Origin of the sequence: Citrobacter telavivensis, assembly GCA_009363175.1 — a bacterium.
In the GTDB taxonomy this organism is placed as follows: Bacteria; Pseudomonadota; Gammaproteobacteria; order Enterobacterales; family Enterobacteriaceae; genus Citrobacter_A; species Citrobacter_A telavivensis.
The window spans coordinates 3,738,623-3,795,965 of sequence record CP045205.1; the positions used below are offsets into that span (position 1 = coordinate 3,738,623).

Here is a 57,343-nt window from a genome sequence, read left to right on the forward strand (position 1 = left end):
GTCGAACAACTGGGGTACACCAAAGGAATCGATCTACTGGCTTACTGGATGCAGCGGACAGATTTATTCTTCTCGCCATCGCTGGTCCGACTGATGGATCAGGTGCGTGAAAAGGTGACCATCCGCAGCATTAATCGCAAGCAATTCAGTGAAGAGATGCAGATTCTGCGGGAAATTTTTAACTCAGGATGGCAGCACAACTGGGGATTTGTCCCCTTCACAGAACACGAATTCGCCGCCATGGGCGAGCAGCTCAAGTTCCTTGTACCGGACGATATGATTCACATCGCTGAGATAGATTCTATCCCCTGTGCCTTTATCGTTGGCCTGCCAAATATTAATGAGGCTATCGCCGATCTCAATGGTCGGCTGTTGCCGTTCGGCTGGGCCAAACTGCTCTGGCGGTTGAAAGTGAGCGGTGTCCGTACCGCGCGGGTGCCTCTGATGGGTGTACGCCAGGAGTATCAGTTCAGTCGTATTGGCCCGGTCATAGCTCTGCTGTTAATTGAGGCATTACGTGAACCGTTTGCCAGACACCATATCGACGCAGTAGAGATGTCCTGGATTCTGGAATCTAATAGCGGAATGCGCACGATCCTGGAACGCATCGGCGGGGTTGCCTATAAGCGCTATCGCCTGTACGAAAAACAGCTCTGAGCGCAGCCGGGAGGAGAAGGCGTGAAGATTGGGTGAGCCTCCTCCTCTACGCTTCCGGCTGTGGATTGTCGTCGGTACTGAGGTAAACAATAGCGCTTTCCCGCCTAAAACAGGATTCTGAACCATTCCCCCTTCTTTTCTGCTGGCCTCCAGCGCTGCGAAATTGCGACTGATGTCGCAAAAATATCACCCTGAAAATTCTGTCCATATAGCCGGGATTCTTGCCTATCACACATTTTCTGCCCCCTCCCTAAAGTAAGTCTTAGCCCATAACGTATGTTTTTTCAGCTAACAGGAGTCGCAGTAAATGATCGATTTTAATGACCCACGCCAGGTTGCCAAGGCTATTCAATTCACGAACGTCAATCCTGATTTAACCCGGGAAAGTCTGATCCAGCACCTGAATATCTGCATGGAATATCAGTTTGATGCCGCAATGATTGCCCCCTGCTGGGTCTCCCTTGCTAAAGAAGTACTGAAAGGTACAGGGGTTCGTGTCGCCACAACCGTGAACTTTCCGCAGGCTAACGACACGACAGCCATGAAAGTGGCCGTCGTACGAGAATTGGCAAAAGAAGGTGCCGATGAGTTTGATTTCCCACCAAATCCAGGTTTTCTGCTGGGGGGCGAGGATGAACTGTATTTCCGGGAACTGAAGGAAGTCACCCATGTTGCGCATGACCTGGGAATGAAAGTCAAAGCCATGCTGGAATTTGGTTTCATCACCGAGGAGGCGATGAAAATCAAAGCCACCCGTTATGCCTATGAAGCCGGTATTGACTGGGTGAAACAGTCAAGCGGCTGGGGCAAAGGCGGTTGTGCCGCGACGGTAGAAGATGTGCAACTTCTCAAAGCTCATATCCAGGCACCTTGTCGGGTCAAAGTCTCCGGTAAAGTGAATACGATTGAGAAAATGAAAGAGATGTTCGTAGCAGGTGCTGAATTAGTCGGGACCAGCTCCGGTCCTGAACTGGTCAAAGGACTGGTAGGCGACATTAACGCTTATTAACCGAAAAGTGCCGCTGGTAGCAGCGGCACGACGCCCTGCACAATTTAAGGAGTATGTGATGAGTGTATTTATTCTCGGTAGTTACGCAAAGGCGCTGGTCATGACCGCTGAACGTATCCCGCTCGCCGGGGAAACGCTGATCGGACATAACTTTCGCCAGACATGGGGAGGAAAAGGTTCCGATATGGCGGTTCAGGCTGCACGCTTAGGGGCCGATGTCGCCTATAGCGGCGTGGTGGGAAATGACACCTTCGGTAATGAGTTCATCGAACTGATGCAGGAGGAAGGCATCAATATTGATGCGTTGACCCTGACCACCGAGCTGCCCACGGGCGCTGGCCTGATCATTAAGGACAAAGAAGGACGCAATGTCATTGTCGTGGATATGGGCGCCAACAAGCTCTTTACCCCTGCCCTTGTCGATAACGCGCTGCTGCAACTTAAAAATAGCCACGTGGTGTTAACCCAGTTAGAAATTCCTCTCGAAACAGCCCTCTACGGTTTGAGAAAGGCCAAAGCGCTGGGTAAGACAACCCTTCTCAACCCGGCACCTGCCCGAGATCTTCGTGGACTCGATCTGAGCGCGGTTGACTTCCTGACGCCTAATGAAACGGAGGCCCGTGTCGCGCTGGGGCTGGCTCCGGACGATCCGCTCAGTAACCGCGAGGTCGCCGACAGGCTACTGGAAACGGGATGCCGCTATGTTGTGATGACGCTGGGTGAAGCGGGTGCAGCCGTTTTCACCTCTGACACCGCGCTGGAAATACCACCTTGTCTGGTTGAGGTCGTCGATAGTAATGGTGCAGGTGACAGTTTTAACGCTGCCCTCGCTGTCGCGCTTGACGAAGGTAAACCCGTCAACGAAGCGGTTCTGTTCGCCAACGCCACAGCGGCACTCTGCTGCTCTGACTGGGAAACTGTTCCCTCTTATAAATATCGCAGCGATGTCGATACCTGGATGCAATTCAACCTGAGCCGAAGGAATTCCTGACATGAGACCCGACAGAATTTTACACCCCGAGCTTGCCGCAGCCTTAGCCTCCTTAGGCCACACCGATATCGTTCTGGTCACCGATGCGGGGTTCCCGATTCCTGCGCACGCGAACCGGATCGACCTGGGTTTCTGGCCTGGTCAGATTGACGTCCGGGAGATCCTGCGCGTGCTACGTAAGGAACTCTTTGTTGAAGAGGTACATTTTGCCAGCGAAGTCCGCGACTGCCACCCGCAGTTGTACCGCGATGTGCAAACGATCTACACCGGTTCTGGCGCGGCGTTTTTCGCTGCGAGCCATGAAACGCTGTGCCACGACATTGCCCATCAGGCGAAGCTAATCATTCGCTCCGGTTCGTTCGAGCCCTGGGCCAACTTCGCCCTTGTCGCCAGCACCGATCCGTTTGCCTGGTTCACTGATGCGTCTGGCGTACAGCCGCTCCCCGCCTATGTTGCGCGACGCCAGCGTATTGTCGACAACATCGTACCGGAACTTAACTGACAGGACATGATGATGAAAGCAGCGGTAATCAGTCAGGCACAGCCGGGCAAAGTGGAGTTTCGCCATCAGACCGTTCGGGCGTTAGCCTCCGGCGAAGCGCTGGTCAACGTTGAATGTTGCGGTGTCTGCCACACCGATTTACATGTTGTGCAGGGTGACTTTGGCCCAGTACCGGGGCGTATCCCCGGACACGAAGGCATCGGGATTGTCAGCGCGATTGCCGACGACGTGACCAGCCTGAAAGTGGGCGATCGCGTCAGCATTGCCTGGTTTTACGAGGGTTGTGGCGTATGCGAATACTGTGTCAGCGGGCGGGAGACCTTCTGTCGCAACGTAAAAAATGCCGGTTACAGCGTTGATGGCGCGATGGCCGAGCAATGCATCGTCAAAGCGGACTACGCGGTGAAAGTCCCGGAAGGTCTTGATCCTCTGGTCGCCAGCAGCATTACCTGTGCGGGTGTAACAACCTACAAAGCTGCGCAGGTTTCGGGAGTCCGTCCGGGGCAATGGCTGGCAATCTGGGGCGCGGGCGGTTTAGGCAATATGGCTATCCAGTTTGCCCGCAATGTGTTCAATGCCCGCGTGATCGCCATTGACATTCAGGATGACAAACTGGCGCTGGCCAGAGAAAGCGGCGCAGAAATCACCCTTAACCCCGGTAAAGAGGATGTTCCCGCACGTATTCATGAACTGACGGGCGGTGGTGCGCATTCGGCGATTGTGGTGGCGGTGGCGCGCTCGGCCTTTAATCAGGCAGTTAACAGCGTCAGAGCTGGCGGCAAAGTAGTTTGCGTGGCGGTTCCTGCCGGCGAGCTTTCGCTGAATATCGTCAAGACGGTTCTTGATGGCATCCAGATTGTCGGCAGCCTGGTGGGAACCCGTCAGGATCTGGCGGAAGCCTTCCTGCATGCGCTTGCCGGGCGCGTTCACCCCATCGTACAGCCCCGAAAACTGGAGGAGCTCAATGCCATTTTCAAGGAGATGGACGACGGCACAATCCAGGGAAGAATGGTGATTGATTTACGTACCGTGCAGCGCACAGAGGAGTGAGACGATGAAAATTACAGGCTGGCGTACGCTAACGACCTGGCATCACTGGGAGAGACCGATTGGTGATGTCAACGGCACCATTGAGTCCGGAGTGACCGAAGTGCCCATCCTGATGCTGGAAACAGACGAAGGGGTAACCGGCATCGGTCTGGGCGGACATGCCGACATCGAACGAGTCTTTCCGGCTATTGAAGGTGAAGATCCCCGTGCGGTAACGGCACTTTACGATCGCATGCTGGCCTGGGTTTTCAAAAGTGGTCACGCCGGTAGCACCTTTGGCACCATTGGCGTTGTCGACATGGCCTTATGGGATCTGAAAGCAAAGTGCGCGGGAGAACCGCTCTGGCGGCAGCTTGGCGCAAGACGTGGATTCGTTCCCGGCTATGCGTCCGGACTGGATTACCCACTTTCGCTGGATGCGCTGATTGCACTGCATCAACGTTTTGCCGATCGGGGATTCAGCGCGTTCAAACTCAAAGGTGGGCTGGACGTTGAGCAGGACCGGGAGCGCTTTGCGGCGGTCAGAGAGGTTTATCTGCGCAACACCCCTTCGCCGGTCATGATGCTGGATGTCAATGAATCAATGAACAGCAAACAGGCCGTCCGCTACATCAACCGTTTGCAGGAAACGTTGGATCTGAGCTGGATTGAGGAGCCTGTCCGTCGCTGGGATGCCGCCGGTCACGCCGCAATTCGCCAGCAGGTCACCTGCGCGGTGGCGACAGGAGAAAACCTGACAGGCATAGAACAGTACCTGCCGTTGCTGAAAGAACAGGCGGTCGATGTGCTACAGGCGGGGATGTGCTGGGGGATCACCCATTTTCTGCGCGTGGCGAATCTGGCACAGGCGTTTAACCTGCCGGTCAGCCCCGTCGGCTACAACGCTAACCCCGTCGCCCATGCCGCTGCCGCCGTCGCCAATCATCTGAGTTGTGAGGTGCAGGATCTGAATTTTCCGCTGGGTCTACAGGTAGATCAACGCATAGAAAATGGCGGCATCCTGCTGGGTGATGAGCCCGGACTCGGTATTTCCATTGATGAAACGGCAATTCAGTCACAACACGATAAGGGAAGCTGGACGATTGCCCAGGGCCCCCATGTCAGACCGGAACGAGCCGGGCTAAGGCTGACGCTCCAGTCACCACAACGCGAACAATAATGAAGGACTCAAAAATGAAAACCGTACCTCTGGGCCATACCGGCATTCAGGTGCCCGTTCTCGCGATGGGAGCGGCATCGCTGGGCAGCATCTATCACCCGGTGTCCCAACTGCAAGCCAATGAAACGGTCGCCACCGCGCTGAGTCATGGCGTGAACTACTTTGATGTTGCCCCTTATTACGGGCTCACGAAAGCCGAAACCGCATTAGGCGCCGCGCTCAAGGGCGTTCGTCGTGAAAGTTACACCCTCGCCACCAAGGTGGGCCGTTACGGTGACAGCCTTTGGGATTTCTCACGCGATGCCACCTTACGCAGCGTGGAAGAAAGTCTCTCCCGTCTGGGTTGTGATTACATTGATGTCATTCAGTGTCACGACATTGAATACGGCGATATGACGCAGTTGCTGGATGAGGCGCTGCCAACGCTTCGTGAACTCCGGGACAGTGGCGTGGTTCGCCACATTGGCATCACCGGATACGATCTGCCGCTACTCGAACGCGTCGCCTGCGAGCAGAAAGTCGATACCGTCATGGCCTATTGCACATGGACTTTACAGGACCGACGCCTGGGTGCTGTTGCGCAGCGGTTGAACGAAGCAGGGATTGGTGTCCTCAATGCGTCTCCTCTCTCAATGGGGCTGCTGACCCGTTCAGGTGCGCCGGACTGGCATCCGGCCCACGACGATGTCCAACGCGTCTGCCGCAGCGTGTCTGAACTGTGCGATAGCTACGGCGTCAACATTGCGCAGATTGCCCTCCAGTTTGCCCTGACGACCGCCGCGGAGCACGGTATTGCCTCCACCGTCATTGGGACAGCCAGCGCCGAAAATATGCTCGATAACGTCCGCTGGTCTGAGCAACCGCTCGATCCTGAACTGCTGGACAACATTAACGCGCTGATGGCACCGGTACTCAATATCGGCTGGGATGTGTTGCCAGGTAACGGAGGGAAAGCGCAGAAATGAGAACGCTCGACAGTCATCTTCATCTCTGGGATCCGTGCTTGTTGCGCTATGACTGGCTTGGCGATCTGCCGACGTTAAACCGGGCTTTTTTGCCGCAGGAACTTGCCCGGCATGCCGGGGCCCCGGACGCGGCGATTGTGGTTCAGGCCGACTGCGCCGCCGAGCACGCCATCAAGGAAGTGAACTGGCTGAATCAACTGGCTGATGACAGTCCGATCGCCGTGGCAGGTATTGTCGCCTGGGCTCCTCTGGAGTGTGGCAGCGCCGTCATTCCTTATCTGCGCCAGTTACGACAGCTTCCGCGCGTGGTGGGCATCCGACGTTCCCTACAGAACGAAGCGCTGGAACGGTTCTACAGCGCAGACTATCGCGCCGGTTTACTGGCGGCGGTAGAAGAAGGCTTTGTCATTGATATGTGCGTCAGAGCGGCGCAACTCCCGGCCCTGTTCGATCTGATGACATGGCTCTATGACCGGGTGCCGGAGGCTCGCGTGGTTCTCGACCATATGGGCAAACCGGCCATCACTCGCAATGAATGGCAGGAATGGGCGGAAGGGATTAAGGCGCTGGCAGCCTTCCCCAACCTCGCCTGCAAGCTGTCTGGACTACCGACGGAGGCCAACTGGGAAAACTGGCAACCCGAACAACTGAAGCCCTGGATACAACAGGCTATCACCACATTTGGCGCGCAGCGCTGTTTATTTGGCGGTGACTGGCCGGTTGTTGAACTGGCCGGAGGCTACACCCGCTGGAGGAATTGCGTAACTGAAGCCATTACGTCTCTGTCGCCGGAGGAAATAAACGCAATAATGGCGGATAACGCCAGGGATATCTATCTGAGAAAAGCCAAAAAAGGTTAATAACGTCGTATCTACACTGATGTCGTTTATTTCATTTTACCCTACTGAATAAAATTTGAGGAAATAAGCATGTCTGATAATACCAACACATTGCCATCCGGGAAGGTTGCCGACAAGCATCAAACCGATTCTCCGGAAAGCAATATCATGGTCACCGGGAAAAAGAAAAATATATTACTGGCCTCCCTGTTCGCCAATTTCTTTGTTCTGCTGGCCTTATATTGTGGCGTCATTTCCGTTCTGTTACCGAACCATGTCGCGCAAATCGATCCGGCCAATAAGGCTAACAACCTTGCCATCGTGATGACCACGGCGCTGTTGTTTACTATTTTTGCGCAACCTATTGCCGGGGCATTATCCGACCGATGCCGTTCAACATGGGGGCGTCGCTCTCCTTTCATTGTCGGTGGCGCGTTAATCGGTGGGCTGGCGATCTTCGGCATCTCGATGATGACAACCATCGCCGGTATTGCGGTTTTCTGGCTGATGGCCGCCGTCTCGCTGAACTGTATGAACGGGCCACTCGCGACCGTCGTGGCAGACCGATTCTTACCTGAAAACAGAGGGATAGCCTCAGGTTTCGTTGGCGCGGGTTCGACAGCGGGCGGAACCGTAGGCATCATCCTGGCCGGGTATCTGGCGTGGAATCTGCAGTTAGGCTATCTGGTATTTGCCCTGGCTATCGCAGCCTGCTGTGTTGCGTTTGTGCTGATTAACCGTGAACCTTCAACGCGAAATATGCCGGTTGAACCTTTCAAATGGGGAACGTTTTTCAAAAACTTCTGGGTCAGTCCACGCCAGTATCCCGATTTCGGTTGGGCATTCTTTGGTCGCTTTGCCATGTACCTGGGCTACCAGGGCGTGGTGACCTATCAACTGTATATCCTTCAGGATTTCATTGGGTTAAGTGTTGAAGAGTCCAACTACGCCATCGGCACAATTTCGGTCATCACGCTGTCCACCCTGCTCTTTTCCGGTCTGGTATCCGGCATCATCTCCGATAAGCTGCAGCGGCGTAAAATTTTCGTCTTTCTCTCCAGCATTCTGATGGCGGCGGGCCTCTGTATTCCTCTGGTCATGCCAACCCTGACCGGTATGTATATTTATGCCGCGATTATGGGACTGGGATACGGAGCCTATACCTCCATTGATATGGCGTTGATGACTCAGGTATTACCTAGCGGCGGTAAACAAGCGGGTAAAGATATGGGGATCCTGACTATTGCGACAGTATTACCGCAGTCATTTAGTCCCATATTATCGGCCTGGCTGCTCGCGACATTTAATAATGATTATTCATCATTATTTATTGCCGCCATTATTTTTGTCTTTGCTTCATCATTCTTTGTATTACCGATTAAATCAGTTAAATAAAAAATAACAGTTTGCAGGCGAGACCACACTCGGCAACGGGTGGGTAGGCCCTCGCCTGTCCGCAACAAGAGAGACGCTATAATGACACAACGCATGATATTAAATGAAACCGCCTGGTTTGGGCGAGGTTGCCGCGGCCAGTTAATTAATGAACTCATCCGACGGGGTTTTACCAGAGCACTCATCGTCACCGACAGCGGCCTGGTCAAATGCGGTATTGTCGGGAAAATTACCACTCTACTTGATGAGGCGGGTTTTGCCTGGACATTATTCGACCGCGTCGTACCGAATCCCGGTATTACCGTGGTGCAGGAAGGCGTGAAAACATTTCGCGCCAGCGGCGCTGATGTCCTTATCGCGGTCGGTGGCGGATCGCCTCAGGATACCTGTAAGGCTATTGGGATCATCATTAATAATCCTGAGTTTGCAGATGTTCGCAGCCTGGAAGGGTTCGCTGAAACGACCCGTCCCTGCGTGCCAATTATTGCCCTTCCTACCACGGCAGGGACCGCAGCAGAAGTCACCATTAACTATGTGATTACCGACGAAGCGCATCAGCGGAAGTTTGTCTGTATCGATCCACATGACATTCCTCAGGTCGCGCTTGTGGATGCGGATCTCATGGATGCGATGCCAGATTCGCTAAAAGCCGCCACCGGCATTGATGCCCTTACCCATGCCATCGAAGGTTATATTACGCGCGGCGCCTGGGAATTACCGGACGCGCTCCATCTTAAAGCCATTGAAATGATCGCCAAATCGCTGCGCCGCGCGGTGGCTGGCGATGCTGAAGCGATGGAAAAAATGGCGCTTGCGCAGTACATCGCCGGGATGGGGTTTTCCAATGTGGGTCTCGGCCTCGTCCATGGCATGGCTCATCCGCTGGGCGCGTTTTACAACACCCCGCACGGTGTCGCTAATGCCATCCTGTTACCTCAGGTAATGGCATGGAATGCGCCCTGCACCGGAGAAAAATACCGCAACATCGCCCTGGCAATGGCTATTCCCGACGCCGCCACGCTGCCGCTGGCAGAAATCCGACAGGCTGCTGTCGATGCGGTCTATCAGCTCAATCACGATGTCGGGATCCCCACATCACTGCGTGAGATTGGCATGAATCAGGACGACATTCCGCAACTGGCACTGGCCGCCTTTAACGATGTCTGTACCGGCGGAAACCCACGCCCGGCCACGGTGGATGACATCGCTGCACTCTATCAGCAGGCTTTCAACGGAGTGAACAGACAATGACACAGCAGATGACCCAACCGCTGTTCAGCGGGGTGATCCCTCCGGTTCCGACACTCTTCACCGCAGAGGGTGAATTCAACGAAACGGCGCAGGCTATCCTTATTGAGCACCTGATCAATTCCCCCGTGGACGGGCTCTTTTTCCTGGGTAGTGCCGGAGAGTTTGCCCATATGTCCCGCGAGATGCGCCTGGATGTCGCCGCATTTTGCACGCGCCTGGTTGCAGGTCGAAAACCCGTGCTGATTGGCATTGCCAGTTGCGGCACACAGGAGACCATTGAAGCCGGTCTTCATGCGCAACGCTTCGGCGCGGATGGCGTGGTCGTCGTGAACCCCTGGTACAACCCGCTCAGTGAAAGTAACCTGCTTCAACACTTTAAAAGGGTGGCGGAGGCGCTGTCGATTCCGGTAATCCTGTATAATTTCCCCGCGCTGACCGGGCAATCCATACCGGTACAGATTATCAAAACCCTTGCCATCGACTGCCCGAACATTGTGGGGTTGAAAGATACGGTCGATACACTTTCCCATATCAGGGAAACGCTGCACGCGGTAAAACCCGTGCGCCCCGATTTTGCTGTCTTTGCCGGTTACGATGAGTACCTTCTTGGCACATTAATTCTGGGAGGAGATGGCTGTATTCCCGCCAGCGCCAATTTTGCACCACAACTCACCTGTGGGATCCGCGATGCCTGGCATAAGCAGGATTATTCCCGAGCCGTAGAACTGCAACAGTCGCTGTCCTGGATCCCTCCTCTCTACGGGTTGGATCTGCCGTTTTATAATGCGGTGAAATATGCATTACAGCTAACTGGCCTGGATATTTCTGTCCATTCATTGCCACCTGCGTCGCCACTGACCGCAGAAATGAAAACAGAAATTGAAAACATCCTTCAACGCGCGGGTGTGATTAATAAGGAGGGTAATTAACATGAACAATATTCGTCGATTTGGTTGCGTGGTGAAAGTCCGGCCAGAAAAACTGGCGTATTATAAGGAACTTCATGCGAATCCCTGGCCTGAAGTCAATGCCATGATAAAAGAATGTAATCTGCGCAACTTTTCCATTTATTACAAAAATGGTCTGCTGTTTAGTTATCTGGAATATACCGGTGATGATTATGAAGCCGACCAGCAGAAAATGGCCGCGCACCTGAAAACACAGGAGTGGTGGCAGGAAACGTCGCCCTGCCAGATGCCGCTTGAAGGAGAACCTGAAGGCACGCTATGGGTAGAAATGGAAGAAATATACCACCTCGATTAATACAAAAATAATAATATTAATTCTCTGCGCTTTTTTGAAAGCGCAGAACCCCTGTATTTTAATAATGATAGAAACATCCGAGAATAATATGAAAATCACCTCTATGACATGTATCGGCCTCGGCTTAGTGAATCTTTTTGCCATCCCTTATGCATCTTCTTCGCAAAATTTAAATATTGAAGAACGGTTGTCGCAACTGGAATTACGTCTGCAAAAAGCAGAAAGCAGGGCCGCGCTGGCCGAAAAACAAAATGCCCAACTGGTCAGTCAATTAAAACAGACAGAACAAGAATCACAGCAGGCGAAAAAATCGGTGGAAAGCCTGGAAGCCCGCACCCAGCGAATTGAAAAAATAACGCCCGATGAAGATGACTATTTTGAGCTGCACGGTTATGCGCGTTCCGGCATGATGACCAACCATAATGCCCGCCACACCCAGGGGGGGCCATTTATGACCCCGGCAGGACAAACTGGCGGGGCAATTGGCCGTCTGGGTAATGAACCAGATACGTATGTTGAAGTGTATCTGGAGAAGAAAAAACGACTGGAAAACGGCGCCACGACCCGATTTATGACGATGATTGCCGATCAGCAGAAAAGCTATAACGACTGGACGGCGGATTCCAGCACGCTGAACGTCAGCCAGGCCTTTGCTGAAATCGCGTCGCTTCCGAGTTTTACTGGTCCCTTCAAGGATACGACGCTATGGGCCGGTAAGCGTGTGGATCGTGACAACTTCGAAATTCCCTGGCTGGACTCTAAATTCGTCGCGCTCAACGGCACCGGGGGCGGTATCTATGACATCCGCTGGACCGATAACATTCGCAGTAACTTCTCCTTCATTGGCCGTAGTTTTGGCGATGTGGACGTCGTCAACAATGACGTCCAAAACTATGTCCTGACAGCCAACAACTATTTTGGCCCGGTGCAATTATTCATCAGCGGGATGCAGGCAAAGGACAATGAAGAGCGTGAAACCTTAAGCGGATATAAAGTCTTCAACGCGGCAAACAAAGGTTATACCGCACTGTTAGGGTATCAGGGCGACAGCTTTTATGGCCTGACAAAAGGTGAAACGCGTAGCGTACTCTCCTGGGGACAAGGTCTTGGCGCGGAAGTGAAGAATATAGGCACCGACCCGGCGTTACTGTCCGATGCGAAAACGTTACGTTTAGCCAGTTACGGCATCGTCAATCTTTCGCCAGGCTGGGATTTTGCCCCTTCACTGCTTGCTCAGCAGAGTGCCGATCGTTACGTGAAAGGCGATGATTATCGCTGGGTCACCCTGAACGGACGACTGATGCAGAACATTACGCAAAACTTCGCGTTAGGTTATGAGGCGACCTGGCAATATATGGATCTCGATCCTAATGGCTATCAGCAATATCAGAAGGTGAAGGGGAATTTTTACAAACTGACCTTTGCACCAACGTTCCGACCTGACGATATTTCGCCCTTCTTTACCCGCCCTGAATTACGCGTTTTTGCCACGTGGATGAACTGGGATAACGATCTGGATAAATACAGCCCTAATGACACCTTTGGTCAGAAAGGTTTCACCTCGGGTGGCGAGTGGACATTCGGCGTTCAGATGGAAACCTTCTTCTGATCGCGGGCGAACGGTTTTATCACGGTAAAACCGTTCGCTTTCCTGATAAGGACTGAACGCCACTTACAGTGGTTTTTCCCGTCGCCGGAATTCACTTGGCGAAACGCCGACCGCCCGATGGAACTCGCGGGAAAAATGCAGTTGATCGTGATACCCCACCTGGCTGGCGATGCTGCCTATGGTGGCATCCGTTTCAACTAACAGGCGACGCGCCTGAGACAAGCGGTAGTTTTTCAACCAACGCAGTGGACTTTGATTAAACGTCTCCTGAAAGAGTCGAAAAAGCTGTGATTTACTCACCTGGCAATAGAGCATAAATTTGTCAATATCCCATTCATCGTTATAGTGACTGTGAATTTGATAAATCAGCCGACCTAATCCGCGATGGGTGATCACCGGTGAACTTTCATTTTCATGACTGCGACTTTCAAGAAGCGTATAAATTAATTTCGAACACAACAGGTCGCAATGGGCATCCGCAACCAGAGTATGGCTTTTCATCAAACTAAATAGTTGATGGTAAATGTCGGTTATTTCAGCCGGTGATTCAAACTCAAACACCGGTTGATGAAGAACATTCAGAAAATTCATAATATTGTCCATCTTAGAACCGTCAATTCTTAACCACAATATTTCCCAGGGATCGGCGCTGTCCGGAAAGTGTTCATGCGGAAACCTGACTGGAAGCCAGACCAGACTTCCTTCTTTCACTTCGTATTTTTTATTCTCCAGACAAATAACGCCCTTCCCCTTGAGACAGAAAATAAGTTCATGCCCCACGACAGACTGGCGTTGGATATGGAAATTCGCCCCTGTCAATATATGACCGGCGCGCAATACCCGATAATTGACCAGCGTAGAAAAATCTTCTGATTCCCGATACCAGTTTTCAATGACCTGCGTTCGCTGCGGCAGTGAACTCATATGCCATACTCCGAAAGAATGGATACATTTTAGATTAATTAATCCATCATGGGATGACAAGCGGAAATCATGACAGGAGTTGATTTAATTCTTTGACTCAGTTCACAAGATTAAGTAACGATAATATTATATCGTCAACCCGGAACTTTCCCCCTTAAAAAGGGGACATGACATGCCAACAATCCGCCATCGTAAAAAGCAGAGCGGATAAAATCATTAATTTGGCTTAGGTAGCATTTATATTCACCATCTTTTTGTAAATAACTTCACAAGCTAAATTAACAAAGAGAACATTATTCTACTATCGCACGCATACTCTGCCACGCTTTTATCGTCTTCTTTTCGATTAAGAACGGTTTCTGACAAACACCTGCGTATAAGGACGAATCTGCCCTGCTATCCGCTGTTCATTATGATGGTGTACATACGTTCATCTCCTGGTATTTCCTTCTGTCATTCGAATCGCTCTAACTAACATCATTAACGTCCCCACGTATCCTTGAAGGAGTCATTCTCCTTGGTCATGGGCAACCCCTTGAACAGAGGGTCGATACGCTGGCGGTGGCGATTAACACATCATAGGGTTTATATCCGACAGGAAGGCAGCCAAAACTGTATACAGAATGGGTGAAAGCCATTGTGGCTCACAAGATGAATTTATTCTCAGCTATCGGCAAGGCCGCACTTTACGGCTGAAATGACATTACCCGCGAAAAGGGAATCCGTAAGGATTCCCTTTCCTGTGACTTCTCGGTTTACGCGATGATCGCATTCATTTCAGAGTCTGCTCGTCTTCAGCAGCAGAAAAGACAATATTCAGACCACGAGGTCGAAATATTGTTGAATGAATCAACATATATTTGTACCAGCGTAAAAATAGCCGCCGATCGTTGACCCCAATACGTTCAAGAATACTGTACAATCTTGAATATATTGACTTTTGACTCAACCCCAGATATTGCGACGCGTCAGCATACGTTTCCAGACAAACAATCGCATTGAGCGTGTGTTTGTCTGCCCGGTTCATCTTTGTCATAAACTGACAAAACTCACACTTCTGTTCGTCACTGTTATCCTGTGCATCTCTAAGTTTTTCAATGATCCGCTGGATAGAATCACAATAATTGATATGCTGTTTCAGGTATAAATTATCTTGCTTTTCGGAAATACTCACTACTGTATATTCAGAAAGCAATGCACAACAGCATCGTGTTTGTACCCACATAGCAGGAAGAAAGCAGAATGGTTTCCTGTCTGACGGTCTCGCTGCCCTATTCTTTAATTCACTCAGCGCAAGAGCGATAAGTGGAGAAAGTTTATCATCAACAACCACGTTATCCCTCCTTGTACCGCTGTTTGCAAATATACACTTATCTTAAATAAAACTGCCAAAAGATATAACTGTTCAATCTAATACATCATGATAGGAAACAGCTATCACCATTTCTTTTTTTATCGCAAGATCAGATCATATCATTAACAACCTTGAAGGATTAAGCTTTATTATCAATGGTTTACATTTTAATAAAAATACACGCAGAGCAACAAAAATCAAACAAAACACAACAATAAATTCATATCCAGGGCATGCAACACCATCAATTAAATAGGATTATTTATCCTATAATCAGAAAAACAAAAAAATTACATCGCCATTCTTAGGTGTCATAGAAAAATACAAATTAGGATTGTTCTTAGATCGGAGAATAATCTCTAAATAAGAAGAAAGAATAAATGGGATGCATTAACTCAACGTCGTTTTATTTAATGGTAAATTTGAACAGAACGCCTTTTCATTTTTATAAAGCCACTATCACTTCGTCAAAAGCAATAGTTCTCATCTGGGGTAAATAACGGCATAGCCGAAAGGCTATGCCGTATCACTCACATCATCGCGCCATTAACGCAAATACGCCCCAACCGAAGTATTCCCGGGCGTACGTGACATGGCGTTTGGGCGCTATCGTCAACTCCGTACGAACCTCGTCGGCAAAATCATCCTCAGAGTTAGCCTCTAACCAACGACGCATTGTCAGCCATTTCGCCGCTTCGTACCGATCCCAGCCCTCCTGGTCTGCCAGTACCATTTCCACCACGTCATAGCCGAGTTCGTCGAAAGAGCCGACGAGCGCAGGAAGGGTGAGAAAATCAGTCCTGGACGAGACGCCACAAGCCTGGGCAATCTCTTCCGTCGCGGGAACCTGACGCCAGTATGGTTCACCGATCAGTATCATTCCGCCAGGCTTGAGGCTTTTTGCCAGCAGTTCGATACACCCGGCGACGCCACCGGCTATCCAGGTCGCGCCAACACAGGCCGCCACGTCGCATTTTTCGTCCGTGACGTAACCCGCCGCGTCGTTATGAATAAAATGGACGCGTTCGCTGACGCCGAGCTCTTCAGCACGCTGTTTTGCCTGCGCGGTGAAGAGCGGACTCATGTCGATACCGGTACCGTTAATACCGAGATCGCGCGCCCAGGTACAAAGCATCTCACCTGAGCCACTGCCGAGATCGAGAATACGCGCCCCCGACTTCATGCGTAACACGCGGCCCAGTGTGGCGTACTTTTCCGGCGTGAACGGGTTATGAATACGGTGTTCACTTTCGCTAGTCGTAAAAATACGTGGGATATCCATTAATTAATTCCTTTCATTGGGTTACGAATGACAGAGCGTTCAATCAGGTCATTATTCATGCCAGTGCTCCGGTTGCATTAAGGCCTGCGCACACTGAATTTGGCCAGTACGAGCATGTGGCTGAGCAGAGAGGGATTGCAGCATCCAGCAGGCCTTGTGCTCTTCCGGGATGGGATAAGGCGCAGGATAGCCGTTGTCTCCTGCGCAAGGTTTGAATCCATGTCGCGGATAGTACGTGGCATGACCGAGAACAAATACGCGCTGACACCCCATCAACCGTAAGTGTTCTAAACCGGTACGTATTAATAATCCGCCCACTCCTCTCCCCTGGTATTCCGGTATGACCGCCAGAGGCGCGAGGATATGCATCAGGGGAGATTCCATTTCCCCTTTGAATGTCGCCCGGGTGAACAAGATATGCCCGACGGCTTTACCTTCATGTCTGGCCAGCAACGATAACGTCGGACGTGCACTTTCGTCTTGCAGCAAAGCAGCCACCAGATCGGCCTCTTTACTGTAGCCAAATGCACGGGTTTCGACTTCCCGGATGTTACTTACATCACTCTCATCGGTGATATGAAAGGTGAAGTTGCGTGTTGTCATAGAACTCTCCTTAGCGGTTATCTGGCTGGGCGCGAACGTTGTTCAGCCCGGTGGTATTAATGCGGTAGGGTTGACCATTGACGGATTTGATCAGCTTTTTGGTTTTGAGTTTTTTGAAGACGGCGAGCGTACAGTCGGCGAGCAGCAGCCCTTCGCGGCTGTAACATTCAACGGCGGTGACGCGGCCTGACGTATCGCGAACGTGCGCAATACGTCCACCTTTGGCGAGAACGTGTAAGGTACGTTGTTCCTGACGGGATAAATTCATACTGGAAAACCTGTTTAATCATCATGTGCAAAACGTGCAAACACACAGCGGTGTCCGCATTCGATTTCAGCGCATTGATAATCAGTCCGGCCTGGAAAGGTCGGGGAAACTGATTATCAGATGATTACATTCTCCAGCATCAAAGCCTCGGGTTGAGTTGAAAGGTATTTACGGCATGAATGGTAACACGTAATTTCAGCAGGGATATGTGCAGGTCGGGGAAATGTGATCGATGTCGAAAACGCGAGCCCGCCCACGGTCATGGCTTCATCTTCTGTCCATCCACGGTCTCGCTGGCAGGCAGAAAGATAACCCATTGTTCTGTAACGATAACTTTCAATTTTCTTGATTTTAATTAAAGTAAAACGATAAAAAATTATTGTTTTACTTTAATTTTGTGTATTGTTTGCACTATCACGCTAAGCTGACACACCGAGGTTCTATGTCCACTGATGCACTGGCACAACTCAGCCAAAGAATGGTCACTTTCACCATGATGCTGTTGATTACCATCGTTTTGTTAAATTCGATCGTTCTGTTTTTTCCCATATTGTCATTTTCGAATGAGTTCTACGGGATAACGCTGTCTCTCACTGACCAGCGACTCTCTGCTCTCAATGTCAGCCTGCAGACGTTGCCATGGTGGCAGGCAGCGGGGGCCGGAGTCATCAACCTGTTGGTCATGGCGCCACTTTGTTACTGCCTGTATCAACTACGATCGCTATTTCAGGCCTATGCCCGGCGAAACTATTTTTCCGCCCGTTCGGCACAACATATGAGCAGAGTCGGCGCTTCTCTGGGGGTCTGGACTGTAATGACCCTGCTTGCGGATCCTGCGACCAGTTACTGGTTGACGATGCTTAACCCCGCAGGAGAGCGTGAAATACTCATCGGGTTTGAGCTCCATCATGTCGTCTGGTTTTTTATTGCGCTGTGTGTGATAGCAGTGGCTAAAATACTGGAAAAGGCGAGTGCTCTGTACGAAGAAAATAAACTTTTCCTCTGAGGCGGTAACTGCTATGGCAATCATTGTTAAACTGGATGTGTTACTGGCCGCAAGAAAAGTCAAATCAAAGGAGCTTGCGGATGCGATTGGAATTACGGAGCAGAATCTTTCGCTAATAAAACAAGGGAAAATTAAAGGCTTTCGATTTTCAACCCTTGATGCATTATGTAAATATCTTGATTGTCAGCCCGGCGATCTGTTCAGTTATATCCCCGTTAAGGAGGGTAACGACGATTAATCACCCGATTCAATCCTGATATTATATTTCTTCCAGCCTGAATAAACACCGCTGCTTGCGGCGGCGTTTATTATTGGACAAGCCCCCTGTAGCCCTACCCCGATTTTGGTTTCTGATGACAACACTGGTTTACGACCTGCGCGAGTACATGATTAATTCTATCTGAAAGGAGCATCAATTATGTTTATACGGATAATAGCCACTTCCCTTGCCCTCTGTTCTGTTTCTTTCATCCCCTTTGCTATGGGGGAAAGCGATAATATGTCTCAGGCCACGAGTACGCCGGGGAATATTGCTGAAGAGCGACTGAATCGCGGGGATTATCGGGATCTTATCGTTTACAGGACCGGTCGTCTTGCCGAGCAACCCGCGAACAATGCCTTGCGCTGGGATATTGCGCAGGATGAATTGATAACAGGAAACCTCGATAAAGCAGAAGAATATCTGAAACCTTTATTCGATGATCCACTATACATGGATGAGGCGACCTATACGCAGGGGCTGATTCGTTATTTGCAGGGTGATTATGTACAAGCGGAAACACTTTTGCGGAAAGTATCCAGGGATCTGAGAAGTCAAATTCGACTGCTTTACGTTTATTATCAGACGGGCCAATATACGAAAGCGAAAACATTGTTCGACAATGCGCAACTGAATTCCCTCAGTCAGCATGACAGCGCCCTTCTGAGTTTAATGAACGCATTTGGCACAGACCAACCCTACAAACCCGAGTGGAAAGCTGACCAGGCCCTGTTGCCGTTTATCTCCATGAATCATCTACCGGTGGTCTCCGTCAGGGTGAACGGAGAACCGGTTAATGTTTTTATCGATACCGGCGCTGATTTATTTGTGCTTAATACGGCAATGGCGAAGAAACTGAATCTCAAATCGCAGGGCAGTTTCACAGGGACCTATGCCGGAGGAAAGACCGCGGAAACCCATTATTCCCGGCTGCAAACATTGGGTCTGGGAGAGGTGACATTGCATGACGTCCCTGTTGATGTTGCAGAGTTTCCGGACTCATGGGTTTTTACGGATGAGACCACGGGTGAAAAAATTGATGTCGACGGTATTTTATCCACCGGCGTGTTTCACCAGTTCCTCACCACGCTGGACTATCCGCAGCGACGACTGGTGCTGATGCCCAGAAATAAAGAGAGTCAACGCAAAGTCGCCGAAGGCGGTGGCACAAACATTCCCTTTATCCTCGAGGGGACGCATTTCATGATAGTCAAAGGCGCGGTGAACGGTAAGGAGGACATGACCTTTTTCCTCGATTCAGGTCTTGACGATCCAGAGGCCGCAATTTTGTTGCAGAAAGAAGCACTAAATTACATCGGGATGAAATTGCAGGACGGGGAGCACATGATGCCGGATGGCGGCAAAGGAGGACTTGGCGGTGGCGGTTTTGCAATAACCCGCCTGCCCGTCGACAGTATCTCGATCGGCAGGTTAAATCAGAACAATTCGACAGGGCTTTACGGTGTGTTACCGGCAGAACTCTATTTCACTGAATCCGGCATGATTCTGGACGGCTTTATCAGTCATCAGTTTTTAAAACACTATAAATGGACCATCGATTTTGACTCAATGGTGATGACATTCCAGTAACGAAATAGCGTTAAAGCCTGTGATATCACGGCAAGGGGAATCGGTCTGGAAGTATCACTATCACCCTATAGTCAATATCGTCGCTCGCATAACACGCGGCCTACCGATACAGGCAGGCCGCGTAAACGGTCTTACCGCTGACGCGTTGCCGCTTTCATGCTCATCACAAATGCCCCCAGCTCAGCCAGCATCGCCCCCTCGTTATCGACATACTTCTCGATGATTTTGACGATGGCAGAGCCTGAAATGGCCCCGGTCGCACCGGCTTTAATCGCGTCCGTCACCTGATCGGGCGTGGAAATGCCAAACCCCAGGAGGGTTGGCGGGGCCTGATACTTATCCAGCGTTGCAACCAGATGTTGCAGCGGCTTTGCCGCCTGCCGTTCGGTACCCGTAACCCCTGCCCGGGAAAGCAGGTAGGTATAGCCCCTTCCATGGAGGGCAATCTCCTGGAGAAGTTTATCGTCGGCGTTCGGGGGACAGATAAAAATGGGTGCCACGTTATGACGCATCGCGGCCTGACGGAACGGCTCTGATTCTTCGAACGGCACATCCGCCACCAGCACCGAATCAACCCCAATACGTGCACATTCAGCATAAAACGTGTCGATACCCCGGTTGAAGACCAGATTGGCATACACCAACAGCCCCATCGGAATGGTCGGGTGCCGCTGGCGAACAGTGGCCAACATCTCAAAACACAGGGTCGGTGTGACGTCTGCTGCAAAGGCCCGCAACGCGGCATTCTGAATCGTCGGACCATCGGCCAACGGATCCGAAAATGGGATCCCCAACTCCAGCGCGTCTGCCCCTGCCGCAATCAGGGCATCGATAATTCGTAGCGACTGCTTCGGGCCCGGATCGCCGATCATCACGAAGGGAACAAAAGCACCTTCTCCACGGGCGTTTAGCTCAGTAAAAAGCGTGTTATAGCGTTCCATCAAATTTCTCCTCGTGCGTGCAGAATATCGTGTACGGTAAAAATATCCTTGTCTCCCCGACCTGAGAGGTTAACCACCAGCAGTTGCTCTTTGTCAGGATTTTCGCGCATCATTCTCAGGGCGTGAGCCAGCGCGTGAGAGGATTCAAGGGCCGGAATAATGCCCTCTTCCCGACTCAGGATCTTAAAGGCCTCCAGCGCTTCATCATCGGTAACGGAGACATAGTCCGCACGCCCAATGCTGTTCAGGTACGCATGTTGTGGTCCGACGGAGGGGAAATCCAGCCCCGCAGAAATGGAACAGGACTCAATGATTTGCCCCTCATCGGTCTGCATCATTGGCGATTTCATGCCGAAATAGATGCCCACGCGACCGTGCTTTAACGGTGCCCCATGCTCACCCGTTTCAATGCCATGACCAGCCGGTTCCACACCGACCAGTCCGACGCGAGCTTCATCAATAAAGTCAGCAAACATACCGATTGCATTCGAACCGCCACCCACACAAGCGATCACCGCATCCGGCAGACGACCTTCTTTTTCCAGAATCTGTACCCGGGTTTCTTCCCCTATCATGCGCTGGAACTCACGAACGATGGTTGGGAATGGGTGGGGCCCCGCCGCTGTGCCCAACATGAAATGCGCTGTTTCATAGCTACCGGACCAGTCGCGGAGCGCCTCGTTAGATGCATCTTTCAGGGTTGCAGAACCGCTGTGCACGGGGATCACCTCCGCCCCCATCAGGCGCATACGAAAGACGTTCGGCGACTGGCGCGCTATATCCTTCGCCCCCATATAAATGCGACATTTCAGGCCTAGCAGCGCGCTGGCGAGGGCGGACGCTACGCCGTGCTGCCCGGCCCCGGTTTCAGCAATGATCTCGGTTTTCCCCATGCGCTTTGCCAACAACGCCTGCCCCAACACCTGGTTGGTTTTGTGCGCCCCGCCGTGGAGCAGATCTTCCCGTTTGAGATACAACGTCGTGCGGGTTCCTCTGGTGAGATTGCGGCACCGGGTCAGCGCGGTGGGACGTCCTGCATAGTTTTTCAACAGATCGGTAAACTCGGCCTGAAAGGCCGGATCGTTCTGCGCGTTAACAAAGGCTTCTTCAAGCTGAAGCAGGGCGGGCATGAGGATTTGTGGGACATACATACCGCCGAATTCGCCGAAGCGGGGGTTGAGTATTGTGCTCATTATGGCTCCTTAATGTCTGCGCATTGCCTGAAAAACCGGGCCTTTTCCCTGGTCTGGACTCTGCACGTAAAGTGAATTCAGTAACTGCGCAGCATCTGCTGGCTTCGTTCATGCGGCGAGACTTTCCGCGTGTGACAAAATTTGGGCAAAAAAAAGCCCGCTCATGGCGGGCCGGGTATCGGTGTGCAGACTGCAGACGTGACGATACTGCCCGTTAACGGGAAGTGCGCCACCAGTTGTGCTGAGTCATCATTGAGAATGCCATTACCTGATACCTGTATAATTATTCATTTTGTACTAGTTAACTAGTTCAAGAGTGTAAAGTCAACACTTCCCGTGAATAAAATGTGTTCACCCCGGAATCGCCCCCGCTGTCGTTCAAAACGCGTTAGCGTAATAGACAAACGCCAGCTTATTGCCGTCAGGGTCTCTGACATAGGCGCTATGAAAACCTTGTCCATAATGCGGTCTGTGGCCCGGCGCGCCTTCATCCGTTCCCCCCAGGCTGAGAGCAAGCGCGTGAAGCTGCTGAATATGTTCAAACGAGCGGGCATTCAGCGCGACCATCGTACCATTACCGACGCTGGCAACGTGACCATCAAAGGGTTTACCTACGCACAGTCCGGTGGTGCAGTTTTCACTGAACGTTCCCCATGATGCGCCCTCTTCACCCCGACCTGCCTTCGGGTGTCCAAGCAATTCCATTAATGGATCATAGAAAGCGATCGCGCGTGGCAGATCGTTAGTGCCCAGCATGACGTATGAAAACATACTCCCTCCTCATTGTGATGCCACGGGGATTATCCGTTTTATGTCCCCAGGCAAGTATCGCCGTCAGGTAGCAGCAGTCTACTTAACATACAGAACGATGGCGCAGCGTTAAGCGTGTCAGATCAATAGAACAGGTCAATACCACTGTGAAGATTGATTGAACTCATATACCCGACGATCGCCGTTTTGCTAGTCTCAGCGTATCTCTTTGCGAGTCAACAGGATGATGACACAGGAATTTTCTTCCATTACTGCGCATCCATACGCCATGTAGTACGGCGCTGACTTTGGTTGGATTAAATAAGATGGATGAAAATGCGGTTCTGACATTGCTCAACGAGCTGGGTATACCTTATCAGTATGTCTCACACCCGGAGGTGAAAACGGTTGCCGATCACAGGCGTTTCACAGCGACGTTTCCGGCCCAGTTGCTCAAAAACCTGTTACTGAAAAATAGCTCGGGTAAGCATTTCTACCTGTACATTCTTGATGGTAATCACAAGGCAGATCTTCGCGGATTAGCGTTGCAGCTTGAAGAATCTCGTCTGTCTTTCGCGTCGCCAGCCGAGTTGATGGAAACGTTAGGCGTTGAACCTGGCTGCGTGACGCCTTTTGCTGTCGCGCATAGCGGCAAAAGAGATATTCAAATAATCATCGACTCATCCGTCTCTGCCAGGCAGTCACTGGGATTTCATCCTCTGGTCAACACCGCGTCAGTCTGTATTTCCCGGTCGGATTTACTACGGCTGCTGGCATCTTACGGTTATTTTCCGGCAGAAATTCAATCTGATAGCCTACTCCGGTTACTGGCTCACCCGCTTTAGCTCCGGCATCGTTTGGTTTATGAATTTCATTCATAGCCGCTATTTGTTGAGCGTAATTATCTTTCATCCTGACTTCGTTAGTCTTGAGTTTCGATGTAAATAAACGCGGATGACAGTATGAACCGACCAGCCTGCCAGGCCGATCGGAGAGGCCATGAGGTACGAATTAAATCGTCTTATCGAAGAAGACGTCTAACTTTTGCATCGCCTGGTCAACGTATTTAGGCACCCAATACGTCTCAATGTGGGTAGCACCATCGATCAGGAAGAGTTCTTTGTCCTTCGTACCGGTCGCTTTCGCGAACGCATCTTCCGTCATATAGCGCGTATCCGCTTTTGTACCGGCAATCATCAGCAGTGGTTTATTGATGAGATTGATATGGTCCGTTACGTCAAAGCTCATCAAATCCAGAAGACTGCTGGTGGTGTATTTAAACGTGGAGTTCGGGTGGGCGTGGGTTTTCCAGTAGTACTCGTAGCCCTGGCGATACAAGGCAAAAGGTAACTTAGCAATCTGTTCATCCGTCAGGTTGGCATCGCCGGAGTAAAGCACTTCGCCTCCGGCGGCTTCCTGAGCACGAGCGTCAGAAGCCTGCTGAAGACGCTGCTGGATACTATCCAGTTGTGAATTCTGAAAACCGTTACGGCGCACAAGACCTGAATTAAACATGCTGATGGTGGCAATCGATTTGAACCGTTTGTCCGTTTCGGCCGCAACGAGTGAATACCCGCCACCGCCGCAAATACCCAGCAGACCGAGGCGGGCGGTATCGACACCAGGATACTGGCTGATGTAGTCAGCCATGCCGTGGATATCTTCGATGCGATTAGCGGGTTTATCCACGCTGCGTGGCATTCCGCCGCTGGCACCCTGATAAGCCGCATCGGCGGTGATAGTGATGTAGCCCTGTTCGGCGAGACGCTGGGCATACAACCCGGCGACCTGTTCTTTTACACCGCCATTAGGATGCGCAACCACCACCGCAGGGTATTTTTTGGCGGGATCGTAGTCGGCTGGCGTATAGACATTCGCAGCAATCTGGATGCCATGCAGAGAGTACTTCACCGGATGAATATTGACCTTACCTTTGACGTTCTCAGTGATGGCACCGTCATAGGCCAGTGTGAAAGGGTTTTGTTTGTAATCAGCCGCATTAACTGAGGTCACCCCGGCCATTGCCGTGAGTAGCATTGCACTAATAAGCGTGAATTTCATGGTCTCTCCCGATGAGTGTCGGCCTGATTATTCAGGCTCGCGGAATCAAATTTGCAGGCTCAGATTAGGCGGAGAGGGCTGTCAGCATCGTGACAGGAAAATAACATTTTTGTCAGGAAACAGACTGGGATGGGAAAGCATTTCTGACAACGCTGTCAGGTAACCGTCAGCTTTATGTTGGCAATCAGGAGGCAGAATGGTCTCGCTTAAATGCGATTCATGTTCAATTTTCGGAGAAAAGGAGCGATCAATGAAAAGCCAGAATGACCCAACAATGCCAGCGCGACGCAAGCTATTAGTCGCCGGGGCGAGTATTGCCGCCGCCTCGCTGATTTCCCACGTATCGGCAGCGAGCCAATCCTCTCAGGTCGGTTCATCCAGACAAACCAGCCACCGCCCTGCTGCTCCGGGCAAACGTCAACTCGGAACGCTGGAAGTCTCAGCCATCGGTCTGGGCGTGCAGAACATGAGTCGAAAATGCGATACGTCCGTTCCCTGGCGTCCCGAGATGATGAATGTTATCCGCCGGGCATTTGATGAAGGGGTGACATTTTTCGACGCGGCTGAAGCCTACGGCCCCTTTGAAGTCGAAAAAATTCTCGGCGAAGGCGTCGCCCCGTTCAGGGACAAAATCGTTATCGCCACCAAATTTGGCTGGAACATTGACCAACAGACGGGTAAGCGCCTGCCGGGCCTTAACAGCAGACCGGAGCACATCAGGCAGGTCGTCGAAAACATGCTTAAACGCCTGCGTACCGATCGTATCGACTTACTGTATCAGCACCGGGTTGATCCGCAGATCCCGATCGAAGATGTCGCCGGTGTGGTGAAAGATTTAATGGATCAAGGGAAAGTTCTGCACTGGGGTCTGTCTGAAATGGGCATCAACACGTTGAAGCGCGCCCACGCGGCATTACCCGTTACCGCCGTACAAAGTGAATACTCCATGCTCTGGCGCGGCCCTGAAAAGCAGGTACTCCCGGTGTGTGAAGCGCTGGGTATTGGGTTCGTGCCATGGAGTCCACTCGGCGTGCAGTTTTTAACGGGCTGGATTGATGAGAATACCCGGTTCGCTGCCGGTGATTTCCGCGCGACAGAAACGCGCTTCTCGCCTGACAATCTGCCACACAACTTACAGCTGGTTGAACTACTGAAATCCTGGGCAATACGAAAAAATGCCGCACCGGGACAGATTGCGCTGGCATGGCTGCTGGCGCGTAAACCCTGGATTGTTCCCATCCCCGGCACCACCAATAAAGACCATATGCTGCAAAACACAGCGGCTACCGGCGTGTTGCTGACTCTCGCCGAGATGACCGAGCTCACCCGCTCACTGGACGCCATCACTATCCAGGGGCAACGTCTGCCGGATGCCGTGCAGGTTTATTCCGATGTTGAAGCACCGATGAAAAGTTAAGAGGAAATCCCGTTATGCGCCTGTTGTTAGTCGAAGATGAAGAAAAAACGTCAACCTACCTCAACCGTGCGTTGAGCGAGTCCGGATTTACGGTAGATGTCTCTGCAGACGGCGCTGAAGGTCTTCATTACGCGCTGGAGTTCGACTACGACGCGATAATACTGGATGTGATGTTGCCGGGGATGGATGGCTACCGGGTACTTGAGGGTGTGCGAGCAGCCAAACAGACGCCGGTACTGATGCTTTCAGCACGGGGATCGGTCGACGAGCGCGTCAAAGGGCTGCGCCTTGGCGCGGATGATTATCTCCCCAAGCCCTTCTCGCTGATTGAGCTGGTGGCGCGTATTCAGGCACTGGTACGTCGCCGCGCTACGGATGGCGCAGACATCACCCAACTGCAAATTCACGATCTGCATCTCGACCTGCTGGCTCGCCGCGTATTTCGTGGTGGAACACGGCTGGAACTGACCGCGAAAGAGTTTTCCCTGCTGAGCCTTTTGGCCCGGCATCAGGGGGAGATTCTGTCAAAGATGATGATAGCTGAGCAGATATGGGACATGAACTTTGATAGCGATGCCAACGTGGTTGAAGTGGCCATTAAACGACTTCGGGCCAAAGTGGATGCGCCGTTCGACGTCAAACTGCTGCATACCGTTCGTGGCATGGGGTATGTCCTCGAAGTTCGGTCCGAATAAATGAAGGGGATAAGCATGCCAAAGCGTTCCATCTCCGTTCACCTGGCGCTGATGTTCGCCTTATCCGCGCTGCTGATTGTGTCCGTTATCGGCATCCTGCTCAGAAGCTCCTTGCATGACTCTTTGCAAAAGCAGATGCACAACGAGCTGTTATTTCGGGAATCATTAATGAGTCCATGGATCACCGCACGAACCTCGGCTGACGACTGGTCGACGCTGGCCAATAAATTCACCGTGTTAACCAATTCTGAAGGTGAGCGCGTTCGCTACTGGATAGTGAGCGATAACCCACGCTTTAGCATGGGGGGAACGCCGCCGGTGGGTGTTCAGTGGTCTTCTTTACAGGAAGGCTTTAATAAAGTGCCCGGCGCATCGGACGGCGCATGCTCACTGTTTCTGTTAGTGAAAACTATCCCTGCCAACGGTGAAAGGCCCGAGCTGCGCTATATTGTTGCCATCGACTCCACGCCGTACATGGGCACACTGAATGCCTTTACCCGGACGCTACTAGTCATAGCCGCACTGGGCGTCGTGATTGTCGCTTTGCTGGGATATATCGTATCAAGGATCGGTCTTCGTCCCGTTGGAGCACTCAGTAAAGAGGCCCAGCATCTCGCACCAGGAGACCATGGACAGCGTCTGAATACCCGCGCGTTGCCCGAAGAACTACAGCAGCTAGCCTCATCTTTCAACGGTGTGTTAGCGCGTCAGGAAATCGCCTGGCGACAGCTCGAAAGCTTTAACGCCGATGTTGCGCATGAGCTTCGTACACCGCTGACCAACCTGATAGGCCAGACGCAACTGGGCCTCTCGCGCCGACGCTCGCAGGATGAACTGGAAGAGCTACTGGGTTCTAATCTGGAAGAGCTTGAACGCATGACGTCGATCGTTAACGACATGCTGTTTTTGTCCCATGCCCACGCGGGCGAACATGCGTCCCAGTTGACAAAGGTATCCCTGCGGGAAGAAACCCTGAAAACGGCGGAGTATGTTGAACCTTCTTTTGCTGAAAAACAGCTCTCTCTGGATGTGGAGGGCGACGTCATCGCGCGCATCGACCGACGACTGTTCCACCGCTCACTGGCTAATTTACTGGAAAACAGCGCAAGACATTCGCCGTCTAATAGCACGGTTACGGTGCGCTTAAGCGAAAAAGGTCATCAGGCCTGTGTTGAAGTTTCAAACCCGGGCAATCCAATAGCACCAGAGCACCTACACCGGCTTTTCGAGCGGTTCTATCGCGTTGATACCTCCCGGGCCAGGAGTGATACCCATCATGGGCTGGGCCTGTCGATCGTACGCGCCGTCGCCATTATGCACCGGGGAGATGTCTTTGCCCGTAGCGAGAACGGTATCAATACCTTTGGACTGACGTTTGCTAAGCAACCTGATGCTATCCGTCCAGAAAGCCTAATTTCAGAGACAAAATCGGGACGCCAACGCGCTAAGCCTGCTGACAAAATTGTCAGGGAGCCGTCAGTCTGATGTCAGGCTACCTGCGCCAAAATCATTGTTAAGACTCACCACGGCTGATTGAAGGAAGGAAACAGTGAGAATAAAAAAGGTGTTTAGCGGGTTTCTGGCGATGATGGTCATGGGGCTTCTGGGACAGCCCGCGTTTGCCGCAGAGAATTCATCCACACCGTCCCGCACGCTGATTATCTGGTTTTCCCAGCCCGAGGAAATGAAGCCCGATGCCGTGGACGGTTTTTCCGGGGCCAGCGTATTACAAAAAAATACGCCGGAGACCGGCAGTACGCAGTTTGTTGCACAGCTGATTCAGAAGCAGACCCACGGCGACCTGTTTCGCATTGAAACCGCCACCCCCTACCCTCGCCAGCATGATGCACTGTTACGCGTTGCCGAAAAGGAGCAGCAAACTAACGCCAGGCCATCACTCAAAACGCCGTTGCCCGATCTTAGCGATTACGACACCATTTACGTTGGCTATCCCATCTGGTGGTATACCATGCCAATGGTGATATATAGCCTCTTTGAGCAAAATGACTTTGGCGGTAAAACGGTCATTCCCTTCACCACCCATGGCGGCAGCCGGTTAGCCGATTCCCTGCGACAAATAGCCCGCATACAGCCGCAGGCCAGATTAATCACTCGTGCGCTCTCGATCTCGCGCAACGATATTTCAGGTCCGGACGTACCCGCGCAGGTTGAGCAATGGGTAAAACAAGTCCAGCCACCGCGTTAACCCATCGACATGAAGAATATTTATATTTTCCAGGTCATGCAGGATGCGCTGATGACGTTACTTCTGCTGGTACTGATGGGGTTTCACCTTTACGGTGAAATCGTGCATGAATGGGCGGGTATTATTTTTACGCTGCTCATCATGTTGCATTTATACCTTAACCGGCATCGACTATGGTCGCTGTCGCCGAATATTCCGTCAGCGATGCAGGTAGTTAACAGGGTCATTAATGCAGTGACGTTCGTTGTCATCCTGACCGCTATTGTCTCTGGCATGATGCTGTCCCGACATATTTTTCTGGACCTGCCGCTCCACAACCCGGCGAACGGGGTCAGAAAAGTACACATGACGTCGGTCCACTGGGGAATGCTCATTCTGGCGCTGCATATCGGGTTGCACTGGAAAATGCTGGCAACGTTTTTCTGCCGAGTCCTGAACATCTCCGGCAACTCACACGTTGCAAATGTCATTATGCCGGGCGTTTTTTCGCTCATCGCATTGCTGGGATTGTACTGTTTACTGAACCAGGACTATCTCGATTATTTGCTGATGAAGGTCGATTTCTCCTTTTTCGATTACGATGAATCTGCCCTTCTTTTTTATCTCCGCTACCTGACCATTATTGTTTTATTTGCATTAATGACACGCTTTTCGCTTTGGTATCTTATTTTTAGAAAATGCAAAGCGGTGTCTTCACAGTAGGGTTACCTGACAGAATTGTCAGGATGGCGTCAGCCTTATGACATGTCACCCTGATTAGAATCATTGCAGACCCTCACCATCATCGTAGATAAGGACTTTGCATGATCAGACAGTTACGTTACCTCGGGCTGTTACTGCCACTCTTCACATTTTCATCCGGGGCTGCGGAGCAAAATCCCGCTGTCCATATCGCCCCCGCCGGAAGTCAGGACGCGGTGTACGGGCCCGCCGAGAACTTTACCGGCCGCGTCCGGGTTGATCCTCTCTTCAAACCGGATAACGACATCCCTGTTTCCGGGGCTTATGTCACCTTTGAACCTGGTGCCCGTTCCGCCTGGCATACGCATCCGGCAGGCCAGAGGCTGATTGTGACCTCGGGTGTTGGACTCACTCAGCAGGAAGGCCAGCCGGTGCAGGTCATCCGCGCGGGCGACGTTGTCTCTTGTCCGGCGGGCGTCAAACACTGGCACGGCGCGGCCCCTGGCAGCGCGATGACGCACCTGGCGATAACCGGGATTGTGGATGGTAAAAGCGTTAACTGGATGGAGAAAGTGACAGATGAACAATACCACGCCCATTAAGGCATTAACGGCAGCGGTACTGCTGACCTTTGGTTTTGGTCTGGCGGCACATGCTGCGCCCGTCAATAAAGGATCCTCAGAAATGAACCACGAACAAACGATTTCAGATATGCTGTCAGCCCGCCAACAGGCCATCCCGTTGATTGCCGCATCGATGGCCAGCAGCCAGATGGATAAGCTGAATGCGGCTCTTAATCAGGGGCTTGATGCCGGGCTCACGATAAACGAAACCAAAGAGATTCTCGTCCAGCTTTATGCCTACACGGGCTTCCCCCGTAGTCTGAATGCACTTAGCGAACTGATGAAGGTCGTCGAAGCACGTAAACAACGTGGCATTGAAGATATCGAAGGTAAAGAACCGGTTGCCACTATTCCTGTCGGGGATGAGCTTCGCCGTGTCGGTACCGCAAACCAGACGAGAATCTCAGGCGCTCCCGTCCAGGGCCCGCTGTTTGATTTTACCCCGGTCATTAACCAGTTCCTGCAAACGCATCTGTTCGGCGATATTTTCGCCCGCGATAATCTCGACTGGCAAAGCCGCGAGCTGGCAACGGTTGGCGCATTAGCCGCCACGCCGGGCGTTGAATCTCAACTGCTATCGCATACCCGCGCCAGCATGTGGGTCGGTCTGACGGCAGCGCAACTGCGCCAGTTGGCACAGGTTCTGCGTGAACATGGCGAAAACGATGCGGCTACGCGAGCTGAAAAGGCGCTGCAACAGGTGCTGGCGAGCCAGTAGCGGTCAGGATGAGCCCGCCCACAGATAGTGATGACCGCGTTTGCCGGGCTCACGTTGGCAAACCTCTCCCTGCCATCTGCGGTGACCGAAACCGCAGTTGGCAGGCAACCGCCGCATCCTGGATGAGCTTAGCGTAGCAGCACTTTACCCAGCAGATACGTTGTTGCCTGTCCGCCGATATAAACACGCTCTCCCACGCTCTGGCAGAGTAAATCCCCGCCGCGTTCAGCGCCCTGATGCGCCAGCATCTCTGCTTTATTTAGTCTTTCGGCCCAGTAAGGAATGAGCATACTGTGTGCTGAACCAGTGACGGGGTCTTCCGCTACGGCTTCTCCTGGGCAGAAGAAACGGCTGACAAAATCGTATTTCCCTTCCCCTGGCGCGGTGACGCAAACCATTTTTCCCAGGGGAAGCATGGCATTGATGTCCGGACGTAGCGCATTGATCTGCTGTGGAGTATCCAGGACAACCATGTAGTCGCGCGCCACGCGCACTTCTTTATATTCCGTGATACCCAACGCATCCAGCAGTAAGGACGGCGGCGTGACGGGCTGGGTTTCCCAGGCAGGGAAATCCAGCGTCAACCATTCACCGCTGCGCTCAACGGTTAACGGCCCCACAAACCGGGTATCAAAATGGAGAATCTCACCCGGATAATCCAGATGTTCAAAGATGACGTGAGCTGCCGCAAGTGTGGCATGTCCACACAGATTTATTTCTCCCTGAGTGGTAAACCAGCGCAGCATAAAGCCGTTTTCATTGGGGACAAAATAAGCCGTCTCTGACTGGTTATGCTGTTTAGCCATTTTCAATAATGTTTCATCAGGCAACCATTCGGCTAGCGGACATACTGCTGCGGCATTGCCCCCAAAAGTCTCCGTACTAAAGGCATCAATCATGTAAAAATCAATTTGTTGCATCGTGCGAACCTCGAATCGTTCTTTGAGCACCTCACACTCTACCATACCACGACGGTATGGCGTCTTATCATTTCCAATGCATTCACATTTGACCGAATGTCAGCACGAGAATTCTGCTATTCAAACTGAGTACAAGATCACATTTAATCACCCCATTACGGTTCAGCATGTTGAACAAGGTATATTTTCATTTCAGCAATGCCGATACTATTTATTCTACCAGCAAGAGGGTTCCATGATGGTTCGCAAAGGGTGTAATTCATTAGTTCGTGCCGAAAAAATATTAACCCACATCGCATGGGTAGGCGTGGCGAGTTATATGGAATTATTAAAAGAATTTCAGTATCCCAAAAGCAGCCTGCTTAATTTATTGAATGTGATGGTGGAGTGCGGCTTCTTAATTAAAAACAAAAATGGCCATTATTCGCTGGGAATAAAAAACTACGAACTGGGTTGCCAGGCGCTGCACCGCCAAAATATCTTTGAGGTGACAAAGCGGCCAATGCAGGAGCTGTCGCTGAAAAGCGGCCTGGTCTGCCATCTGGGGGCAATGGAGAGCTATTCAGCTCTCTATCTCGACAAGGTTGAGAGCCCGAACTCGGTGCCAACAAGCAAAAGCTGGATTGGTAAAAAACTTGAATTGCATATCACTGCGCTGGGTAAGGCGTTATTAGCCTGGAAAACGCGGGAAGAGCTGGATTATTTTTTAGATGCGCTCACGTTGACGCCACACACGCGCAATACGTTTACCGATAAAAAGTTATTTCTGGAAGAGTTGCAAAAAACGCGGCTTCGGGGATGGGCCATAGACAATGAAGAATCAACCTATGGTGCGGTATGTTTAAGTATGCCGGTATTCAATATGTATAACCGGGTTAACTATGCGATCTCGCTTTCGGGCGATCCGGTGGTTTATTCAGGAAATAAGATCGACGGTTATCTGGAGCTGCTGCGCAAATGCGCCGGGCAAATATCATATGGGCTGGGATACAGAAACGAAAATGAATATTTACGAAAAGGAAACTGAGGTAATGACAAAATTCAGCGGTATTATTCCACCGGTATCCAGCACGTTTCATCGTGACGGAACCATTGATAAAACGGCAATGCGTCAGGTTGCTGACTTCCTGATTAATAAGGGTGTCGACGGGCTGTTTTACCTTGGTACGGGTGGGGAATTTAGCCAGATGAATACCGCCCAGCGAATGGCGTTCACCGAAGAAGCCGTCGCCGTTGTCGGCGGACGGGTCCCGGTATTGATTGGCGTCGGTTCGCCTTCCACTGACGAAGCGGTCAAACTGGCGCGACATGCACAAGCCTGCGGCGCTGACGGCGTCGTCGCTATCAACCCCTACTACTGGAAAGTTGCGGCACGGAATCTTGACGACTACTACCAGCAGATCGCCCGCAGCGTCACACTGCCGGTGATCCTGTACAACTTTCCGGATCTAACCGGTCAGGACTTAACCCCGGAGACCGTGAAACGTCTGGCACTGCAAAATGAGAATATCGTCGGCATCAAAGACACCATCGACAGCGTCGGCCATCTGCGCACGATGATCAACACCGTTAAGTCTGTACGTCCGTCATTTTCGGTATTCTGCGGCTTCGACGACCATTTACTGAATACCCTGCTGCTGGGCGGCGATGGCGCGATATCCGCCAGCGCTAATTTTGCTCCGGAACTCTCTGTCGGTATCTATCGCGCCTGGCGCGAGGGCGATCTGGCAACTGCCGCCACCCTGAATAAAAAGCTCCTGCAACTGCCCGCGATTTACGGCCTTGAAACGCCGTTTGTCTCACTGATCAAATACAGCATGCAGTGCGTGGGGTTGCCGGTGGAGACATATTGCCTGCCGCCGATCCTTGACGTCTCAGAAGAAGCCAAAGAAAAAGTCCACGCACTGCTGGCCGCGCAGGGCATTTTATCGGACTGAGGAGAAGATCATGTCTGTTCGCCATATTTTTGCTGACGAAAGTCGCGATATCTACACCGTCAGAACCCACGCCGATGGCCCTGACGGAGAACTGCCGCTTACGGCGGAAATGCTCATCAACCGCCCGAGCGGGGATCTGTTCGGGATGACCATGAATGCCGGAATGGGCTGGTCCCCAGACGAACTGGATCGGGACGGCATTCTACTGCTCAGCACGCTGGGAGGGTTACGCGGGGCAGACGGTAAGCCCATCGCGCTGGCGCTGCACCAGGGTCACTACGAGCTGGATATCCAGATGAAAGCGGCCGCGGAGGTCATCAAAGCGAACCGTGCCCTGCCCTATGCCGTGTATGTTTCCGATCCGTGCGACGGACGTACTCAGGGTACGACGGGTATGTTTGACTCGCTACCGTACCGTAATGACGCCGCCATGGTGATGCGTCGTCTTATCCGCTCTCTGCCCGATGCAAAAGCCGTCATTGGCGTGGCGAGCTGCGACAAGGGACTTCCGGCCACCATGATGGCGCTTGCCGCGCAGCATGACAAAGCGACGGTGCTGGTGCCCGGTGGCGCAACGCTACCCGCAAGGGATGGGGAGGATAACGGCAAGGTGCAGACCATCGGCGCCCGCTTCGCCAATGGCGAGTTATCGCTACAGGATGCCCGCCGTGCGGGTTGTAAAGCCTGCGCCTCCTCCGGCGGCGGCTGTCAATTTCTGGGCACCGCCGGGACATCGCAGGTCGTAGCCGAAGGATTAGGACTGGCCATCCCTCACTCAGCACTGGCCCCTTCCGGCGAACCGGTGTGGCAGGAGATAGCCAGAGCCTCCGCGAAGGCGGCGTTGAACTTATGTAAACAAGGCATCACCACCCGGGAAATACTCACCGATAAAGCGATTGAGAATGCGATGACGGTCCATGCGGCGTTCGGTGGTTCAACAAACCTGTTGCTGCATATTCCGGCGATTGCCCATCAGGCCGGCTGCCATATTCCAACCGTTGACGACTGGATCCGCATCAACAAGCGGGTGCCCCGACTGGTGAGCGTACTCCCCAATGGTCCGGTTTATCACCCGACGGTGAATGCCTTCATGGCGGGAGGTGTGCCGGAAGTGATGCTGCATCTTCGCAGTCTGGGATTGCTGCATGAAGACGTGATGACCGTCACCGGCAGCACGCTGAAAGAGAACCTGGACTGGTGGGAACACTCCGAACGGCGGCAACGGTTCAAACAGCTTCTGCGCGAACAGGAGCAGATCGACGCCGACGAGGTGATCATGTCGCCACAGCGGGCACGGGAGCGCGGCCTGACCTCAACGATCACTTTCCCGGTGGGCAATATTGCCCCGGAAGGGTCGGTTATCAAATCCACCGCCATCGACCCCTCGGTGATTGACGATCGGGGCATCTATTACCATAAAGGCGTGGCGAAGGTTTATCTGTCCGAGAAAAGCGCGATTTACGATATCAAGCACGACAAGATTAAAGCGGGCGATATTCTGGTCATCATCGGCGTTGGCCCTTCCGGCACCGGGATGGAGGAAACCTACCAGGTCACCAGCGCCCTGAAACATCTGTCCTACGGCAAGCATGTTTCACTGATCACCGATGCGCGTTTCTCGGGCGTTTCCACGGGGGCGTGCATCGGCCACGCAGGGCCAGAAGCACTGGCCGGGGGGCCAATCGGTAAATTACGCACCGGGGATATTATTGAAATTAAAATTGATTGTCGCGAGCTTCAGGGCGAAGTCAATTTCCTCGGAACCCGTAACGATGAAACATTACCCTCACGGGAGGAGGCCACCGCAATATTAAACGCCCGACCCAGTCATCAGGATTTACTTCCTGATCCTGAACTGCCCGATGACACCCGACTCTGGGCGATGCTCCAGGCGGTAAGCGGCGGGACATGGACGGGTTGTATTTATGATGTAAATAAAATCGGCGCGGCCTTGCGCGATTATATGAATAAGAACTGAAAGCAAAAATAAAAACATCCAGACACCTGAATTATCCGGTTACGCATTATTCATCCTGTGCGCAGCCGGATAATGACGGGTCGTTACCCTATGATGAGAGGACGTTATGCCACTAATTATCGTTGTGGCAGGGATTGCTTTACTCCTGCTTTTAACCATAAAAATTAAGCTCAATACGTTTGTTTCACTAATTATTGTCTCGATTGCTGTCGCCATCGCCAGTGGTATGGATTTGAATAAAGTTGTCACCTCGGTCGAATCCGGACTTGGCGGCACGCTGGGCCATATCGGTTTAATATTTGGCTTCGGCGTCATGCTGGGTCGTTTGCTGGCCGACGCGGGGGGGGCGCAGCGAATAGCGCTGACCATGCTGAATTATTTCGGCAAAAATAAACTTGACTGGGCGGTAGTTTGCTCAGCCTTTATTGTCGGCATTGCACTTTTTTTCGAAGTCGGCTTAATTCTTCTGGTCCCTATTTTATTCGCTATTGCCCGTGAAGCGAAAATATCGCCGATGTTTATGTGCGTGCCCATGCTTTCCGGTTTACTGGTTGCACACGGTTTTTTACCGCCGCACCCCGGCCCGACCGTTATCGCCCGTGAATATGGCGCCGATGTAGGGCTGGTTCTGATATACGGTATCATTGTCGGCATCCCGACCTTTATTCTTTGCGGTCCGGTATTGAATAAATTCTGTCAGCGCATTATTCCGGACGCATTTAAAAAAGAGGGCAATATTGCCTCCCTTGGCGCGACCCGTCGGTTCAGCGAAAGCGAAATGCCTGGCTTTGGGATCAGTTTTCTCACCGCGATGCTGCCGGTTATCCTGATGGCGGTCGTCACCATCATCCAGATGACCCATGCCAAAAGCGCCGCGGATTCAGGCTTGTTCTACAACATACTGCTGTTCCTGGGTAACTCGACGATTGCGATGCTGATTTCACTGCTGTTCGCGATTTATACCATGGGTCTGGGCCGCGGAAAGACGATCCCTGAACTGATGGATTCCTGCGGGAAAGCCATTGCGGGTATTGCCGGACTGCTGCTGATTATCGGCGGTGGCGGCGCATTCAAGCAGGTGCTCATCGATTCTGGCGTGGGTCAGTACATTTCCACCCTGGTCTCAGGCATGGATATTAATCCCATCCTGATGGCCTGGGGCGTTGCCGCGTTCCTGCGTATTTGTCTGGGTTCCGCCACCGTGGCGGCGATCTCTACCGCCGGTCTGGTCATCCCACTGCTGGCAGTACATCCTAATACTAACCTGGCATTGATTACGCTGGCGACCGGGGCAGGATCCTGTATCTGCTCCCACGTTAACGACGCCAGTTTCTGGATGATTAAAGACTTCTTCGGCCTGACCACCAAAGAGACACTGTTGTCCTGGACGCTGATGTCGACGCTGTTATCCATCTGTGGGCTGATATTTATTCTGCTCGCCAGCATGATTATATAATTGTGCCTTCGCCAGTGGATCGCGTTGTCGGTTCACTGGCTCCTCTTTTTCACTCATTTTACGGGGATGAGAAAAACACCATTCCTTCATAAGGATGTTGCATACACGCGTTAAGGCGGCTGGTTAAATCGCCGTCATGGATTTCCAGCTTGTGCCCATCGGGATCCAAAAAGTAGAAAGACCGCCCTTCACTCTTATTGATTTTCCATTCGGTGACGCCCAACGCTCTGAGATTATCCACAAACACATCGAAATCGTCGTCTTGAATACTGAATGCGTAGTGGGTGTAATCATCCTTACTGGCAACGGTATCCGCCGAAAGACACAGCCACAAATTGCCCAGACTCAGGTAAGCGCCGTGGGCCCATTTGGCCTTAGGCGTAAACCCAAGTGTGTTGACATAAAAAGCAAAACTTCTTGAAACATCACTGACGGCGAGGGTGATGTGGTTCAGCCCATTCAGCATGCTTGAGTCTCTTCAACAGGATGCAGGATTATCAAAACTACCATAGGCGTACCGAATCGCGCAGCGTGAGTGACCTGAAAGCATGAAAAATCATTGGGATATATCTGCACCAGAATCCGTCTGGTTTGAAGGGCGAAATGAGGGGCCGTGTTAAATGCGCGTTTTCCTCCTCCCTCGAAAGGGGGGAGGAAATAACGTCACAGAAACCGTTAAAATTGCCAGGAAAGGTTGGCATTAACGCGGTGATCCTGATGATTATCAGAAAGCAGACCACCATAACTCAACGCCAGCGTTGCCTGTTTGCCAAGACTGACCTCTGCACCGGCTTTTACAATCGCGCCGTCGCGCGATACCGGAACACTGTTAACCACAAATGCGGCATTATGGTCACTAAACATCAGTCCGGCATCGCGATTACGTTCGCCATACTGATGCTGCCAGCCCAGTTCTCCCTGTAACTTAACTGCGTCAATTTGTACATCTGTACGCAACCCTAACGTTGAAATGGTGGCATTCGTGCTTTGTTTTTCACCCTGAAGCGCGGCTGCGCCCCCTTTCTCACGAAGGCTGTCGCGCTGAAAATGGGTATACGCCAGATTCGCAAAGGGCTCGAGGTTCACGACTTCCGTCCTGATACGGTATCCCGTCTCGGCAAACAGCTGTGCGGTACGGGCATGATACCCGGCACGCAGGTAATCCGACTGCGCGCCATAACTGACACCACGCTCTGTGTCGATACTGTGCCACGTGTAGCCACCGCCGAGTCGCAAGGACAGATCGCCTTCCTGTTTGCTCGCATAAATTCCCAGGTGCGTGTTATCGCTCGTCCCGCTGGCATGATCCCCGCCATCAACCGTAGTACGGGTATAACCGACTACGCCGCCAAGCTGAATATCATTCACCAGAGCAGAATCGACGCCCAGTAACACGCCCCGGGTCGAGGATTGCCAGCCCGTTGCGTTGTCGTCACCGGAAGCGCGTCCCCATCCGCCCAACAGCTGTACCCACGCCCCGCCCTCGTTCGCCTGGATATCCGTTGAGCGACTGATGCCCTCACGCTGACGTAAACGTTCGTTCATTGACTCGCGGAGATAGCGGCTGTCATTAAGCAGTGCGGACGCCACATCCGCATGGATTTGCCCCGCCAGTTGACGATAAGCCTGTCTGGCTTCGTCTTTAGACGTACTAAGCAAAATACTTTCATACACCGGATTGCCAGCAGACAGTCTGTCCGCCGCCGTCGCGACAGCTCGCTGATTGTCCGTCAGGGCAATATCGGCGAATGCCGTACCGTTGCGCCCCACATTCAGAAGTACCCGGTCAGGTTGATAATTGAGCGTGGTGCCAAGGAATAACCATCCAGGCTGTACGCGGTTAAATTGCCCATGGACGCCTTGTTCAGCCGTCAGAATGGTGAACTGTTTTCCCTGGAGACTATGCACTTCGCGCTGGGTGAGCAGGTTTCCTCGCCCTTCCGGTGAAACCGTGACGTCACCGCCATCAAGGGTGGCGATGCCTGCGCTTTGTATCAGGTCACTGCGCCCGTCCGCGGCAATTTCCACTGCATACTGTGCATCACGCTGGAAGTTCAAATCGCCCGCAACGTCTAATGTTCCGACAGAATTGCCAGGCGCAATGGCGCCACCGGATTTCACAGTGAGAGCCCCGGTTTTACCAGAACCGCTCAGTAAGGCGCCCGTTTCTACCGTCACCGATGAATGACGATGATCGCCATTTACGATCAGTTGTCCTCCGGCAACCGTTGTGGTGCCGGAGAAACTGTTGTTTCCCGTCAACTCGAGGGTGCCGGTTCCCTTCTTCACGAATGTCCCCTGGCCACTGATATCATTACCCCAGGAATCGTAGGCGCTTACGCCCCCCTGCGCGGCATCCATTGTCACGGAAACATCCCCGTTAAACGCACCATAACCATCCGCAGCGGCAAAGAGGTTGAGACGCGCCCAGCCGGAGCCATTATCCAGCGCATGTCCCGACTCAATCTCCGTTGTGGCGAGGACATCTCTGCGCTGCTCAGCGCTCAGATAAGGGAAGCGGGAGGCAATCAGGACCTCGGCCCCTTCAGGCACAACGGGAGCGAGATCTGTCGCCCCCGTCGGTGTCAAACCATAGGTCATGCGAAACAGATAGTCGGCTTTATTCTGCCTTTTTTCCTGTAACTGAGACGCTCTCTCTGCGGCAACACATTCTGCAATGCTGTTGCCACATCCCTGTTCCAGCAGATTGCGTAAATCCGTGCTGGCGCGTTGCATCAGAGACTGAAAATCGCCGGAGGTCGTCACTGGCGCGCCCAGCATAGACTGAATGCTCTGCTGCAGATAATCAGGATTATTGTTGAGGATTTGCGCAACTGCATAAGTGGTCATAATACGAGCGCCAATCACGTCCAGCGCATAGTGCGCGCCAAGGATAATACGACTGTTACCGTACTCAGACCCGCGCAGGATAAACTCCTGAAACCGTTCTGGCACCATCTCAGCCATCAACAAGGTGCTGGCAAAACCGAACGCAGAATGACCGCTGGGAAATGCCGCATTGCCTTTCAGCGTCGGAATTATCGCCACGGCGGTATCCGTATCAACGCCAAAGTAATCGGGTGCGCTGAAGGTTTCGATTCGGTCAAGCGCAACCTGCACGGGGCGGGAATTACCGACCGTATTACGGTCCTCTTCCGACGGTTGATAGGCCAGGTCATAAACGTTATAGACACCGCCATCAGGCAACTGAATTCCCGTCGCCGGCATCAACGGATTGCCGTTTGCGCTGCCGTTGGCATAAAAGTTTTTGGCAAAGCTGGAATCCGCCTGAATCAACGCGTTAACCTGCGACAGCAATTCGCCAAAATGCTCAGAGAAAACCGTGGCACTGTACGTTTGTGCATTCAGACTGTTATGCGCATTGAAAATAGCGCTCATTCTTGTGCCCAACGCATCGGCAATCAACATGCCGTTTGTCATGGAACCGACCAGTGCGGCAATGGTGTTATCCGATACCGCTCGGGCACGTTCAGCGTCGGTAGCGCGATTATTAATGGCTATTGATGTCTCGAGGTTTTCTCGAAGAACCGTTTGACCAGCGGGAGTATTATTCAGTTGACTAAAACCCGTGAGCAATTCTGTGGCTTCAGTGATTCTGTTTTCTGTTGCATGTGCGCTTCCCAGAGATAACGCAATCGCAACCGAGAGTGCGGTGATCCTTGTTGTCATAAGCATTAACGAATTATCCTTAATAACCATGTTAATTAGAAGGTTATTAAGTAACAACGCGGTATGACATATTTATTAATCCGTCTTGCGTAAAATCTTAAAGTGAAATTTAGCGTGAATTTTTATAAACAAGATACGGCTCGCAGGTCACAAAACCATCATCTTTCGGCCATTCTTTTGCAGTAATCCCCTTTCACACTGTCTGGCTTCAGAAACATTTCGACGAGCCCGCAGATGATGATGAAAAAGAACTGGCTTCCCTGGCTTATCCTGTCGCCTTCACTGCTTTTTTTACTGCTGTTTACCTGGTTCCCGCTGATTCGTTCAGTGTATGACAGCCTGTTTGATACACGCATGGCAACCGACGAGGCCCCCTACGTCGGCGCAGGGAATTTCATCCGTCTGTTTGAAGACAGCGTCTTCTGGCAGTCGCTGGTGAACAACCTGATTTACATCGCCCTGACGGTTATCCCCGGAGTGGCACTGGCTTTGCTGCTGGCCGTTGCGTTATGGGAAAACCACCGCGTCAATCGCTGGCTACGCACCGCTTTTTTCTTCCCGATGATTATTCCCATGGTCAGCGCGGCGGCGATTTGGCTGTTCATCTTTATGCCGGGAATGGGAATGTTCGACTACTACCTGGCGAAGCTGTTCGGCCCCATGAATAACAACTGGCTGGGTCGCAGCAACAGCGCGCTGTATGCCCTGACGCTGATTGGTGTATGGAAATTCGCCGGCTATTACATGTTGTTCTTTCTGGCGGGGTTACAGAGCATTCCGCAGTCGGCACGCGAAGCCGCGATGATGGAAGGCGCCACCCCGACACAGATATTTTTTAAGGTGACGCTACCTCTGCTACGACCGACGCTGAGCTTCGTGATCACAACGGCGCTGATTTATGCCATTACGCAGATAGACCATGTCGCCGTCATGACCCGCGGCGGGCCGGATAACGCCACCAGCGTACTGCTTTATTACATCCAGAATCTCGCCTGGGATACCCACGATCTGGGCAAAGCCTCCGCCGCCACGTTTCTGACGCTGGCAGGACTGTTTGTCTTCTCCTTTTTTAACCTGAAGCTACTGGAGCGAGGAGCGCATCATGAGCGTTGAGATCTCCCCTGCCATTCCCAGAACGCAACGCGCCACGCGACCGCTGTGGCTACGCCTGCGTCAGTCCAGGAAAGTCACGCTGGGTGCGCTGATGACCTGCCTGGCGCTGCTGTGGGTGAGCCCTTTCCTGTGGATGCTGTCCTCGGCGTTTAGCGCCACGACCTTTGGGGAAGGAATGGCCTCCGTACTGCCGCGCTTCCCGTTAACGCTTGATAACTTTCGCGATGCCTGGGCCAGCGCAAACTGGTTCAGCCTGTACGCTAACACGCTGATCTTCGCGTTTGGCACCTTCGCCGTACAGCTACTGACCATCACCACCGCCGGATACGTTTTTGCCTGCCACGAATTTCGCGGCAAGCAAACGCTTTTTCTGCTGTTTCTTGTTCAGTTGATGATCATGCCCGTCGTGATGATGGTGCCGAACATGATGACGTTGAAAACCTTCGGTCTTCTTAACACGCTGACCGGCGTGATGATGCCCTATTTCACATCGGCATTCGGCGTGTTCCTGATGCGCCAGGCGTTCCTTGCCATTCCAAAAGAGCTGGAGGAAGCGGCGTTGATGGAAGGTTGCCGGTGGTGGCAGGTGCTTTACCGCGTCCTGCTGCCGATGTCATGGCCGTCAGTGCTGGCGTTCGCCACCGTCAGCATTACCTATCACTGGAACGAGTATTTATGGCCTCTCATGATGCTTAACGACCCTGACAAGCAGGTGCTGACCGTCGGCCTCGTCTCCTTTGCGATGGGCGCGGAATCGGGCGGACAGTGGGGAACCATTGGCGCAGGAACGCTAATGGTCTGTCTGCCGCTTATGGTGGCCTTTATCGCCTTTCAGAAACAGTTTCTGAGAAGCTTCGGTTTTTCAGGTATTAAATAAGGAGTGATTTCATGCTGTTAGCCCATATTAGCGACACCCATTTCCGCGGTCACGTCCAGAAGCTCTACGGTTTTATCGACGTTAACGCCGGAAATGCAGACGTGGTTTCCCAGTTGAATGCGCTGCGTGAACGTCCGCATGCCGTTATCGTCAGCGGAGATATCGTTAACTGTGGCCGCCCGGAGGAGTATCGCATTGCCCGCCAGATCCTCGGCGCGCTCCACTACCCGCTGCTGCTGATCCCGGGGAACCATGATGATAAGGCGCATTTTCTTGAATATCTGCACCCGCTGTGTCCACAACTGGGCACCGACCCGCAAAATATGCGTTATGCCGTCGATGATTTCGCGACTCGCCTGCTGTTTATTGACTCCAGCCTTGCGGGTCATTCGAAAGGCTGGTTAACCGAAGAGACGCTAGCATGGCTGGAAGCCCAACTATTCAGCGCCGGTGATAAGCCAACTGCCGTCTTTATGCACCACCCGCCGCTGCCGTTGGGAAATGCTCAGATGGATCCGATCGCCTGTGAAAATGGTCATCGTCTGCTGGCACTGGTGGAACGCTTCCCTTCGCTTATCCGCATCTTCTGCGGTCATAACCATAATCTGACGATGACGCAGTATCGTCAGGCGACCATCACCACGCTTCCCGCGACGGTTCATCAGGTGCCCTACTGCCATGAAGATACACGTCCCTATTACGACATGTCACCGCCGTCCTGCCTGATGCATCGTCAGGTGGGAGAGCACTGGGTGAGCTACCAGCACTCGCTGGCGCACTACGCCGGGCCATGGCTGTATGACGAGAATACCAGTTGCCCAACGGATGAGTACTCATCACCATGTTAAGACTGAATAATGTCAGCAAAACGTTTGACGGCAAACCGGCGCTGAACTCGCTGTCTCTGGATATTGCCGAAGGGGAATTCGTGGTGCTGGTAGGCCCCTCCGGCTGCGGCAAAAGCACCCTGCTGCGTCTGCTTTCCGGACTGGAAAACGTCAGCGGAGGCGACATCTGGCTGCAGGAAGAGAACATCACCTTTCTCTCACCACGCGAACGCAACTTTGCGATGATTTTCCAGAACTATGCGCTGTTTCCGCATCTGTCGGTGCGTGACAACATTACCTTCGGGATGAAAATTCGCAAAGAGGATAAAGCCAGTTGGCAACCGCGGCTGGAACAGGTCTCCCGAATGCTGCAACTGGAGCCGCTACTCGATCGCAAACCGGCCAAACTCTCCGGCGGTCAGCGGCAGCGTGTGGCGATGGCGCGTGCAATTGTGCGCAATCCGCGACTTTTTCTCATGGACGAACCGCTCTCCAACCTTGACGCGCGCCTGCGTAGCGAGGTTCGCGATAGCATTATGGCGCTGCATCAACAGCTCAGGACCAGCACCATCTACGTTACGCACGATCAGACCGAAGCCATGTCGATGGCCGATCGTATCGTCGTGATGAACAATGGTTACGTGCAGCAGGTCGGTCGCCCTGAACATCTCTACGCCAGCCCGGCAAACCTGTTCGTCGCCGGTTTCATCGGCTCTCCCGCAATGAACCTCCTCCTTCTGCCTTGCCAGAACGGTCAGGTACAACTCGGTGATATCAGACATCCGCTGCCACCGCTGTCGCGTGACGAAACGCAGGTCTGGCTGGGGATACGCCCTGAACACATCACTGACAGACCGACTGACGGGCTGTACGCCCTGCCCGCCACGGTAATGCAACGAGAACTGATGGGGGCAGATTATCTGCTCCACGTCAGCACGCCTGTCGGCACACTGCGCTACAGCCGCCGCCATCGCGGCACCGTGCCCGAAAAAGGCGATACGCTTACCCTCGGTTTTTCACCGTCGGATCTTCATCTTTTTCATGCTGAGAAACAGCACAATTTACTCCAGGAGATTGACCATGTTTAAGCCCCTGAATACGAAATTGCAGGCGCTCGCCCTAAGCGGCGCGCTGGCCTTTAGCGGGTCTGCGTTGGCGAAAGAAAAAATCGATTTTATGTTTCCCGCCCCCGTCGATGGCAAACTGACCATGGAGATGACCCGGGTCATCAACGTATTCAATGAATCACAACAGGATGTCGAAGTACGGGGCATTTTTACCGGCAACTATGACACCACCAAGATCAAAGCCGAATCCGCGCAAAAGGCGGGACAACCGCCCGCGCTGGTCATCATGTCCGCCAACTTCACCACCGACCTGGCGTTAAAAGATGAAATCCTGCCGATGGACGAGCTGTTCAGGTTCGGTAATCAAAAAGCGGGGCCATTTTTGCTTAACGAGTTCTGGCCCGCCATGCATAAGAACGCTCAGGTGATGGGCGTGACTTACGCGATCCCGTTCCATAACTCCACGCCAATTCTGTATTATAACAAAGCGTTATTTGACCAGGCGGGTATCAAACAACCGCCGCAAACCTGGGCTGAACTGCAGGCTGACGCGAAAAAATTAACCGACGAAAGCAAGGGTCAGTGGGGGATCATGTTGCCATCGACCAATGACGATTACGGCGGCTGGATTTTCTCGGCGCTGGTTCGCGCCAATGGCGGTAAATATTTCAATGAAGACTATCCCGGCGAAGTGTATTACAACGCCCCCTCCACCATTGGCGCCCTGCGTTTCTGGCAGGATTTGATCTATCAGGACAAGGTGATGCCTTCTGGTGTCCTGAACTCAAAACAGATCAGCGCCGCCTTCTTTTCGGGGAAAGTTGGAATGGCAATGCTGAGCACCGGCGCACTGGGCTTTATGCGTGAAAATACCAAAGACTTTGAGCTTGGCGTCGCCATGCTGCCGGCAAAAGAGCAACGTGCGGTGCCGATTGGCGGTGCCAGCCTGGTGAGTTTTAAAGGCATTTCAGACGCGCAGAAAAAAGCGGCATATCAGTTTCTGAGCTGGCTGGTCAGCCCGCAGGTGAACGGAGAATGGAGTCGCTTTACCGGCTACTTCTCGCCGCGTAAAGCCGCGTATGACACACCAGAAATGAAAGCGTACATGCAGCAGGATCCCCGTGCGGCCATCGCCCTTGAGCAGCTGAAATATGCCCATCCCTGGTACTCCACCTATGAAACGGTCGCCGTACGTAAAGCGATGGAAAACCAGCTGGCGGCCGTTGTCAACGATCCAAAAGTGACGCCGGAAGAGGCAGTTAAAACGGCCCAACAGGAAGCCGATACGCTAATGAAGCCCTACGTTGATAAAAGCGCGCTGGCAGAAGTGAAATAGCTTATTACGCATCGTGTCATTGTGGACAGGCCGACATTACTTTGGCCGATGATACGGTTTTTGTTCCACGGTGACATGTTCATACTCAACTCTCCTGCCGTATGGGAGCGTTGAGTATGGCTATCCCTCAAGAACGAGTCGCTGACGTCCTTTGTCCGTTTTTATTCATTGCGCTCGCGTTGGCAGTCATCCACTCAGCAAGAGAATCAAGTGTCGGACGCAACGATTTACCCAGCTCGGTTATTTCATACTCCACTCTCGGTGGAACTTCAGCGAACACTTTTCTGTTAACCAACCCGCGAGCCTCAAACTGTCGCAACTGACGAGTCAGTTCTTTCTGAGTGATAGGTCTGACTGCTCGTTGTAGCTCACTGAAACGAACAGGTTCGCCTAATACAATCAAACGATAAAGGATTGGGATCGCCCACTTACCGGCTATCAGATTCACAAAACTGACCATCGGGCATCCTGTATTACTCTCAGCTAACGTCGAAATATTCTGTGTCATAGGGCTCCCGGTCTCACTTCATTGCATCCCATAAGGTTCCTTAGTATCCAAATGGTGCCTACTTTCCAAAGGATACTAAAGGATAAATAATTACTCCACGAATAATACGTGGGGGTAGGAAAATGGGCAGACTTGAAGGCAAGTACGCACTGATTACCGGTGGTACTAGCGGTATTGGTTTAGAGACGGCACGTCAGTTTCTGGCAGAAGGAGCAAAGGTTGCCATCACCGGTCGTAGTGAAAAAAAACTACTGGAGGCCAAAAAAGAGTTAAGTGATGTGGCTATTTTTCGCATTGAGGCAGGCGACATCCCTCAACAAACTCACTTAGCAACGGCGTTACAGGCGCGATGGCCGAAACTTGATATTTTATATATAAACGCAGGCGATGTTACACATAAGCCACTGGAATCCTGGGATGAGCAGGCTTACGATGCGCTGATGAATACCAATCTTAAGGGCCCATTCTTCCTGATCAAAGCCCTGCTTCCTATGCTTTCTAACCCGTCCTCCGTCATTGTTTGTGGCTCAGTCAGCGCGCGGATTGGTTTTCCACAAAGTAGTGCTTACGCTGCAAGTAAAGCCGCAATACTCTCTCTGGCACGAACACTTTCTGCAGAGCTTCACCCGCGCGGAGTCCGTGTAAATGGCTTAAGTCCCGGACCGACTGAAACACCGGCATTGAACAACGTTGGGGGCGGCGTGGACGAAGATAAGCTCCGGGAAGAAATTCGCGCTCTGGTACCCATCGGACGTTTAGGCACCCCCTATGAATTGGCTAAGGCCGCCGTTTTCCTTGCTTCTGATGAGTCTTCATTCGTCGTTGGTACTGAGCTACTGGTTGATGGTGGCGTGGGTAATCTATAGCTGAGTAGCCTGGCAGTGGTCTGGTAGAAAGGTTATCAGGCCACAATGCGCAGGGAGCAAAAGCAAACGCTCAGGAAGAAGCAAAGGGATAAAGCTGATACACCGCCACCATCACTGAGACACTCAATATCACGCTGACGATGAAATAGGTTTTGAATGGCTGCTTTTGTGTTTTATGCCGGAAGAGTTGTTGACCCACCATCGCGCCAGGCCACCCTCCCACAACACCAAACACCAACAGAGTGGATTCCGGCACTCTGCGCCAGGCCTTACGCGCCGCCATTTTATCCACGCCATAAATCACCAGCGTCAGTATGTTGGCGAGCAGGAACCAGATAGCAACGGGATGTGAGGTAAAGATGCTGCCGATAGCCGAGAAGATCAGGAGCAAATAACAAAAGCGATTGAGATTCATAGTTCGTGGCACAGTCGATTTTAGCGTGTATAGAGGCGGCATTATACGCAGTAAAGACACGGGGCCAAAACCCCGGAACAAGTCTCTGAGTAAGTATGGCTTTGGGCGGTTATGCGCGATATTAATCAACGGGGGGCAGATCAACTTAGGCAGGTACACTTGCTTTGTACTAAGATGCCTATTCAACAGGTGCTTTAAGATATCGTCTTAGTATCAAGATGGATTTATCAACATGACCAGAACAGAAAGGCTTCTCGAATTACTACAGATATTAAGGGCGCAAAGATATCCAATCACGGCATCCACTCTTGCAGAAAGATTAGAAATAAATGTACGCTCCCTTTACAGAGATATAAAAACGCTACAGCAACAGGGAGTGTGCATTGAAGGCGGCGCAGGAATTGGATACATCGTTAAGTCTGATTTTCATTTACCCCCCTTAAATCTTTCTCATGAAGAAATCAATGCTATTATACTTGGGCTAAATTGGGTATCTCATAATACGGATTATGATTTCAAAAATACCGCAAGAAATGCGCTTGCCAAAATACACGCCGTCATTCCCGGTGAATTAAAAAATCTTATTGAGAGCCAATCCTATCTGACCGGTCCTTCAGAAAACAATGAGATATTTTTTGAAGACATTCGTAATGCCATTAAAAATCGAAAGAGAGTCGAAATAAAGTATTGTGACAAGAAAGAGGTTTACTCTTCTCGAGTCATATGGCCCATCGCATTAGTATATATGGAGTCATGCTGGATTTTGGTTGCATGGTGTGAGATGAGAAATGATTTTCGTCATTTCAGAACTGACAAAATCGAAAAGATTGTGCAACTGGATTCCATGTATAGAGAAAACAGGACGGCTTTATTGAAAAAATGGAGAAAAAAAGAGGGGATCCGCGAGGGAAAAGAGTACTGACAAAAACTGTCACTGCTAATTTGTATACTACCCCAGATGTAAGACTCCATTCTACTTCATAGGGGGAATTATGACTTTTCAGAATAAAGTAGCGGTTATAACAGGAAGTACTACAGGTATAGGTGAGGCCGTCGCAGACCAATTACACAAACATGGCGCTAAGGTCGTCATTGTATCCCGCTCGTCAGCGCAGGCTAAACAAAAAGCGAAATGGTTATCTTCACAGGGACAACAAGCGATGGGGATCGGATGTGATGTGTCACAGCCTGAACAGGTACGGCAAATGATAGATGACGTTATCAAATATTTCGGCAGGCTTGATTATGCTGTAAACAATGCAGGCCTGACAGGTGAACATGGTAAAAATATCACAGAGCAGACAGTTGAAAACTGGGATAAAGTCATTGCCACCTCATTGAGCGGTATTTTTTACTGCCTAAAATATGAAATACCTCAGATGATGAAGTTTGGTGGTTCTATCGTTAATTTATCTGCAGTAAATGGCCTGGTTGGCATTCCTGGATTGGCGCCTTACACCGCGGCTAAGCATGGTATAATCGGTTTAACCCAAACCGCAGCGCTAGAGTTTGCCTGCCAGGGTATTCGAATCAATGCAGTCGCTCCGGGTTATGTCCAAACCCCACGGATGAATGAATTCCCTGAAAACATCGTACGCAGTTTCGCAAATAGCCACCCGATGAAAAGGATGGCAAAAATGCAAGAAATAGCAGACTTCATCTTGTTTTTGCTGTCAGACAGATCAGCGTTCTGTACCGGGGGCGTTTATCCAATTGATGGTGGGTATTTAGCTGAGTGACATTTACCTTAAATCATATTAAACCGAAATAATTGCCTCACCAGGGGGGTTGGTTCAATGGGAGCGATAAAATACCTATAGTTAGTGCTTCTGCTGTAGGGTCGGTAATAGCCACATTGCCAGAATCTATTAACTGGGGTATAGATCATCGGCTCTCCATTGGTTTATACATCATGCCATTAACAACCTCCGCTCCTGGCACTGAGCTGCCGTCGATAAGGTTTAAAGGGCAGCAGTGAGCGAGTAGCTGACACTGAAAGGGCTACTATGGTGCTAACCGCGCATATCGAAGCCGGATTTTTGAAAATCCCTATAGACTTCTGGATTGTTGAAGGCTGGAAATTTCGCTTTATGGGCTGCTGATTTTATCGCTTCGCAATAGGCTTTATTGCCGTTGCTGGTTGATATGTTCAAAGCCGTGCCATCCTGAGCAAATTCAATATGCAACCTGCATTTTTTCCCCTTCCAGTTTTGCGGCTCATCAAGTTTGGCATTTATTGCCGCCCTGATTGCCCGCGCTTTCGCACCCCATTCATCCTGATCATCCCAGCGTCCTGAACTGCAACTCCCCGTTGCCGTGGTCTTATGGCAGCCGGAAGGATGTAACGGCGCGCAACCCGCGGCCAGGCTAGCCACAATGGTCAGCATAACGATTTTCTTTACTGTTCCAGACGATCCCACTTCTTGCCCCTCAATCCATCTAAACCTCAGCAATGTTGGCATATTCTTCCGTCATTCCTGGCACCTTTTCAACCACTAATTATCGACATCAACTGGATGTTTCGAATGAGCCTTCTGAATATGTAGAGAGAGGAATAGGCTGCGATTTATTGCCTGATGATTGGCACAAGCCGTTTTTACGTCCGCTTCGGCTCACTGCCGCCCTCTTACCGGAAAATCGCCAACTCGCTCATCCGCGATACATAAACGCCTCACATTTAAGACATCATCAAGAATGGTAATGATAATTATTTGCATTGATATGGTATGTTGAATGCGCTTATAACAAGACATACTTCTCATGGCGGAAGATAAGACTCATCGCATGGGAAATAACCTGTGGCTGCGCTGAGATGCAGCATCAATACAATTTATGGAGATAAGATGAGAAGAATTTCAGTCCGTTCGGTGTTGTTGGCCTCCACTATTGCGATGGCAACCGCCACAACGGCATACGCCGATAGCCAGTGGGCAGCCGCCACCACTACCTTCCCTGGCAGTATCCGTGCAGGGTCACGGGACGTTCCTGTTAAGCCCGGAGATAAAACTGTCATAGCGATTAAGAGCCTGCAGGCGGGCACGACCGTCACCCTGCTGAATGGTGCGGAACTCCTGACACCGAAACCATTGACCGCCGACGAGAAGGGAAACCTCACTATTCCGCTAACAGTTCCGGTCGATGCTGCTACAGGCCTTCATCCACTCACTGTTATCACGCAAAATCCCGCGAGCGTTTCGCAGGTCATGTTGAAATTGTCCCAAATTGTTCCCCCGAAAAACACTGAGGCTTTCAGGCTGCAAAAAATTTCCGTCGGTGAGCGAGCTTACCAGTCGGCAATTTCAACCGACGGGAAGCTGTTCGTAACCTCTGCACGTGGCCCTAATGATGGTAGCCGCCTGATGAGACTGAACGCCGGAACGCTGACTGTCGAAGCGGAGGCTACGCTGCCTAAAGACAAAAAGGGTGAGCAGATTGGAGTCTTCGGCATCGGTGTTGATAATGTCCATAATCATATCTGGACAACGAACACGCTCGCCGAGACGGTGACCGTCTATGACGCAAAAACGCTTTCCGTCGTGAAAGTCTTCCCGGAGGGGTCGGTCGTACATCCACGCGATGTGATTATTGATGAAGCCCACAATCGGGCTTATGTCAGCGCAGCACTGACCGGTTTTATCGAGGTTTATGATACCAAAACGCTGGAACATATCGGTCAGATGGAGTTCGTGACGAACCGCGGCCGCGACCAGTTTTACAGTACAGACCTTGCCCTCGACAGTGCCGGTGGGAAACTCTACGGCGTCAGTCGCGATACGCCCTGGGTGGGCTGGATTGATCTCAAAACGGGCAAGAGTACGACGGTGAAAATACCTCAGGCGCAAGGTGCTACCGACATCGCTCGCGATCCAGAGACCGGCCGTCTTTACGTCGCTTCCCAGGAGACGAACAATGTCGTGGTTCTTGATGCGGACGGTAAGGTTCTCGCGGATACTTACATTGGGGCCGGGGGCGTATCTGTCGTCTGGGATCCCGTGACGTCACAGGTTTTCGCCGCCACGCGCGCAGGCGGAACCGTTGCTGTTCTGAACAAGGATGGCAAACTGGTCGCTAATATCCCGATGGATGATACGCCAAACCACCTGACCGCCGGGCCTGATGGTGCCGTTTATCTGGTGTCTATGTATGGGACTATCGGGGATAAAACGCAAACAGGCTCAGTGACGAAAATCACTCCCAAAAAATAACGGTTTAAAATCCGCTACGCAATTCGCGGGCAGGTCAGTCTGGCATTATTATTAACCCCCAACCGCCTTCGGGCTGGGGGTATTAACGTTGATTTTATATCGTCAACGCATTACGTTTTTCGCGCAGTCCCTTCTGTAATATATTCTTTTTCCGTTAATCACCAGAGTGTTAAGACCAGCAATTTCAATGAATATGATTTGTTTTAGAAGACAGTAATTTTATCTATTTTTTATAATCAACACATCGGGTTAGATATATTTTTATAACAACTTTATAAGTTAAAAAATCTGCCATAATGACAGATTTTTTGATTTCTAATTAGAGATTTGCAACGTTATGATATACTTTTTGAACATCATCGTCATCTTCAAGGGCATCAACAAGTCCTTCAAAGATTTCTAAATCTTCTGGCGAAAGTTCAACTTCTGATTGAGCAATCATCTCTAATTCTGTTGTTGAAAATTCGGTAATTCCAGCTGCTTTTAGCGCTGCAATGCCTTTGTGAAGGTCTGAGGATTCTGTATAAACAACAATGTTTCCTTCATCTTCGGTTACATCACGAACATTAACTTCTGCATCAAGCAAAATTTCAAAAATATGGTCAGGGTCTGTTCCTTTAAATACAATCACTCCAGTATTGTCAAACATATAGCTGACAGCACCTGCCGCTCCGATATTCCCGCCTTTTTTATTGAAAATTGAGCGAACATTAGCAATCGTACGGTTAACATTTGACGTCAACGTTTCAGCGATAATCATTGAACCATTGGGTCCAAAGCCTTCGTAACGTCCTTGTACGAACGTTTCATCGCCGCCACCTTTGGCTTTATCAATGGCTTTATCAATAACGTGTTTTGGGACTTGTGCTTGCTTCGCACGTTCAATAACGAATTTTAAAGATGAGTTTAATTCTGGGTCTGGTTCACCTTGTTTAGCAGCAGCATAGATTTCGACACCGAATTTTGCATATACTTTAGACGTCGCACCGTCTTTAGCCGTTTTTTTAGCAACAATATTGGCCCATTTACGTCCCACTGGAATGGTCTCCTCAAAAATTTATTTACATTACTGGCAGATTAATAACCTGCATTCTTTTCCGCCATATTATATCATGATATGTAAATTCTCGTCTATGAGAAATAAAAACATCCGCACCTCACAGAATGTTACTTTAATTTTATCAAAAGTTAACATTGTGGCTGATCTATTCCCGTATTTTCTTCTGGTTCGTTTGTTTTTATTCTCAATAATTGAACCGCAGCAAAAATACATAAGACAAGAGAGACAAAAGTGATAATCCAGACAGACACCGATTATTAACGTTGAGCGAAAGCAGACATCAGTGATTTTCACTCACTGCAAAAAGGCCCCGACGACAGCTAAACCTCGCGTTTTTCCGCCCATTTCAACATTGCATCAAGGGCCGGGCACAGCGCCTGCCCCCACTCGGTCAGGCGATATTCCACCTTCGGTGGCACTTGCGGGTACACCGTACGTGATACGATGCCGTCAGCTTCCAGTTGCCGCAGTTGCTGCGCCAGCATCTTCTGTGAAATACCGGGGATCAGTTTTTCAAAATCAGAATAGCGTTGTACCTTTCCATCGAACAGATGAAAAAGAATGATTAATTTCCAACGACCTTCCAACAGTCGCAGCACGTGCTCCACACCGCTTGCGGCAGATTCTGGAGTATATAACTTACTCATAATTCAGTGGCTCACTTTTTAGTGCGTACTTGTTAATTTCACAGTCTATGTTGAAAATGCCCGTACTGTAAATAACAGGAGTAAAGAGCCATGTCATTAGCCCTACCGCATGCTATTTCAGACTATTTCTCGATCAGTAACGGTGCAGATATTGCCAACGTTAAGCACTGTTTTACTGTTGATGCTGTCGTGACAGACGAAGGTAAAACTCACAAGGGACACGCAGCGATCGAGGCATGGCAACGTGCCGCACAGGCCGCGTTTGACTACAGCGTTGAGCCGGTTAAGTTTATCACTGAAGGTCACCGGGTGACGGTCACTTCAAACGTCGTCGGTAATTTTCCCGGCAGCCCGGTCACGCTTGAACATGTCTTCGGCCTGGTCGGCGACAAGATCAACACGCTGGAGATTATCTGATGTCGTTAGATCTTGATTTTCAGGATAAACGCATACTGGTTACTGCAGGTACCAAAGGCGTCGGCAAAGCGGTCGTTGAATTATTTAAGCAACTGGGTGCCAGGGTGTTAACCACCGCGCGTCATGTGCCCACAGAATGTTTCGCAGACGCCTTCGTAGCGGCGGACCTGACCACCGTCAACGGATGTGCCGTGGTAGTGGAAGCCGTTCACAAGCATCTGGGGGGTGTCGACGCCATCATCCATGTTGCTGGCGGTTCAACCTCGCCTGCCGGAGGCTTTGCCGCGCTGGGCGAAACAGAGTGGCAGCAGGAACTCAACCTGAATCTGTTACCCGCGGTGCGCTTAGATCGTGCGCTGTTGCCTGGGATGCTGGCGCAGGGTAGCGGGGTTATTATTCACGTGACATCTATCCAGCGTGAACTGCCGTTACCAGAATCAACCACCGGTTATGCGGCGGCAAAAGCTGCGCTGTCGGCGTACAGCAAAAGCCTGTCGAAAGAGGTATCCCCGAAAGGGATTCGTGTCGTGCGTGTTGCGCCCGGTTGGATCGAAACCGAAGCTTCAGTCGCGATGGCGCAGCGACTGGCGAAGCAGGCGGGAACGGATTACGAAGGCGGTAAGCAGATAATCATGAATGCTCTCGGTGGTATTCCTCTTGGTCGTCCGTCAAAGCCCATCGAGGTTGCGAAACTCATTTCCTTCCTTGCGTCATCTCATGCAGCCGCCATCACCGGCACCGAATATGTCATTGATGGTGGTACCATCCCAACGGTGTAATCATGCATCTTAATCAGCTCATATTATGAGCTGATTAAGATCAGCCAGAGGCAGAAAATAATTAATCATAATGTCCCTTTTAGCAAAAAGCTGGCACGCACTCTACGTTGAAGGTCCGCTGTGAGCGAGGTACGGACGTAAAACTGATTGAAAATTTTTGGAGAGAATGGTTTGATTAACCTAGGAAGAATTTACATCCGCCTGACGTTTCTCTACCAATAATGTTTTTTGTGTACAGCAACAAATACTCGAAAAATAGAAATCGACGAAGTGAATAAAATGGAGATATGATGGTTGTCCCAGAGTTTGTAAATGAAGATCGACAGTGGTTTTCTCCAAATAGCCAACCTACGTTTAACTAGAAAAAGAGTTATTCAATATGACTAATGAGAAAATTAATACAGAATCCTTCAAAAAACTTTTAGCTGAGTTTGATTCAAGTGATAATGCTAACTACAGATATTCGAATGAGAAATCCACCAAGCAGATTATCAAAGACATACGAGATGCTGTTTTATTTATTAAAAATGAAAGTGAAAATAAAAAATACAATGAACAATGGAACTCTTCCATTACGCTTAACACATTAGCCATTGTAGCAATATTGATATTTATATTTTCTACATCCAATAGCTCTGATTCTGAATTTATTGAAACACTAAAATTACCCGCATACATTATATCAATTATGTTATCAACAATATGGATCGGAATTAATATTGAAAGAACATTAATGTTCAAGGAGCTTTGGAAGTTCAAAACAACAAAAATCATACTATCCCTGTCATTCACAGGGTTAATTGTATATTGCACCGCTGAGGCATCCGCAATAATAAATGATGTATTTAATATTGATCCATCATTTTTTCCTTTTACAAGAAGTTTTCTTGTTGCTTATCTTTTCTTCAAAAAAATTTCTATTCTTGTTTACCTGCTGGCTATTGTAGGTGTTGTTTGCATAATAAATATCATTTCTTACTTTAAGTTAAAATGGGACGGAAATAGTGATTTTAGATTTCCCATTGGGGCACTCATTTATATAATCTTTACATGTATATTTAGTTACTTTGCTTTGGGGTGGGTTTATAGTAATTTCAATGATGATGTACTTAATAAAAAAGTATATTCATTAGCCCATCAACTGGATTTTAACCAAAAAAATCCGTGTTCAAATTTACAAGACTTTGAAGTAAGCGTGATTTTTCTTGGACCAAATCAGGAAAAAGTACTCGTTGACTTCAATAAAGAAGAAATGTTAACAGCCTCCAGTTTTCTTGAGGGGATATACTGGTACACATATGACAAAAACGAATTAAAGATCTTACAATGCTTACATTGATGAATGGTAAACAGCCCACATTGCTGTAAATATACCCTTTTTAGTTCTGTCCACTTTTTGAACTCCCGGCCAGATAATGTTGTAGTATGAGGCGAATGTCATGGTGTTGCTCAATAGTTGAGGAGCAAACTATTAACAGCGACGTCCGCTCCTGGCACTGTGCGGACCTTGCGGCACCTCAGGCAGTCAGCTCAGTGCCAGGAGCGGACGTTGCTGACCCTTAGATCTATTGTCAATTAGGGTGGAGCACATACCGCAAAACATCGATTGGCTACACATTCGCAGAAATGCAGCCGTTCGGAGGTTTTTTTCCTCTTACAGAATTATCAGAACCTTGCATTATTGATTTCGTTTCACCTCGTATCGCAGACACACTACGCCCGACGGGAAAACTTTACTATTCACCAGCATGAGTGAGGTTCTGTCTTTTATGTTTTTGAACAAGGGAATACCTTGCCCCAGCAGAATCGGATTGACGAATAGCCAATACTCATCAATAAGGTTTTCTGATCTTACCCAGCAATAGTGGACACGCGGCTAAGTGAGTAAACTCTCAGTCAGAGGTGACTCACATGACAAAAACAGTATCAACCAGTAAAAAACCCCGTAAACAGCATTCGCCTGAATTTCGCAGTGAAGCCCTGA

General features: G+C 51.0%; 58 protein-coding genes, 2 pseudogenes and 1 other annotated feature (2 of these 61 cut by a window edge). Of the genes and pseudogenes, 41 read left to right on the top strand and 19 right to left on the bottom strand.

Annotated features, from left to right (window positions below; translation table 11 throughout):
* The 13 genes from GBC03_20320 to GBC03_20380 all read left to right on the top strand — a co-directional run.
* Nucleotides 1-657, top strand: the 3' portion of a protein-coding gene (locus tag GBC03_20320) for an N-acetyltransferase (protein ID QFS72383.1). Its footprint begins 468 nt before the window's first position; the window shows 657 of its 1,125 coding nt (coding positions 469-1,125); its start codon lies off the left edge, out of view; its stop codon occupies nt 655-657.
* Between the two features lie 307 nt (nt 658-964).
* Nucleotides 965-1,666 carry a deoxyribose-phosphate aldolase gene (deoC, locus tag GBC03_20325; protein ID QFS72384.1) on the top strand — a complete coding sequence of 234 codons (702 nt, stop codon included), beginning with the start codon at nt 965-967 and terminating at the stop codon, nt 1,664-1,666.
* A gap of 55 nt (nt 1,667-1,721) precedes the next feature.
* On the top strand, nt 1,722-2,657 hold the full coding sequence (locus GBC03_20330; protein QFS72385.1) for a ribokinase: 936 nt from the start codon (nt 1,722-1,724) through the stop codon (nt 2,655-2,657).
* A gap of 1 nt (nt 2,658) precedes the next feature.
* Complete coding sequence (locus GBC03_20335) at nt 2,659-3,159, top strand: carbohydrate transporter (protein ID QFS72386.1); 501 nt, start codon at nt 2,659-2,661, stop codon at nt 3,157-3,159.
* Nucleotides 3,160-3,171: 12 nt separating this feature from the next.
* Nucleotides 3,172-4,209, top strand: a complete 1,038-nt coding sequence (gene adhP / locus GBC03_20340) for an alcohol dehydrogenase AdhP (protein QFS74081.1) — start codon at nt 3,172-3,174, stop codon at nt 4,207-4,209.
* A gap of 4 nt (nt 4,210-4,213) precedes the next feature.
* Nucleotides 4,214-5,368, top strand: a complete 1,155-nt coding sequence (locus GBC03_20345; protein QFS72387.1) for a mandelate racemase/muconate lactonizing enzyme family protein — start codon at nt 4,214-4,216, stop codon at nt 5,366-5,368.
* 14 nt (nt 5,369-5,382) lie between these two features.
* Complete coding sequence (locus tag GBC03_20350) at nt 5,383-6,333, top strand: aldo/keto reductase (GenBank protein QFS72388.1); 951 nt, start codon at nt 5,383-5,385, stop codon at nt 6,331-6,333.
* Entirely contained in the window at nt 6,330-7,193 is an 864-nt protein-coding gene (locus GBC03_20355; GenBank protein QFS72389.1) for an amidohydrolase family protein, read from the top strand. Before GBC03_20350 ends, GBC03_20355 begins: the two co-directional genes overlap by 4 nt.
* Before the next feature lie 147 nt (nt 7,194-7,340).
* Nucleotides 7,341-8,567 (top strand): MFS transporter, encoded by a 1,227-nt coding sequence (locus GBC03_20360; GenBank protein ID QFS74082.1) that lies wholly within the window; start codon nt 7,341-7,343, stop codon nt 8,565-8,567.
* 81 nt (nt 8,568-8,648) lie between these two features.
* Nucleotides 8,649-9,818 (top strand): lactaldehyde reductase, encoded by a 1,170-nt coding sequence (fucO, locus tag GBC03_20365; protein ID QFS72390.1) that lies wholly within the window; start codon nt 8,649-8,651, stop codon nt 9,816-9,818.
* Between the two features lie 8 nt (nt 9,819-9,826).
* The gene (locus GBC03_20370; GenBank protein ID QFS74083.1) at nt 9,827-10,747 is read left to right on the top strand and encodes a dihydrodipicolinate synthase family protein; all 921 of its coding nucleotides are present in this window, start codon (nt 9,827-9,829) and stop codon (nt 10,745-10,747) included.
* 10 nt (nt 10,748-10,757) lie between these two features.
* Nucleotides 10,758-11,081: an L-rhamnose mutarotase gene (locus GBC03_20375; GenBank protein QFS74084.1), complete on the top strand. Its 324-nt coding sequence runs from the start codon at nt 10,758-10,760 to the stop codon at nt 11,079-11,081.
* 88 nt (nt 11,082-11,169) lie between these two features.
* Nucleotides 11,170-12,690: a porin gene (locus GBC03_20380; protein QFS72391.1), complete on the top strand. Its 1,521-nt coding sequence runs from the start codon at nt 11,170-11,172 to the stop codon at nt 12,688-12,690.
* Between the two features lie 63 nt (nt 12,691-12,753).
* On the opposite strand, the gene GBC03_20385 is transcribed toward GBC03_20380, so the two are convergent.
* The 5 genes from GBC03_20385 to GBC03_20405 form a co-directional block, all read right to left on the bottom strand.
* Nucleotides 12,754-13,614, bottom strand: coding sequence for a helix-turn-helix domain-containing protein (locus tag GBC03_20385; GenBank protein QFS74085.1), 861 nt, complete (start codon nt 13,612-13,614; stop codon nt 12,754-12,756).
* Nucleotides 13,615-14,386: 772 nt separating this feature from the next.
* Nucleotides 14,387-14,947, bottom strand: a complete 561-nt coding sequence (locus tag GBC03_20390) for a hypothetical protein (protein ID QFS72392.1) — start codon at nt 14,945-14,947, stop codon at nt 14,387-14,389.
* 556 nt (nt 14,948-15,503) lie between these two features.
* The gene (locus GBC03_20395) at nt 15,504-16,250 is read right to left on the bottom strand and encodes a methyltransferase domain-containing protein (protein ID QFS72393.1); all 747 of its coding nucleotides are present in this window, start codon (nt 16,248-16,250) and stop codon (nt 15,504-15,506) included.
* 51 nt (nt 16,251-16,301) lie between these two features.
* On the bottom strand, nt 16,302-16,853 hold the full coding sequence (locus tag GBC03_20400) for a GNAT family N-acetyltransferase (GenBank protein QFS72394.1): 552 nt from the start codon (nt 16,851-16,853) through the stop codon (nt 16,302-16,304).
* A 10-nt stretch (nt 16,854-16,863) separates the two neighbouring features.
* Entirely contained in the window at nt 16,864-17,121 is a 258-nt protein-coding gene (locus GBC03_20405; GenBank protein ID QFS72395.1) for a hypothetical protein, read from the bottom strand.
* A gap of 442 nt (nt 17,122-17,563) precedes the next feature.
* Here GBC03_20405 and GBC03_20410 point away from each other — a divergent pair, with 442 nt between their 5' ends.
* The 3 genes from GBC03_20410 (at nt 17,564) to GBC03_20420 (ending at nt 19,976) form a co-directional block, all read left to right on the top strand.
* Nucleotides 17,564-18,127, top strand: coding sequence for a DUF2975 domain-containing protein (locus GBC03_20410; protein ID QFS72396.1), 564 nt, complete (start codon nt 17,564-17,566; stop codon nt 18,125-18,127).
* Between the two features lie 13 nt (nt 18,128-18,140).
* Entirely contained in the window at nt 18,141-18,365 is a 225-nt protein-coding gene (locus tag GBC03_20415) for a helix-turn-helix domain-containing protein (GenBank protein ID QFS72397.1), read from the top strand.
* A 180-nt stretch (nt 18,366-18,545) separates the two neighbouring features.
* Nucleotides 18,546-19,976 carry a hypothetical protein gene (locus GBC03_20420; GenBank protein QFS72398.1) on the top strand — a complete coding sequence of 477 codons (1,431 nt, stop codon included), beginning with the start codon at nt 18,546-18,548 and terminating at the stop codon, nt 19,974-19,976.
* 131 nt (nt 19,977-20,107) lie between these two features.
* Here the strand turns inward: GBC03_20420 and trpA are convergent, their stop codons facing one another.
* From trpA to GBC03_20435, 3 genes are all read right to left on the bottom strand, one after another.
* On the bottom strand, nt 20,108-20,917 hold the full coding sequence (gene trpA, locus GBC03_20425) for a tryptophan synthase subunit alpha (protein ID QFS72399.1): 810 nt from the start codon (nt 20,915-20,917) through the stop codon (nt 20,108-20,110).
* The gene (gene trpB, locus GBC03_20430; protein ID QFS72400.1) at nt 20,917-22,110 is read right to left on the bottom strand and encodes a tryptophan synthase subunit beta; all 1,194 of its coding nucleotides are present in this window, start codon (nt 22,108-22,110) and stop codon (nt 20,917-20,919) included. Before trpB ends, trpA begins: the two co-directional genes overlap by 1 nt.
* 147 nt (nt 22,111-22,257) lie before the next feature.
* Nucleotides 22,258-22,351 (bottom strand) — a sequence feature (Trp leader region).
* A 137-nt stretch (nt 22,352-22,488) separates the two neighbouring features.
* Nucleotides 22,489-22,881, bottom strand: coding sequence for a VOC family protein (locus GBC03_20435; protein QFS72401.1), 393 nt, complete (start codon nt 22,879-22,881; stop codon nt 22,489-22,491).
* 287 nt (nt 22,882-23,168) lie between these two features.
* On the opposite strand from GBC03_20435, the gene GBC03_20440 reads away from it, so the two are divergent.
* Nucleotides 23,169-23,705 (top strand): hypothetical protein, encoded by a 537-nt coding sequence (locus GBC03_20440; protein ID QFS72402.1) that lies wholly within the window; start codon nt 23,169-23,171, stop codon nt 23,703-23,705.
* 166 nt (nt 23,706-23,871) lie between these two features.
* Here GBC03_20440 and GBC03_20445 read toward each other — a convergent pair whose 3' ends face one another.
* Nucleotides 23,872-24,921: an alpha/beta hydrolase gene (locus GBC03_20445; protein QFS72403.1), complete on the bottom strand. Its 1,050-nt coding sequence runs from the start codon at nt 24,919-24,921 to the stop codon at nt 23,872-23,874.
* Nucleotides 24,922-25,195: 274 nt separating this feature from the next.
* Between GBC03_20445 and GBC03_20450 the strand changes: the two genes are divergently transcribed.
* The 7 genes from GBC03_20450 to GBC03_20480 all read left to right on the top strand — a co-directional run bounded on the left by GBC03_20450 (nt 25,196) and on the right by GBC03_20480 (nt 31,261).
* Nucleotides 25,196-26,338, top strand: a complete 1,143-nt coding sequence (locus GBC03_20450; protein QFS74086.1) for an aldo/keto reductase — start codon at nt 25,196-25,198, stop codon at nt 26,336-26,338.
* A gap of 14 nt (nt 26,339-26,352) precedes the next feature.
* Nucleotides 26,353-27,033 carry a response regulator gene (locus GBC03_20455; GenBank protein ID QFS72404.1) on the top strand — a complete coding sequence of 227 codons (681 nt, stop codon included), beginning with the start codon at nt 26,353-26,355 and terminating at the stop codon, nt 27,031-27,033.
* 15 nt (nt 27,034-27,048) lie between these two features.
* On the top strand, nt 27,049-28,518 hold the full coding sequence (locus tag GBC03_20460) for a heavy metal sensor histidine kinase (GenBank protein ID QFS72405.1): 1,470 nt from the start codon (nt 27,049-27,051) through the stop codon (nt 28,516-28,518).
* Between the two features lie 64 nt (nt 28,519-28,582).
* The gene (locus tag GBC03_20465; GenBank protein QFS72406.1) at nt 28,583-29,239 is read left to right on the top strand and encodes a flavodoxin; all 657 of its coding nucleotides are present in this window, start codon (nt 28,583-28,585) and stop codon (nt 29,237-29,239) included.
* Between the two features lie 51 nt (nt 29,240-29,290).
* Nucleotides 29,291-29,941, top strand: coding sequence for a DUF4405 domain-containing protein (locus tag GBC03_20470; GenBank protein QFS72407.1), 651 nt, complete (start codon nt 29,291-29,293; stop codon nt 29,939-29,941).
* 101 nt (nt 29,942-30,042) lie between these two features.
* Nucleotides 30,043-30,522 (top strand): cupin domain-containing protein, encoded by a 480-nt coding sequence (locus GBC03_20475; GenBank protein QFS72408.1) that lies wholly within the window; start codon nt 30,043-30,045, stop codon nt 30,520-30,522.
* On the top strand, nt 30,500-31,261 hold the full coding sequence (locus GBC03_20480; protein ID QFS72409.1) for a carboxymuconolactone decarboxylase: 762 nt from the start codon (nt 30,500-30,502) through the stop codon (nt 31,259-31,261). The genes GBC03_20475 and GBC03_20480 overlap by 23 nt, the downstream gene beginning before the upstream one ends.
* A 128-nt stretch (nt 31,262-31,389) precedes the next feature.
* Here the strand turns inward: GBC03_20480 and GBC03_20485 are convergent, their stop codons facing one another.
* Entirely contained in the window at nt 31,390-32,181 is a 792-nt protein-coding gene (locus GBC03_20485; GenBank protein QFS72410.1) for a PhzF family phenazine biosynthesis isomerase, read from the bottom strand.
* A gap of 238 nt (nt 32,182-32,419) precedes the next feature.
* Here GBC03_20485 and GBC03_20490 point away from each other — a divergent pair, with 238 nt between their 5' ends.
* The 4 genes from GBC03_20490 (at nt 32,420) to GBC03_20505 (ending at nt 37,552) form a co-directional block, all read left to right on the top strand.
* A complete protein-coding gene (locus GBC03_20490; protein QFS74087.1) occupies nt 32,420-33,208 on the top strand; it encodes an IclR family transcriptional regulator in 789 nt (262 codons plus the stop codon).
* 4 nt (nt 33,209-33,212) lie between these two features.
* Nucleotides 33,213-34,118 carry a dihydrodipicolinate synthase family protein gene (locus GBC03_20495; protein QFS72411.1) on the top strand — a complete coding sequence of 302 codons (906 nt, stop codon included), beginning with the start codon at nt 33,213-33,215 and terminating at the stop codon, nt 34,116-34,118.
* 10 nt (nt 34,119-34,128) lie between these two features.
* Complete coding sequence (locus GBC03_20500) at nt 34,129-36,096, top strand: YjhG/YagF family D-xylonate dehydratase (protein QFS72412.1); 1,968 nt, start codon at nt 34,129-34,131, stop codon at nt 36,094-36,096.
* A gap of 106 nt (nt 36,097-36,202) precedes the next feature.
* Nucleotides 36,203-37,552, top strand: a complete 1,350-nt coding sequence (locus GBC03_20505; GenBank protein QFS72413.1) for a gluconate permease — start codon at nt 36,203-36,205, stop codon at nt 37,550-37,552.
* 58 nt (nt 37,553-37,610) lie between these two features.
* Here GBC03_20505 and fos read toward each other — a convergent pair whose 3' ends face one another.
* Nucleotides 37,611-38,018, bottom strand: a complete 408-nt coding sequence (gene fos, locus GBC03_20510; protein QFS72414.1) for a fosfomycin resistance glutathione transferase — start codon at nt 38,016-38,018, stop codon at nt 37,611-37,613.
* 209 nt (nt 38,019-38,227) lie between these two features.
* Nucleotides 38,228-41,272 carry an autotransporter outer membrane beta-barrel domain-containing protein gene (locus GBC03_20515; GenBank protein ID QFS72415.1) on the bottom strand — a complete coding sequence of 1,015 codons (3,045 nt, stop codon included), beginning with the start codon at nt 41,270-41,272 and terminating at the stop codon, nt 38,228-38,230.
* A gap of 210 nt (nt 41,273-41,482) precedes the next feature.
* On the opposite strand from GBC03_20515, the gene GBC03_20520 reads away from it, so the two are divergent.
* Genes GBC03_20520 through GBC03_20540 form a run of 5 tightly spaced genes read left to right on the top strand, consistent with a single transcriptional unit; the run spans nt 41,483 to nt 46,462 of the window.
* The gene (locus GBC03_20520; protein ID QFS74088.1) at nt 41,483-42,355 is read left to right on the top strand and encodes an ABC transporter permease subunit; all 873 of its coding nucleotides are present in this window, start codon (nt 41,483-41,485) and stop codon (nt 42,353-42,355) included.
* Nucleotides 42,345-43,232: an ABC transporter permease subunit gene (locus tag GBC03_20525; protein ID QFS72416.1), complete on the top strand. Its 888-nt coding sequence runs from the start codon at nt 42,345-42,347 to the stop codon at nt 43,230-43,232. Before GBC03_20520 ends, GBC03_20525 begins: the two co-directional genes overlap by 11 nt.
* 11 nt (nt 43,233-43,243) lie before the next feature.
* Complete coding sequence (locus tag GBC03_20530) at nt 43,244-44,080, top strand: phosphodiesterase (GenBank protein ID QFS72417.1); 837 nt, start codon at nt 43,244-43,246, stop codon at nt 44,078-44,080.
* A complete protein-coding gene (locus tag GBC03_20535) occupies nt 44,074-45,147 on the top strand; it encodes an ATP-binding cassette domain-containing protein (protein ID QFS72418.1) in 1,074 nt (357 codons plus the stop codon). The genes GBC03_20530 and GBC03_20535 overlap by 7 nt, the downstream gene beginning before the upstream one ends.
* Entirely contained in the window at nt 45,140-46,462 is a 1,323-nt protein-coding gene (locus tag GBC03_20540) for an extracellular solute-binding protein (GenBank protein QFS72419.1), read from the top strand. The genes GBC03_20535 and GBC03_20540 overlap by 8 nt, the downstream gene beginning before the upstream one ends.
* 41 nt (nt 46,463-46,503) lie before the next feature.
* Here GBC03_20540 and GBC03_20545 read toward each other — a convergent pair.
* A pseudogene (locus GBC03_20545) lies at nt 46,504-46,593 on the bottom strand (integrase).
* The gene (locus GBC03_20550; GenBank protein ID QFS74089.1) at nt 46,590-46,922 is read right to left on the bottom strand and encodes a transcriptional regulator; all 333 of its coding nucleotides are present in this window, start codon (nt 46,920-46,922) and stop codon (nt 46,590-46,592) included. The pseudogene GBC03_20545 and the gene GBC03_20550 overlap by 4 nt, the downstream one beginning before the upstream one ends.
* A 170-nt stretch (nt 46,923-47,092) precedes the next feature.
* Between GBC03_20550 and GBC03_20555 the strand changes: the two genes are divergently transcribed.
* The gene (locus GBC03_20555; GenBank protein QFS72420.1) at nt 47,093-47,836 is read left to right on the top strand and encodes an SDR family oxidoreductase; all 744 of its coding nucleotides are present in this window, start codon (nt 47,093-47,095) and stop codon (nt 47,834-47,836) included.
* Between the two features lie 70 nt (nt 47,837-47,906).
* Here the strand turns inward: GBC03_20555 and GBC03_20560 are convergent, their stop codons facing one another.
* The gene (locus tag GBC03_20560; GenBank protein ID QFS72421.1) at nt 47,907-48,251 is read right to left on the bottom strand and encodes a DUF1294 domain-containing protein; all 345 of its coding nucleotides are present in this window, start codon (nt 48,249-48,251) and stop codon (nt 47,907-47,909) included.
* A 232-nt stretch (nt 48,252-48,483) separates the two neighbouring features.
* Between GBC03_20560 and GBC03_20565 the strand changes: the two genes are divergently transcribed.
* Together GBC03_20565 and GBC03_20570 are read left to right on the top strand one after the other, a co-directional pair.
* Nucleotides 48,484-49,173 carry a WYL domain-containing protein gene (locus tag GBC03_20565; protein QFS72422.1) on the top strand — a complete coding sequence of 230 codons (690 nt, stop codon included), beginning with the start codon at nt 48,484-48,486 and terminating at the stop codon, nt 49,171-49,173.
* Between the two features lie 70 nt (nt 49,174-49,243).
* On the top strand, nt 49,244-49,990 hold the full coding sequence (locus GBC03_20570) for an SDR family oxidoreductase (protein QFS72423.1): 747 nt from the start codon (nt 49,244-49,246) through the stop codon (nt 49,988-49,990).
* A gap of 273 nt (nt 49,991-50,263) precedes the next feature.
* Here the strand turns inward: GBC03_20570 and GBC03_20575 are convergent, their stop codons facing one another.
* On the bottom strand, nt 50,264-50,713 hold the full coding sequence (locus tag GBC03_20575) for a tolA family protein (protein ID QFS72424.1): 450 nt from the start codon (nt 50,711-50,713) through the stop codon (nt 50,264-50,266).
* A 381-nt stretch (nt 50,714-51,094) separates the two neighbouring features.
* Between GBC03_20575 and GBC03_20580 the strand changes: the two genes are divergently transcribed.
* Entirely contained in the window at nt 51,095-52,456 is a 1,362-nt protein-coding gene (locus GBC03_20580) for a hypothetical protein (GenBank protein QFS72425.1), read from the top strand.
* Between the two features lie 319 nt (nt 52,457-52,775).
* On the opposite strand, the gene GBC03_20585 is transcribed toward GBC03_20580, so the two are convergent.
* Both GBC03_20585 and GBC03_20590 read right to left on the bottom strand, forming a co-directional pair.
* On the bottom strand, nt 52,776-53,492 hold the full coding sequence (locus GBC03_20585; GenBank protein QFS72426.1) for a YebC/PmpR family DNA-binding transcriptional regulator: 717 nt from the start codon (nt 53,490-53,492) through the stop codon (nt 52,776-52,778).
* A 344-nt stretch (nt 53,493-53,836) separates the two neighbouring features.
* The gene (locus GBC03_20590) at nt 53,837-54,163 is read right to left on the bottom strand and encodes a transcriptional regulator (protein ID QFS72427.1); all 327 of its coding nucleotides are present in this window, start codon (nt 54,161-54,163) and stop codon (nt 53,837-53,839) included.
* A 90-nt stretch (nt 54,164-54,253) separates the two neighbouring features.
* Here GBC03_20590 and GBC03_20595 point away from each other — a divergent pair, with 90 nt between their 5' ends.
* The 3 genes from GBC03_20595 to GBC03_20605 all read left to right on the top strand — a co-directional run bounded on the left by GBC03_20595 (nt 54,254) and on the right by GBC03_20605 (nt 56,698).
* Complete coding sequence (locus GBC03_20595; protein QFS72428.1) at nt 54,254-54,580, top strand: nuclear transport factor 2 family protein; 327 nt, start codon at nt 54,254-54,256, stop codon at nt 54,578-54,580.
* The gene (locus GBC03_20600) at nt 54,580-55,359 is read left to right on the top strand and encodes an SDR family oxidoreductase (protein QFS72429.1); all 780 of its coding nucleotides are present in this window, start codon (nt 54,580-54,582) and stop codon (nt 55,357-55,359) included. Before GBC03_20595 ends, GBC03_20600 begins: the two co-directional genes overlap by 1 nt.
* Before the next feature lie 379 nt (nt 55,360-55,738).
* A complete protein-coding gene (locus GBC03_20605; GenBank protein QFS72430.1) occupies nt 55,739-56,698 on the top strand; it encodes a hypothetical protein in 960 nt (319 codons plus the stop codon).
* A 339-nt stretch (nt 56,699-57,037) separates the two neighbouring features.
* Here GBC03_20605 and GBC03_20610 read toward each other — a convergent pair.
* Nucleotides 57,038-57,208, bottom strand: a pseudogene (locus tag GBC03_20610) (dihydrofolate reductase).
* Nucleotides 57,209-57,270: 62 nt separating this feature from the next.
* On the opposite strand from GBC03_20610, the gene GBC03_20615 reads away from it, so the two are divergent.
* The gene (locus GBC03_20615; protein ID QFS72431.1) for an IS3-like element IS3 family transposase occupies nt 57,271-57,343 on the top strand (it continues 1,090 nt past the right edge of the window). Within the gene, nt 57,271-57,343 belong to an annotated coding region that runs on past the window's edge; the region does not span the whole gene.

Coding starts and splice junctions, on each gene's coding strand:
- deoC (QFS72384.1), top strand. CDS start 965: ATGATCGATTTTAATGACCCACGCCAGGTTGCCAAGGCTATTCAATTC.
- GBC03_20335 (QFS72386.1), top strand. CDS start 2,659: ATGAGACCCGACAGAATTTTACACCCCGAGCTTGCCGCAGCCTTAGCC.
- adhP (QFS74081.1), top strand. CDS start 3,172: ATGAAAGCAGCGGTAATCAGTCAGGCACAGCCGGGCAAAGTGGAGTTT.
- GBC03_20345 (QFS72387.1), top strand. CDS start 4,214: ATGAAAATTACAGGCTGGCGTACGCTAACGACCTGGCATCACTGGGAG.
- GBC03_20350 (QFS72388.1), top strand. CDS start 5,383: ATGAAAACCGTACCTCTGGGCCATACCGGCATTCAGGTGCCCGTTCTC.
- GBC03_20355 (QFS72389.1), top strand. CDS start 6,330: ATGAGAACGCTCGACAGTCATCTTCATCTCTGGGATCCGTGCTTGTTG.
- GBC03_20360 (QFS74082.1), top strand. CDS start 7,341: ATGGTCACCGGGAAAAAGAAAAATATATTACTGGCCTCCCTGTTCGCC.
- fucO (QFS72390.1), top strand. CDS start 8,649: ATGACACAACGCATGATATTAAATGAAACCGCCTGGTTTGGGCGAGGT.
- GBC03_20370 (QFS74083.1), top strand. CDS start 9,827: ATGACCCAACCGCTGTTCAGCGGGGTGATCCCTCCGGTTCCGACACTC.
- GBC03_20380 (QFS72391.1), top strand. CDS start 11,170: ATGAAAATCACCTCTATGACATGTATCGGCCTCGGCTTAGTGAATCTT.
- GBC03_20385 (QFS74085.1), bottom strand. CDS start 13,614: ATGAGTTCACTGCCGCAGCGAACGCAGGTCATTGAAAACTGGTATCGG.
- GBC03_20395 (QFS72393.1), bottom strand. CDS start 16,250: ATGGATATCCCACGTATTTTTACGACTAGCGAAAGTGAACACCGTATT.
- GBC03_20400 (QFS72394.1), bottom strand. CDS start 16,853: ATGACAACACGCAACTTCACCTTTCATATCACCGATGAGAGTGATGTA.
- GBC03_20405 (QFS72395.1), bottom strand. CDS start 17,121: ATGAATTTATCCCGTCAGGAACAACGTACCTTACACGTTCTCGCCAAA.
- GBC03_20410 (QFS72396.1), top strand. CDS start 17,564: ATGTCCACTGATGCACTGGCACAACTCAGCCAAAGAATGGTCACTTTC.
- GBC03_20415 (QFS72397.1), top strand. CDS start 18,141: ATGGCAATCATTGTTAAACTGGATGTGTTACTGGCCGCAAGAAAAGTC.
- GBC03_20420 (QFS72398.1), top strand. CDS start 18,546: ATGTTTATACGGATAATAGCCACTTCCCTTGCCCTCTGTTCTGTTTCT.
- trpA (QFS72399.1), bottom strand. CDS start 20,917: ATGGAACGCTATAACACGCTTTTTACTGAGCTAAACGCCCGTGGAGAA.
- trpB (QFS72400.1), bottom strand. CDS start 22,110: ATGAGCACAATACTCAACCCCCGCTTCGGCGAATTCGGCGGTATGTAT.
- GBC03_20435 (QFS72401.1), bottom strand. CDS start 22,881: ATGTTTTCATACGTCATGCTGGGCACTAACGATCTGCCACGCGCGATC.
- GBC03_20445 (QFS72403.1), bottom strand. CDS start 24,921: ATGAAATTCACGCTTATTAGTGCAATGCTACTCACGGCAATGGCCGGG.
- GBC03_20450 (QFS74086.1), top strand. CDS start 25,196: ATGCCAGCGCGACGCAAGCTATTAGTCGCCGGGGCGAGTATTGCCGCC.
- GBC03_20455 (QFS72404.1), top strand. CDS start 26,353: ATGCGCCTGTTGTTAGTCGAAGATGAAGAAAAAACGTCAACCTACCTC.
- GBC03_20460 (QFS72405.1), top strand. CDS start 27,049: ATGCCAAAGCGTTCCATCTCCGTTCACCTGGCGCTGATGTTCGCCTTA.
- GBC03_20470 (QFS72407.1), top strand. CDS start 29,291: ATGACGTTACTTCTGCTGGTACTGATGGGGTTTCACCTTTACGGTGAA.
- GBC03_20475 (QFS72408.1), top strand. CDS start 30,043: ATGATCAGACAGTTACGTTACCTCGGGCTGTTACTGCCACTCTTCACA.
- GBC03_20480 (QFS72409.1), top strand. CDS start 30,500: ATGAACAATACCACGCCCATTAAGGCATTAACGGCAGCGGTACTGCTG.
- GBC03_20485 (QFS72410.1), bottom strand. CDS start 32,181: ATGCAACAAATTGATTTTTACATGATTGATGCCTTTAGTACGGAGACT.
- GBC03_20490 (QFS74087.1), top strand. CDS start 32,420: ATGGTTCGCAAAGGGTGTAATTCATTAGTTCGTGCCGAAAAAATATTA.
- GBC03_20495 (QFS72411.1), top strand. CDS start 33,213: ATGACAAAATTCAGCGGTATTATTCCACCGGTATCCAGCACGTTTCAT.
- GBC03_20500 (QFS72412.1), top strand. CDS start 34,129: ATGTCTGTTCGCCATATTTTTGCTGACGAAAGTCGCGATATCTACACC.
- GBC03_20505 (QFS72413.1), top strand. CDS start 36,203: ATGCCACTAATTATCGTTGTGGCAGGGATTGCTTTACTCCTGCTTTTA.
- fos (QFS72414.1), bottom strand. CDS start 38,018: ATGCTGAATGGGCTGAACCACATCACCCTCGCCGTCAGTGATGTTTCA.
- GBC03_20515 (QFS72415.1), bottom strand. CDS start 41,272: ATGGTTATTAAGGATAATTCGTTAATGCTTATGACAACAAGGATCACC.
- GBC03_20520 (QFS74088.1), top strand. CDS start 41,483: ATGAAAAAGAACTGGCTTCCCTGGCTTATCCTGTCGCCTTCACTGCTT.
- GBC03_20525 (QFS72416.1), top strand. CDS start 42,345: ATGAGCGTTGAGATCTCCCCTGCCATTCCCAGAACGCAACGCGCCACG.
- GBC03_20530 (QFS72417.1), top strand. CDS start 43,244: ATGCTGTTAGCCCATATTAGCGACACCCATTTCCGCGGTCACGTCCAG.
- GBC03_20535 (QFS72418.1), top strand. CDS start 44,074: ATGTTAAGACTGAATAATGTCAGCAAAACGTTTGACGGCAAACCGGCG.
- GBC03_20540 (QFS72419.1), top strand. CDS start 45,140: ATGTTTAAGCCCCTGAATACGAAATTGCAGGCGCTCGCCCTAAGCGGC.
- GBC03_20550 (QFS74089.1), bottom strand. CDS start 46,922: ATGGTCAGTTTTGTGAATCTGATAGCCGGTAAGTGGGCGATCCCAATC.
- GBC03_20555 (QFS72420.1), top strand. CDS start 47,093: ATGGGCAGACTTGAAGGCAAGTACGCACTGATTACCGGTGGTACTAGC.
- GBC03_20560 (QFS72421.1), bottom strand. CDS start 48,251: ATGAATCTCAATCGCTTTTGTTATTTGCTCCTGATCTTCTCGGCTATC.
- GBC03_20565 (QFS72422.1), top strand. CDS start 48,484: ATGACCAGAACAGAAAGGCTTCTCGAATTACTACAGATATTAAGGGCG.
- GBC03_20570 (QFS72423.1), top strand. CDS start 49,244: ATGACTTTTCAGAATAAAGTAGCGGTTATAACAGGAAGTACTACAGGT.
- GBC03_20575 (QFS72424.1), bottom strand. CDS start 50,713: ATGCCAACATTGCTGAGGTTTAGATGGATTGAGGGGCAAGAAGTGGGA.
- GBC03_20580 (QFS72425.1), top strand. CDS start 51,095: ATGAGAAGAATTTCAGTCCGTTCGGTGTTGTTGGCCTCCACTATTGCG.
- GBC03_20590 (QFS72427.1), bottom strand. CDS start 54,163: ATGAGTAAGTTATATACTCCAGAATCTGCCGCAAGCGGTGTGGAGCAC.
- GBC03_20595 (QFS72428.1), top strand. CDS start 54,254: ATGTCATTAGCCCTACCGCATGCTATTTCAGACTATTTCTCGATCAGT.
- GBC03_20600 (QFS72429.1), top strand. CDS start 54,580: ATGTCGTTAGATCTTGATTTTCAGGATAAACGCATACTGGTTACTGCA.
- GBC03_20605 (QFS72430.1), top strand. CDS start 55,739: ATGACTAATGAGAAAATTAATACAGAATCCTTCAAAAAACTTTTAGCT.